Raw genomic sequence first — 57,671 nt, forward strand, 5'->3', positions numbered from 1 at the left:
GAATCAGCTATCAGTTACATCTTTTTAGCGATGATGTGTCTAATGGTAAAAAATATTAATTAACTCAAACAGCTTCTTAATAATCAAAAAAAATAAAACAACAATGAAACCTTTTAAAATTGTTCTTTCAATGGCAATCGCAGTATTGTCTTTTACTGCTGTAAATGCTCAATCCGCAAAAGCAAAAGCTGACAGTGTGGCCGCAGATACTGTCGTTTACCAATGTCCTATGAAATGCGAAGGAAGCAAAACCTACGACAAGGCAGGCAAATGTCCTAAGTGTGGAATGAATTTAAAGGCGGTGGCAAAACCGGCAGTGGCCGCAGTTTATCAATGCCCGATGAAATGTGAGGGAGATAAAACATACGATAAGGCAGGCAAATGCCCTAAGTGTAACATGAACCTTGCAAAAGTAGAAACCAAAAAAGATGCACCAGGCCACACAGGACATAGCCATAAATAATTTTCAAACGATAAAAAACAGATACATGAAAAAAAGATTTAAAATTTCACTTGCAGTAATAGTTATTAGTGCCTCTGCATTTTTTGCGGCTTGCAATAACACCAGCGGAGATGCAAAAACTTCGGATAAGGATACCAATAAAACAGAAATGGCGCATGAAGGTGGCGACCACATATATGCCTGTCCAATGCACCCAGAGGTAACGGGCAAAGAAGGTGATACATGCCCCAAATGTGGCATGAAGCTGGAACACAACGATAATGCAGGCGGCCCCAGCAATGTAACTATGCAGTTTACGGCTACACCAGCATCCCCAAAAGCAAATGAAGAAGTTACTTTATCAATGACTCCCAAATTAAAAGATAAGCCAACCGAACAGGTGCCTTTGGATGTGGAGCATACCAAAAAAATTCATTTGATTGTAGTAAGCGAAGACTTAAGCTGGTTCAACCATATTCATCCTGAACTAAATGCGGATGGATCTTATACAGTTAAGGAAAAGTTTCCCTTCCCTGGCAAGTACACTTTGTTTGCAGATTATAAGCCAAGCGGTGCAAATCATACGGTAGATAATTTGAATGTAACTGTAGCGGGTACAGTGCCTGCTGCAAAAACTTATGGGGCAGATAAATTAACAGGTGCAGGTGGTGATGGATTTTCTGTTTCACTTTCTCCGGAAGGTGGAAAGTTTTTAACCAATATGCCCATGCACATTAATGGCGTAATGATGCTGAATGGTAAAGAAGTAGATGTAAATACGCTGGAAGATTACCTCGGTGCAAAAGCACACATGGTAGTAGTGAGTCTTGCTGATAAAAAGTATTTACATGTACACCCAAGTGTGGAAGGTGGCAAGTTTGATTTACATACCACTTTTGATAAGCCGGGTGTTTACCGTGGCTGGATTCAATATCAATCAAAAGGGAAAGTATATACCAGCGATTTCGTTTTCAATGTAACAGAGGGCACAGCCGCTAACATGAAAGGCATGAAGCATGATAGTATGGATATGAAAGAAATGAAACATTAATTTTTAAACATAAAAACAAACAAAATGAAAGCATTAAAATTAAAAACAATTGTTGCAGTATGTGCAATGATGCTATTAGGCGTTACTTCAACCTTTTCGCAAAAGAATCCACATAATGTAGGTGTTGCAGGTAAAGGCCCACATGGCGGCACCGTACAGGAAGCTGACCCAAACCATGCAGAAATATTGTTGAAGGATGGTATGCTGCAATTCTTTGTGCTGGATGGTGATGCAAAGCCATTGGCCAACAAAGGGATAACCGGTACAGTATTGCTGCAGTTTGCAGACGGCACTTCTAAAACCGTAGCCTTGATGCCAATGGGTACGGAAGGTTTTATGGCGGATGATGCCAAGGCAACTACATTTTCCAATGCTATTGCCACATTTAAGGTAAACGGCAAATCAGTGTCGGCAAAGTTTAAAAATAAAGCTGGAAAACCTGCGGACGGTCATGACCACAAACATTAATTATTTGATGAGAACACAGGTTACTTATTACTTACCTGTGTTCTCATTAACCAAAACGAATAAAATGAAAAATATATTAAGCGCTTTAGCGGTTTGTTTAATAGCGCTTTCTTCGTTTGCACAAAGTAAAGAAGCAGGCACAGAAAGAGAAGCAATAAAGCAATTCGTTACAAAAGATGATAACTTACCGGTATCACCAAAAGCCAAAGACGAAGAGGCTGTAAAGTTGGTGTTAAAACAATACAACAACGCCGTTGAAAAATTAGATGTTAATGGAACAGAAAAACTATTTACTGCTGATTCTAAGATTTATGAATCAGGTGGCAGCGAAGGAAACTATGCCCACTATTTGGAACATCATCTTGCCCCTGAATTGAAAGAATTCAAATCCTTTACTTTCAACAATTATAAAGTGGAAGTCATGGTTGATGGCAATTATGCTTTTACTACAGAAACCTATAACTATACAATAATAATCGCTAAAGATAATATAGAAGCAAAAAGAAAAGGAGTAGCTACTTCGGTATTAAAGAAAATAAAAGGTGAATGGAAAATTATGATTACACATAGTTCATCAAGAAAATAAAATATAGATGTTTAAAGATTTTTCTTCCCTGCATCCCCTGGCTGTACACTTTCCAATAGTGCTGATACTGCTTGCTGTTGCATTTCAGGCGGTGCTGGTAATAAAGGACTGGAAACAAATCCGCTGGGCTACATTTTTCATTATGGCAGCCGCATTTATTTCGGCACTGGCCGCCAGTACCATTCTACATGCAGAGCCTTCTGCCGATGCACCCAACGCTGCTATGGAGATGTTTGAGGCCCATGAAAAATATGCAGCATACACGCTGTGGATGTCGGGCATTACGCTGTTGCTTAAAAGTATTGGTATTTTTTTTAAAATATTCAGGCGGATGTATGATATCCTCGTACTCATTGCCGCAATCATTGCTGCTGTTTTTCTATCCATCGCAGGGCATCATGGGGCAAGGCTCACACATGTTGCCGGTGTTGGCCCCATGGGAAAATATTTAATGAAAGAACATGGTATGGGCGGGGGAGATATGGAAATGACTGGCGACAGCACCATGAAAATGAATGATAAAATGCCGGGAATGGATACTATGCAAAATATGAAAGGCATGGATAGTATGAAAAATATGAATGAGATTAAGAATATGCCGGGCATGATGGATACCATGAAGAACATGAACGGGATGAAAGATATGAACAACATGAAAAATATGAAAGACATGAAGGGCATGAAGAGCATGAAAAAAATGAATGTGATGAAGGATATGGACAATATGAAAGACATGAAAAATATGCCAGGTATGGATACGATGAAAAATATGAAGGGAATGGACAACATGAAAGATATGAAGGATATGCCGGGTATGGATACGATGAAGAACATGAAGGGAATGGATATGCCCGGTATGAATATGAAAACTAATTCAATGGATACTATCCGTTTTCCTGATAATAACCCTGCACAAAAAAAATCAAAGAAGCCGGCCAAACAATAAATCAGACCAAGATGAAAAAGCTATTTCCCTTTTTATTGTTTCTTCCTTTTTGCAGTATGGCGCAAAGCGATCCATCCATTCAAATGGATATGGGTAAAAATGCGGTGGCGTCCAAAACAGCTTCCTACAATTTTCCTTTACACCCTTCACCTGTAAAAGCAGGAGTTGCTTACACGGGGAAAAAAGTGGAATATGATTTATATGTAACCGACACGATGGTAAACTTTACCGGTAAACACCGCCATGCCATTGCTATCAATGGACAAATACCGGCGCCTATTCTTGAATTTACTGAGGGAGATACTGCCATCATCCATGTGCACAATCAAATGAAAATGGAGACCTCCATTCACTGGCATGGTATATTATTACCCAATAAAGAAGATGGTGTTCCCTATTTAACTACATCACCAGTAAAAGCAGGTGAAACTTATACATTTACTTTCCCATTAATTCAAAGCGGCACTTACTGGTATCACTCTCACACCATGCTGCAGGAGCAAAGTGGGTTGTATGGTTCTATTGTAATACATCCTGCCATTGAGGAGCCAAAATTGAAAGAATATGTAGTGCTGCTGTCGGACTGGACAGATGAAAATCCCCACCAGGTATTGCGTTACCTGAAACGTGGCGGCGAATGGTATGCCATTAAAAAAGGCGCATTGCAAAGTTATGGTGAGGCCATTGCAGCAGGCTATTTTAAAGATAAACTTAAACAGGAATGGCAGCGTATGCCTGCCATGGATGTATCAGATGTTTATTATAATAAATTTTTATTGAACGGGCATGAAACAAATGAGTTGAAAGATGCAAAGCCCGGCGAAGTGATAAGGTTGCGTATTATTAATGGTTCAGCATCCACTTATTTTAATGTGCAATATGCCAACAGTTATATGCGGCTGATTGCTGCAGATGGAATAAACGTAACACCCATATCGGTTACTAAATTGGAGATTGCCATCGCAGAAACCTATGATGTTTTGGTTACTATTCCAGAAAATGGCGCAGCAGAACTAAGGGCTACTTCCTGGGATGTAACTGGTTATTCATCTGCCTATTTTGGTAATGGTCCCGCAATAAACGCACCCGATATTCCTAAACTCAATTATTTTAAAATGATGAGGGAAATGGGCAGTATGAATATGAGTGGTATGAACATGGGCGACATGAATATGCACCAGGGAATGGACATGAAGAATACAGATATGAAAAAAATGCAAATGCCATCCGACACAGCAGCCCCTAAAATGGATATGAATACGGGCAATATGGATGGCATGAACATGGGAGCAATGCAGGGAATGGCTATGGACATGATGCCACCAGGTGAATTTAATTATAATATGCTCCGGGCTTTGCACCCCACAACTTTAGATTCCAGTTTAAAACCAAGAGAAGTTAAATTATCGCTAACCGGTAATATGCTGCGGTACGTATGGTCTTTCGACTTTAAAACTTTATCTGTTGCCGATAAAATCCATATCCGTAAGGGTGAAAGGGTAAGATTTATTTTAACCAACAATACCATGATGCGGCATCCCATGCACCTGCACGGCCACTTTTTCCGCTTTATTAATTCCCAGGGAGCGTATTCACCCATGAAACATACATTCGATATCAAACCTATGGAAACAGTTACCATCGAGTTTGAAGCAAACGAGCAGCAGGACTGGTTTTTTCATTGCCATATTTTATATCACATGATGAGTGGTATGGCCCGTATTGTAAGTTATGAAGGCAGTGAGCAAAACGAATTTGCAAAAACCGGCTACAAAAAATTAAAGAAAGAAGACAATGCGCTTTATCCCTGGTACGATTTATCGGTGCACTCACAGGGAGCATGGTTATCGGGCAATATATCCAACAATAAAAATGCTTTGGAATTTGAAGGAAGAGTTAGCTGGAAAGGTAATTATGAAACAGAAACACATTTACTCCGGTACATTGATAAAAAACAATACCTGGCCTTTTATGTTGGATTCGATTCAAGAGATAATAAAACATTAGCACTTTATAATAAGCCAAACAGCAAGGACAACCGTCATGTATTTGATGCAGGCTTTTACTATTTGCTGCCTATGTTGGTTCGTTCGGAATGGCGGATAGACCAAACAGGAAGATTGCGTTTGCAATTAGAAAGAAGGGATTTACCACTGAGCAATAATTTTTTCATGGACTTTAGGGTAAATACCGATAAAGAATATACAGTTGGCTTCCGGTATATGGTAGCAAAATCTTTTTCTGTCAGTACCAATTACGACAGTGATTATAAATGGGGTGCAGGGTTAACATGGCATTATTGATTGTATTATTTGAACCGAAATAAAATAGAATCTATTTTTTCACCTAAAAAATAATAATATGGAAATGCATAAAATGGAAAACATGCCAATGGCACACAAATCTCAATATTCAAAATTAATCTGGATGACAGTTATCTCCTATATCGCCATGTTTATATTGATGTAATCAATGGTTGATAAGTTTGCCAATGTTATTATCAATGTTAACCAATTTTACATGGCAGCGCTTATGACGGCTCCTATGATAATAATTGAAATGATAATTATGGGTGGCATGTACATGAATAAAAAACTAAACCTGATTATTATTTCAATAAGCGCTGTGGTGCTTGTAGCCTGCTTCTTTTTTATAAGGGTGCAAACGGCAGTATCTGACAGGCAATTTTTAAAATCAATGATACCACACCATGCTGCGGCTTTGTTAATGGTGAATGGTGCAAAAATTAACGACCCCGAAATAAGGAAACTTGCCGATGATATTATTTCATCACAGCAAAAGGAAATTGATTTTATGAAGGCCAAACTAAAAGAGATGGAAAAATAGAAACGGAATAGTAAAGAGGATCAAAATCAGAACTGCCGTAAGTATTAAAAAACGCAATTTATTAAATATGGAACATCAACATCATAGCAACACCAGTGAGACAGGTACAATGTACACCTGTCCAATGCATCCGGAAATAATTCAGGATAAGCCGGGCAATTGTCCCAAGTGTGGAATGAACCTGGTTCCTGTAAAAACTCAAACGGGTTTAGCGGCCTCAGGTAATCAATTTATTGATAATAAGCAGCCGGTTGGTCATGAAGGTCATCATCATAACGAAGCGGTAAAAGCCGATTCAAATAAAGGCCCGCAGGATTTTCAAAAATATACCTGTCCCATGCACCCACACATTCTGAGGGATACGCCGGGTAAATGTCCGTTATGTGGTATGACATTAGAGCCGGTTGTAACTGCAGGTGCTGATAATGTTCCTGGAAAACATAATAAGCACAGTGGTATGATTGCAGATTTTCGCAAAAGATTTTATACCGTTTTGGTGCTAACTATTCCTATCATGCTGCTATCAGAAATGATACAGCATTGGCTGAATATTCATATTAGTTTCCCGGGTTCAAAATATGTATTGCTGGTATTATCCTCTTTTGTTTTCTTTTATGGCGGGTGGCCGTTTTTAAAAGGATTGGTAGATGAAGCCAAAGCAAAGAATCCCGGCATGATGTTTCTGATTGGTTTTGCCATAACAGTTGCTTATGCCTATAGCGTAGCCATTGTGTTTGGCTTGCAGGGTATGGATTTCTTTTGGGAACTGGCAACACTGATACTCATCATGCTCCTGGGTCATTGGATAGAAATGAAATCAGTAGCAGGAGCTTCAAGAGAATTGGAATTACTGGTACAGCTAATGCCTTCAGAGGCCCACAAAGTAAATGGGCTTATGACGATTGATGTAAAAACTGACACCCTGAAAGAAGGCGATTTAATTTTAATAAAACCCGGAGAAAAAGTTGCAGCCGATGGAATAATTGATGATGGTGAAACATACCTGAATGAAAGTATGCTTACTGGTGAAAGTAAACCGGTGCAAAGAATAAAAGGAGAGAAAGTAATTGCGGGTTCTATCAACGGAAATGGAGCCATTAAAGTCATTGTGTCGCATGGTGCAAAGGACTCTTATTTATCGCAGGTAATAAAACTGGTACAGGATGCACAGAACTCCAAATCAAATACACAACTACTGGCAGATAAAGCAGCAAAATGGTTAACTGTTATTGCGATTGTGGCAGGTATATCAACCTTTTTATATTGGTACTTAACAGGACAGTCTCTGGCATTTGCTATGGAGCGGATGGTTACGGTAATAGTTATCTGCTGCCCCCACGCTTTGGGCCTTGCTGTACCGTTAGTAGTTGCCAAATCAACTGCACTTGCTGCAAAAAGCGGATTGCTGATTAAGAACCGGACAGCCTTTGAAAATGCAAGAAAAATAACCACGATTGTATTTGATAAAACAGGAACACTGACGGTGGGTAAGTTTCAGGTAATAAGATATGTAACGCACAGTGTAACCTACACAAAGGAACAGGTACTGCAATATGCTGCTGCGCTGGAACAAAACTCAGAGCATCCCATTGCAACGGGTATAACTGCTAAGGCAAAAGAATTAAACATGACCTTACCGGAAGTAAAAGGCTTTGAAGCCATTACCGGAAAAGGAATTACCGGAATCATTGACAGTAAAGATGTAATGGTAGTGAGCCCCGGCTATTTAAAAGAAAAATTTACATTTCTTACAAAAGATGATACAGTAAAAGCAGAGGAAACACTGGTATTTGTATTAGTCGATGAGGATATAGCAGGTTCAATTGCACTTGCTGATGAGATCCGCCCCGAATCTTTTGATGCTATAAAAACATTGCGTCAAAATAAAATCAAGACCACCCTGCTCACTGGTGATAATGCAGTTGTTGCAAAAGGAGTAAGTGAGCGGTTAGGCATGGATGGTTTTATTGCAGAAGTGTTACCCCATCAAAAATTAGAGAAGATAAAAGAACTGCAAAGCAAAGGAGAGTTTGTTGCCATGACAGGTGATGGAGTAAACGATGCACCGGCTTTGGCAATAGCAGATGTAGGGATTGCTGTTGGCAGCGGCAGCGATATTGCTGCTGAAACAGCGGGAATAGTTTTGGTAAACAGTAACCCTAAAGATGTAGTGAACCTCATTTTATTTGGCAAAGCCACTTACCGGAAAATGATACAGAATTTAATTTGGGCAACGGGGTATAATGTAATTGCATTGCCTTTGGCAGCAGGGGTTTTATATAGTCAGGGTATTTTATTAAGCCCGGCAGCAGGTGCGGCCTTAATGACGGTGAGCACTGTTGTTGTAGCTATTAACGCAAGCATGTTGAAAGTAAAAAGATAATTTATTCTATTAACGCAGTACAAATAAAAATCAATTTATAAGAACCAGTAAGCATGTTTAAAGGGTTACAAACATATCTGCTCAGGAAGAAACAAATTCTTTGCCCTGTTATTTTTTACGGGTATGGAACTGTTATTCTGTTGGAAGTTGTGGCCATAGTTTTTGTTTTTGCAATCTGGTGGCTTAACCATAATCCATCATTGGAGGGTATGTGGAAAGATTTTCATGGAAGCAATGATATTATAGGAACATTTTGCGAAAGGCTGCAATTGGACAAACCAGTAAGGCAACCTGTTAATACATTCAGCAGCATATTTTATTTAATGGCAGCAATAATTATTTTTAAAAAAACATGGCTGGAAAAGAAGAACAACCGCAATTACAGTTTTAATAAAACATCCTTTGTACCGGAAGTGTTTTTTGGATTTGTCCTTCTGTATGTTTTTTGTGCCAGTTCCTTTTATCATGCTTCGTTGATAAAACCTGCCCTTAAACTTGACTACTCAGCCGTATATTTTTTTTCGCTTTTTCCGGCAATGTTTTTTTCCTGGCGGCGGTCGCTTATCAGCAACGGCAGGCAGTTACGCATTTCAAATAAAGCGTTAACAATTGTATTTCATTCAATTTATATCATCATAGCAATTTTACTCTCCTTTTATACACCAAAGGGTAAGGAGCATATTGTAATTTTTATAAACATTTTAATATTTTTTTCATTTTCAGCAGCAACAGCATTTGCTAAACCAAAAAAAAATAATGTGAACTACCTGCTTTTAAGTATGGTTTGCATTGTTGTTGCCCTTGTTTGGTTTGAGTTAGACAAATACAGGATTCTGTGCAATCCTGACAGCTATTTTCAACCACATAGTTTTTGGAATTTATTTATTGCATTGTCGGGATTTTATTTTTATGTGTATATGCGGAACGAAGGCATGAAGCCGGCGACTCCAATTAAAATGCACTCAGTATAAAAACAAAACTATAAACACAGCAAAAGGAGAATTTAATACAGTTTGAAACTAATTTATCATGGACATAAGCACTGAACTTACTTTACTGCCCCGTTTGCTGATTGCCACCGTACTGGGCGGAATCATCGGGTATGAACGGGAAATACATGGGAGGGCAGCAGGCATCAGAACATACGCCGCTGTTTCTTTGGGCGCAGCCATGTTTACCATTATCAATGCACATGTACCCAACTTATCCGACCATACAAGAATCGTTTCAAATATTGTAACCGGAATAGGCTTTTTAGGCGCTGGTATTATTTTCCGGGATGCTGGAAATGGATTGATAACCGGGCTTACAACCGCTGCAACACTATGGGCTACCGCAGCCGTAGGTGTGGCCGCTGGTTTTGGTATGTACGTTATCAGCACGTTCAGCACAGTAATACTTTTTCTATTGCTATACCTGAATAACGCTCCTTTTATTAAACGGCTAAAAAATAAGAATAAACCGTTTAAATAGCTTGTGGCACTTATAATAGCGAATATAATCGCAATTGACAAACAGAATTTATTAACGAGAATATTTTGTAAACATCTTAAAGAAAATATTATGAACCAGAAAATTATTATCCCACTAATGTTGCTGTTATTTACAGCAGCAGGGTGCAGTACTGCTTATAATCTTACTTATGCAGACTACGATAAAAGTATTGAATTCGCTAAGTATAAAACATTCTCTTGGATTCCGCACCAGGATAATGACAATACGCCTTACCACAATCAGATTATTTTTAATAATGCTATCAATTATTTTTCGCATGAACTGGCAGCAAGAAGCATGACAGTTGATAACGACAATCCTGATTTATTATTTGAGCTAAAAGTAACGGAAAGTAAAAAAAGCAAAACTGAACAGGTTCGCTCAACAGTCCCAACCTATAACTATAATAATTCTTTCCAATACCGGGCTATTTCACCCCATAATCCTTATTACAATGTTAACCCAAGGGCATATTACTATAACAGGCCATTGAATTATAACTACAATAATTATACTTACGGATATACCACCAAAACAGTGGAGTACACCCGGGGCAGTATAACATTGAATGTAATAGACAGGAAACAAAATAGATTTATTTATACGGCCACTGTAGAAGCGGACTTATATGACCCTGCTACTTTACAAAATGAACTGCATCCGGCGGTACATACACTTTTAGAAGATTACCCGGTAAAACCTCCTTCTAAAAAAAGAAAATAGAATAAAGTAATAACAATCACTTACTAAAATAAGTACAACGGATCGGCTGGAAAAAATTAAATCGGTTCAGAAAAAATAACAGGATAAATAATTAAACTATGCTTAATAAAATAATTCAATTTTCATTACGTAACCGTTTGTTTGTAGTTGCCTCTGCAGCGCTGTTGATGGTGTACGGGGTAATTACACTTATCAATTTGCCGGTAGATGTATTGCCCGATTTAAACCGGCCCAGGGTAACCATATTTTTAGAAGCCAATGGTATGGCACCTGAAGAAATCGAAGCACAGGTAACACTGCCGGTTGAAACTTCTTTAAATGGCGCTCCCGGTGTAGAAGTAGTACGTTCTGTTGCCAGTCCGGGGCTGGGGCTTGTGTTTGTTGAATTTGACTGGAGTACAGATGTGTACCGTGCCCGCCAGTTAACTGCCGAAAAATTGCAAACAGTTCAATTACCCAATAAAATTGTTCCGGTAATGGGGCCCATTAGCTCTGTGATGGGGCAGTTTATGATGGTGGCCGTTACAGGTGATTCCACATCGCCTGCTGATATCAGGACATTGAGTGATTTTACCATTAGAAGAAGGTTGATGAGTATTAAGGGGGTAAGCCAGGTAATACCAATTGGTGGTGAAAGAATGCAGTACCAGGTATTGATATCTCCTGAAAAAATGCGCCAATACAATGTTTCTATCAATGAAATTGACAACGCTTTGCAGGCAACCAATCTTAACTCAACCGGAGGGTTTGTCGATGACAATAAAGGAAGTGAGGTGCTGGTGAGAAATATTGCCAGGGCAAATTCTTTAGAAGATCTAGCCAGCACGGTAATCAGTAATAAAGACAATGCTCCTGTTTTATTAAAGCAGGTTGCTGAATTAAAATTTGGAGGTCCTATTAAAAGAGGAGATGGTTCGTTGAATGGTAAGCCGGCAGTAATCCTTAGTATTGAAAAGCAGCCAGGTGCCAATACAGTTACTTTAACAGCGGAAATTATCAAAGCGTTAGATGATATAAAAAAATCAATACCCAAAGACGTAAAAATTAATACTGATGTGTTTCAGCAAAAACATTTTATAGAAAACTCCCTTAGCAATGTGGAAGAAGCATTGAGGGATGGTTTTATCCTTGTGGTTATTATTCTTTTTTTGTTTTTAATGAATTTCCGGACCACTATTATTACTCTTACGGCCATTCCTTTGTCGTTAATTATTACGGCAATTATTTTTAAAATGTTTGGTATTTCCATCAACACTTTAACGTTGGGTGGATTAGCTATTGCTATTGGTGAGCTGGTGGATGATGCGATTGTGGATGTAGAAAATGTTTTCCGACGATTAAAAGAAAATTGGGCACTTCCCGAACCAAGACCTTTGTCAAAAGTGATTTATGAAGCCAGCAGCGAAGTAAGAAACTCTATTGTGTATGCGACCATCATTGTAGTGCTCGTGTTTCTGCCGCTGTTTTATATGCAGGGTATTGAAGGTAAAATATTTGCGCCCCTTGGCATTGCCTATATCACATCAATTGTCGCATCCCTCGCAGTTTCATTAACAGTAACTCCGGCTTTGTGCAGTTATTTGTTGGGCAAAAAGAAATATTTGCAGCACGTTAATCTTGCTTTCTGGAAAAAGAAAAAAGAATATACGGAGCACCAGATTTTAGACCATACTCCTGCCAGTGATACAGAGGCTGCCATGCTTGCTTCATCACATGATGATAGCTCGTTTGTAAAATTTTTAAAGCGACAGGATATTAAACTATTAAAAAGGGGATTAAAACATCCTAAAATAGTTATTGGTATTGCTATTGCTTTAATAGTCTCTGCCATAGCCATTGTACCTTTTTTTGGTACTGAGTTTTTGCCACCGTTTAATGAAGGAAGTTTTACCATCAACCTTTCATTACCTGCCAGTACTTCACTTACTGAAGCCAATAAAGTTGGCAGTATAGCTGAACAGGAGATATTAAAAGTAAATGGAGTTTTGCTAACCGCACGACGTACCGGACGTGCTGAATTAGATGAACATGCTGAGCCCCCAAGCAATTCAGAAATTGAGGTTGCCATAAAACCGGCAGATGTTAAAAGAAGAGATATAATATTAGCTGAAATTCGAAAAAGACTTTCAGTTCTTCAGGGCGTAACAGTAAATATTGGTCAGCCCATTTCACACCGGTTAGACCACTTGCTTTCAGGTGTCAGGGCACAGGTAGCTATCAAAATATTTGGTAATGACCTTGCAGATTTAAGAAGTAATGCGGCACAATTGAAAGAGATTGTAAGCACAGTGCCGGGCGTAGTAGACTTACAGGTGGAAAAGCAAGTATTGGTACCTCAGCTTATCGTTAAGATTGACCGGCAGGCGGTACAGCGCTACGGATTACAGGCAGGCAAAGTAGCAGAGGATATTGAAATATTCTATAATGGTAAAATAAGCAGCCAGATACTGGATGGTATTAAAAGCTTTGACATTGTACTGCGTACTACAGATAGTACCCGAAAAAATTTAGATGAAATAAAGAATACACAAATATCCTTGCCTAACGGCTCATTGATACCCTTGCAGCAAATTGCAAAAATAGAAATTGAAAACGGTGTTAATTCCGTCTATCATGAAAATACCTTGCGGAGAATAGTGGTAAGTGCCAATGTACAGGGCAGGGATTTAGGAACTACAGTAAAAGAAATGCAGCAAAAAGTAAATGCGCAATTGAAACTGCCGCAAGGATATTTTTTACAATGGGGTGGCCAGTTTGAAAGCCAGCAATCAGCATCAAAACTGATAGGCATCTTAAGCATATTTTCTTTCCTGGGAATTTTTCTGGTATTATTCAGTCATTTTAAATCATCAAGAATTGTGCTGCAGATAATGCTGAATATTCCATTGGCTTTAATAGGAAGTGTAATTGCAGTAATGCTGACTGGCGGGGTGTTTTCTATTGCAACGCTTGTTGGTTTTATCACGCTCACAGGTATAGCTTCAAGAAACGGAATTATGATGATTTCGCATTATATCCATTTGGTACAGCACGAGGGGGAAGCTTTTGGGGACAAAATGATTATCCGTGGTTCTTTGGAAAGATTAGTGCCTGTGCTGATGACTGCATTGGTTGCAGCTTTGGCTTTAATACCATTAACCCTGGATGCAACTGCCCCCGGCAAAGAAATACTATATCCTGTTGCTACAGTTATCTTAGGTGGGTTAATCAGTTCTACCTTATTGGATATGATTGTTACGCCTGTTGTATTTAAAATGTTTGGAGAAAAGGCAATAAAAAAATATTTGGAAGAGCAAGGGAAGAAAGAATTTGAATAAACATATTGGTAAAGTTAAAAACAAAGAAAAACCACATGGGTCGGAGCCCTGCTTTTAGTTTCCTTATTTATAATGAAACGTTTTTGGAGCAGGGTTTCCGTACCCACCAATTAAAAATTTAGTTTAAGCAAGGGTTATGCCTTATTTAATTTTACAAATGAGTTCCTGTAATGAGTAGAACAAAATACATATCGGCACTTCGCTTCAAATGGTTAACTCCATTGTATGATTATTTTCTGGGAATTACCATGCCGGAGGCAAAAATTAAAAAGTGCCTGATTGAATTCGCATCAATCAACATGGAGGCAAAAATATTAGATTTTGGTTGCGGAACTGGCACCTTAACTATAATGATAAAAGAATTTCTGCCCGAAGCAAATGTTAGTGGTATAGATGTTGATATACAAATATTGAATAAAGCAATTGCTAAAGCTGAACAAGAGGGGCTAGATATTTTTCTGATTGATTATGATGGCTCCAATTTCCCATTTCCGCACAACAGGTTTGACAATATTGTATCCTGCCTTGTTTTTCACCATTTAGATACAGATAAGAAACGCCAAATATTAGGTGAGTGTTTTCATGTATTAAAACAAGGAGGAAAATTAACCATTGCTGACTTTGGACGTTCAAGGTCATGGGTGCAACGTTTACAATTCAACATCATTCGTGGATTGGATGGTTTTAAATCAACAGATGCAAATGCAAAAGGGTTACTGCCCAAATTAATCGCAGATTCAGGGTTTGAAAATGTAACTATTAAAAAACGTTTCAAAACTATGTTTGGTGAAGTTCAAATTATTATTGCCGAAAAAATTTAAACATAAATAAATAGTATGCTGATAAAGAAAATTTATTTCCTACTTTTAAAGGTTGCAACTGCGTTTGCAGTAAAGGCAAAAGAAAAATCTGATTCAGGTATAGTATTCGGAATTTTAACAGGTAGCCCCGTTTTAAATGGCTGCCTGTCGGTTTCATCTCCAGCATCATTCATTAAAATGACAGTACAAAACATAATCAACGAAGTAATTAATTTTAACTCTGAAGAACAAAGATTTTCAAAATGCAAGATTTCAACTGAAGCGAGAATATGTTTTAGTAGCAGGGAAATGAAATTAAAATTTTGATTTTTGCAGATTACAAAGTCTTTTAGCTATATTTTCCGCTAACATGTGCTTAAACAAATATAAAATCAGAGTGAATAAAATAAACATCACCCAACTTACAGTCCTAAACATTAAGGAATCGATAAAAGTTTACAATATACATAGCATTAGCAATTCAACGAAAAAATACCTAATAACGATGATATTTAAAAATTTAAAAAATGTTGACAAATTTGGTACTACAGGATTATTTCTAACAGCAATATTTTCACCCTGTTGTTTCCCGCTTTTTGCATTTGCAGCATCTGCCCTTGGATTGGGTAGTGCGGAACTTTTTGGTGGCTGGACGATGTGGATTTTTCAGGCTATGGTATTGGTATCAATACTTGGGCTTTATATTTCTTACCGAAAACATGGATGTTTGTATCCATTATTCGTGGCCGTTCCCAGTGGGCTTCTCATTTTTTATACATATCATTTTAATGATAACGACAATTGGATATATTTTCTCTACGCCGGAATGTTTGGGATGTTGGCTGCAACCATCTGGAATTTTCAAAGGAATAGGCTTCAAAAAGCAATTGAAATTGTATTGCGGTCCACCATTACCTGTCCGAAATGCGGGCATTCTAAAGAAGAAATAATGCCAACGAATGCATGTACTTTTTTTTACGAATGCGAAAACTGTAAAAGACGATTAAAACCACGACAAGGGGACTGTTGTGTTTTTTGCAGCTATGGAACAATGAAATGTCCGCCAATGCAAGTGGGATATAATTGTTGTTAACCGCCTAGTTGGCCCTTAATGCCGTCTGGATGATGACAAATATTAAATAATCTTTTTCGGTTGTATGTCTTGTCCTAAAATAGCTTTACAATCAATTCTGGTACGAGGGGGTGAACGAAATCGGATTTTGCACCCAGGTATAGATTTTAAGTGCAGGCATGCTTTTTTCTTCTGTTCTGTATACCAAATGTATGGATGGGATTAAAATGGAAAAATGGCGGACTTCTTTTGAAAAAGGGGTATCAGGACTAAAGGCCAATTATGAATCACTTTTACTGCCTAAGAGCTTTGAAGAGACCTTTACTTTGCAAACTGACGAAACCAAGCATACTTTTTACCTGGAGCTCGATTCGGACCTCCCTACTGATATACAGGACAGGTTGGAAAAACTCCTATTAGAAACAGAGCCTGAGGATTCGATATAATGAAATTGCAACCATATTGTGAATTTTTACCCTATCTATTAAATTGTTTTGCCGATAAACACCTACTTTTGCACCTGATGCGTATTACCGTTTTCATATTAGCCTTTATTGTCTTGGGACTGAGCCTTCTCCCGTGCGCAGACAGGGGAAATGCTATGAGAAGTGGAAAGGCAAAAACAGAACTCGCTACCCAAACCAACCACCAAGAAAACCAAGGCGATAATGATCTTTGCCCACCGTTTTGCCATTGCGGTTGCTGCGCCAATGTATTCATCAAAACCAGTTTACTCTCTTTGGAAATGCCACCGCAGATTTACATTAACAAAATACCTTCTTATTTACCTGGCGCTATCACCGGTATTTCCCTGCCCATCTGGCAGCCTCCACAGTTACTAGCTTAATTATTTCTAATTGCTGTGCGGTGAACCGCGCGGAATTCTACCGTTCCTAATGGACGGTATATTATCTTTTATCAGTATCCAACCAATGTGGTTATGGCTCAGTCAAAGCCGCTACGCCGCAAGCAGAAAATTGTTTATAGCAAAATAAAGGCCCCGGTTAAACAGAAATGGATTCGAATTACCAGATCCATTACGATTGTTGTGCTGTCAATTGTTCTGCTGCTAGCTATGGCGGGTATGTTGTTGAAATACTTTCATCTGATTTCAAATCATTTATAGGTCATGTTAAATAAGATCATAGATTTTTCTGTCAAGAATAAATTAGTCGTCGGCATTTTCACCTTTGCGCTCATTATATGGGGCGTAATGTCTCTAAACAAACTTCCGATCGATGCGGTTCCTGACATCACCAATAACCAGGTACAGATCATCACAGTTAGTCCGTCACTGGCCGCCCAGGAAGTAGAGCAGCTCATTTCTTACCCGGTGGAACAAACCATGTCCCTGATTCCGGAAATACAGGAGGTTCGCTCTATCTCCCGCTTTGGGCTTTCAGTAGTTACGGTCATCTTTCATGATGACGCAAATATTTACTGGGCTCGCCAGCAGGTAGCAGAAAGACTGCCGGAAGCCCGGAGTAAAATACCGGAAGGTACAGGTGAACCTGAAATGTCACCCATCTCTACCGGACTTGGCGAAATATACCAATATGTAATCCATCCCAAGAAGGGCTTTGAAAATAAATATAATGCCACCGATCTGCGCACTTTGCAGGATTGGTATGTAAGAAGGCAACTGCTCGGTACACCCGGCATCGCTGAGGTCAATAGTTTCGGTGGTTTCTTAAAACAATACGAGATCGCCCTGAACATAAACCAGACACGCAGTTACAATATTTCCATAGGGGACATATTTACCGCGCTAGAAAAAAACAACCAGAATACCGGTGGTTCTTACATTGATAAAAAACCAAATGCTTATTTTATTCGGAGTGAGGGTCTCATTACCAACCTCGGTGATATTGAACGCATCGTGGTGAAAAAAACCCAAACCGGTTTCCCGGTTACCATTCGCGACATTGCAACCGTCGGTTTTGGGGCAGCCAATCGTTATGGGGCATTAACGCGAAACGATCGTGAAGCTGTTGGAGGAATTGTTATGATGCTAAAAGGCAGTAATTCCAGCGAAGTGGTAAAAAGAGTCAAAGAAAAAGTCTTACAGATACAGAAAACCCTTCCTGAAGGCGTGGTACTCGAAGCCTTCCTTGACCGCAGTGAATTTGTAGGCAGGGCGATCGACACGGTTAAGAAAAATCTCATTGAAGGAGCGCTGATCGTCATATTTGTACTCGTGGTTTTCCTGGGTAATATCCGCTCAGGCTTGATCGTTGCCTCCGTGATTCCACTGGCCATGCTCTTTGCCATTTCGCTGATGAATCTCTTTGGCGTATCGGGAAACCTCATGAGCCTTGGCGCCATTGATTTCGGGTTGATCGTAGATGGAGCGGTCATTATCGTGGAAGCGACCATGCATCACCTTGCCAGCCGTAAAGAGGGCAGAATTGACCAGGCGGAGATGGATCGCGAGGTGGGCTCGTCGGCAAAAAAAATGATGAACTCGGCAGCATTCGGGCAGATCATAATATTTATAGTTTACATGCCTATCCTGGCACTGGTAGGCATAGAAGGTAAAATGTTCCGGCCAATGGCGCAGACCGTTTCTTTTGCTATCCTTGGCGCCTTCCTGCTGTCACTGACTTATGTTCCCATGATGAGTGCGTTATTTCTCAGCAAAAACATAAAACATAAACGAAATCTCTCAGATAAGATGATGGATTTCCTCCATCGTATTTATACACCTGTGCTCAGAGGCGCTTTGCGCATGAAAAAAATAGTGGTACTGATCGCAGTTTCTCTGATGGTTATTGCTTTTTTCGTGTTCTCTAAATTGGGTGGAGAATTTCTCCCGCAATTGGAAGAAGGCGACCTGGCGGTTGAAACAAGGTTGTTGACGGGAAGTTCCCTAAGCCAGACTGTTGAAAAAATAACCCAGGCTTCCAATATACTCACCAAAGAATTTCCGGAAGTGAAAGAAGTAATTGGTAAACTCGGTGCATCTGAAATACCTACTGATCCCATGCCTATCGAAGCTGGAGACATCACTATTATTCTTAAACCCAAAAAAGAATGGGTGAGCGCAAGTACACGCGAAGAGTTGGCTGAGAAAATGAAAAAAGCGCTGGAAAGAATCCCCGGTGTAAGTTTTGGTTTCTCACAGCCCATACAACTTCGTTTTAATGAGCTTATCTCGGGAGTGCGCCAGGACGTGGGCATTAAAATATTCGGGGAAGACATGCAGGTGCTTGCCGAACTGGCTAAAAAGATCGGTAGTATCGTTCCCACAGTCAAAGGTGCAGAGGACCTGTACGTAGAACAGGTGGGTGGTCTGCCACAGATCTCAGTTAAGCTAGACCGTGACAAGATCGCACAGTTTGGTCTTAACGTATCCGATATCAACCAGGTAATTAATACAGCCTTTGCCGGTGGCAAGGCCGGTACCGTATTTGAAGGAGAGAAGCGGTTTGATCTTGTTATCCGCTTACAACAGGCCGAACGCCAAGGCATCGAAGATGTACGCAGACTCTTTGTAATGGCTGCTGACGGAACGCAGGTTCCGCTCGAACAGGTGGCAGATATCAACCTTGTATTAGGACCCAACCAGGTGCAGCGCGAACAGGCGCAACGCAGGATCATTGTTGGTTTTAACGTTCGTGGAAGAGACATCGCTTCAGTAGTAGAAGAAATGCAGCTGAAAATTGACCAGAAGATCAAAATGCCTGTGGGTTATTACATTACTTACGGTGGTCAGTTTAAGAACCTGGAAGAAGCTAAAAAAAGGCTGTCCATAGCAGTACCGGTAGCATTGGGGCTTATCCTTCTGTTACTGTATTTCGCATTTGGCTCCTTTAAATATTCTTTACTCATATTCACTGCGATCCCGATGTCAGCCATCGGCGGAGTGTTCGCACTGCTGATCCGCGGCATGCCTTTCAGTATTTCAGCCGGTGTAGGTTTTATCGCCCTCTTTGGCGTAGCCGTACTGAACGGGATCGTTCTTATCTCGGAATTCAACCGGCTTAAAAAAACTGGACTAACCAATTTAAATGATATCATAATGAAGGGAACCGCTATCCGATTGCGTCCGGTACTCATGACTGCAGCAGTGGCTTCACTTGGTTTCCTGCCTATGGCACTTTCATCCGGTGCCGGTGGCGAGGTACAAAAGCCGCTTGCGACAGTTGTGATTGGTGGGCTGCTATCTGCAACCCTGCTCACACTCATTGTACTGCCTGTGCTTTACACTTTCTTTGAAAGGTTCGGCAAAGGTAAAGAGCCCAAAAAAGTGACGGCGGTAGTGACCATGTTGTTATTGTTCTTGGGCGGTTCAGCTACAGTGAATGCACAGGTGCCGGCTACTGCCACCAATACAAGGATCAACCTTCAGTCGGCCATAAGCCGTTCGCTGGATGCCAACCCTAACATCAGGGCGGGCAACCTTAACATCGATTACCAGCAGGCACTCAAAGGGGCGGCAAAAGATATCGGAAAAACAAATATCACCTTAACGCTGGGCCAGTATAACAGTCCGATCGTGTACGACAACAATATCACCATTACGCAGAACATCCCCAACCCTGTGTACTTAAAACGACTTTCGGACCTCAGCGATGCATCGATCGATGCCAGTCGCTTACAGGTGGGCATCTATAAAAATCAGGTAACCTACCAGGTCAAAAGCCTATACTATCGGTTGATTTACCGGCAGGAACAGCGCAGGCTTAACGATACACTGGTTAGCTTATATGAGCGGGTACTCAAAGCAGCTGACACCCGTTTTACGGCTGGTGAAACCAATATCCTGGAGAAATACAACGCCAATACCCAACTCCAGGAAGCCATCGCGCAGAGCAATCAACTTAGTGAACAGATCAGGACTGATCTCGGACAATTGGCCAGTTTTACTTTCGACTCAAGCCTCAGCGGGATAGCAGATACACTACTGGTAGAAAAACACCTAGTAATGAATCTGGATTCAGGCATGCTCAGCAATAACCCCGAGTTGCAGACTCTCCGGTCACAAATCGCCGTTGCGGAAAAGGAAATCAGCGTGGAAAAGAGTAAACTCCTGCCTGATTTTAACGTGGGCTATTTTAATCAGTCACTGGTAGGCACTTACGATGTAAACGGATCTCCTAAATATTATGGTGCAGGTAAACGTTTCCAGGGCATTGAAGCAGGAATCAGCATACCGATTTTTGCCCGCCCCCAGAAAGCGCGGATACGTGCGGCCGAGATCAACCGGCAGCGAAGGGAAGCTGAAGTCCAGGCGTTTTATTTCAGCCTTTCACAAAGAGGGTCATTACTCCTTTCCGACCTAAGGCGAATTACAATTCAGCTGAATTATTACCGCAAAACGGCACTTCCCCAGGCACAGCTGCTCATACGTACCTCGCAGCGCGCATTTGAAGCCGGAGAAATGGATTACTACCAGTTATCTCAATCACTGAACAATGCAAACAGTGTCCGCCGCCAATACATCGAATTATTGAATCAATACAACCAGTCAGCGATCGAACTGGAATTAATTACCGGCTTATAAATTTTTATTACCATGCGCAAAACACTTTATGCTATAACACTCGCCCTTTCTTTTTTCTTTACGGCCTGCTCTTCCAAAAAAGAAGAGGTCCCGGCAGAAAAGGCTGTGGAACACAACCCTGATGTGGTTGAATTTACCAATGAGCAGTTTCAGACCGTAGGGGTGCGTTTCGGAGGCCTGATCACCACCAACTTAAGCAACTACATCAAAGCATCCGGCACCATTGATGTACCGCCGCAGGATATGGTCAGCATCACTTCTCCATACGGTGGAACGATCAGGAGCACCACTGTCATCGAAGGAAAATACATGAAGAAAGGCGAACTGATCGCCACCATTGAAAATCCGGAGTTTGTTCAGGTGCAGCAGGATTATTTGGAAACCAGCAGCCAGCTCAGTTTTTTACAGCAGGATCTTACAAGACAGGAAGAACTGGTGAAAGAAAACATCGCAGCGCGCAAATCGTTACAGAAAGCAACGAGTGAATACAACACCATGAATGCGAGGCTTGAGGGCTTGAAGGCCAGGCTGCGAATCATGAACATTAACCCGTCCAGCGTTAAGGCCGGTAATTTTACTTCCGTAACCCGTATCTATGCCCCGACCAACGGCTACATTACCCACGTATATTCCAACGTCGGCAAATTCATCGGACCCAACGAATTGATGGCTGATATGGCCAATACCAATAACATCATGATCAGGGTTAAAGTGTTTGAAAAAGACTTGCCGAATATAAAACTCGGGCAAAAGGTACGCTTCCGTGCCACCGGTGACAGCGTAGAACGTACGGCCAAAGTATTCCTGATTGGTAAAGACATCGATACCGACCGGACCGTGGAAGTGCATGCCGCTATTGAAAGATTAACCAGCAATATGCTGCCCGGTATGTTCGTCAATGCCATCGTTGAAATCGGTACGTCCAGCACACCAGCTTTGCCGCAGGCTGCGGTCGTGCCTTCAGGTGGAAAGCATTACATTTTTGTGGAGGAGCCATCCAAACAGGGAGACCAAACCGCAAAAACGGCTGACAGTGAAAAACATCATTCATTCAGAAGAGTGGAAGTGGGGATTGGCGTAACGGAGAACGGGTTTACGGCTGTTATCCTGCCTGAAAAATTTGACACCAACAGGAAGATCGTCATCAAGGGCGCTTATGACCTTTTGTCTAAAATGAATAATTCGGAAGAGGAAGAAGATTGATCAAATGTAAACCTCTTAAGTGATGCTACAACTGCTTGAATTTACGCATAAAAACATCATCGCTACCCGCGCAGACAGCATGTTGAGCGCTGCCGGGTATGCGAAGATCCTTCCGCTTGTTCATAACATAGAAAGCGGGGGAGAGAAAGTGAGGTGGTATTTTGAAATTAATGACAACGCTGTTACGGACGAAAGTTTTTTCCTGAACATTCAGCCGCCAGATGGTTATGATTACGCGACTGCATTTCCGCGCGTTGCGGCGATGGAAAGAATAGCAATTGTGGCACCCGAAAAATGGCAGGTGTTTTTATTTGTGATGATAAAAAAACTTGCACCGGAAGCAGACATCCAATGCTTTGCGCTGGCGGACCACAAAAAGGCGATGCAATGGATCGAAGCAGAAAAACCTTGTAACGTAAACGCCTTAAAAATATGAAATGATAACACCTAACATAAAATATGATCTGCCCGCAGGCCTCGTTGTCTTCCTTGTGGCGTTACCACTCTGCCTGGGCATCGCCCTTGCATCCGGCGCGCCGCTGCTATCCGGAATTATTTCCGGCATCATCGGAGGGGTTGTCGTCGGCTCACTCAGCGGCTCTTCCACCAGCGTAAGCGGGCCCGCTGCAGGACTTGCCGCTGTTGTACTGGCGGCCATTACCAAACTTGGTGGTTTTGAAATTTTTTCTGCTGCACTTTTCATTGCCGGATTCCTGCAGTTGCTGTGTGGATTGCTGAAAGGGGGATTTATTGCAAACTACATCCCCTCCAACGTCATCAAAGGTTTATTGGCAGCGATCGGGATCCTCCTTATCCTAAAGCAGGTGCCACAGGCATTGGGATACGACAATACGCACCAGGATGATTTCTCTTTTGTACAGGCCAATGGTGAAAACACTTTCTCTCACCTGTTCAATACTTTTTTTCACATTACACCTGGTGTTTTCCTGATCAGCCTGGTATCTGTGGCAGTGCTGGTTTTATGGGATAAAACGCCATTGAAAAGATTCCGCTTTTTACCGTCTTCGTTATTCGTGGTGGTATTGGGTATCGGTATCAACTGGCTGTTTGGTGCCGCATTCCCCCAATTGTATTTGCGGCAGGATCACCTGGTGAACCTGCCAGCAACCAGCCTGTCTGATCTGCAAACATTTTTCAGACTTCCTTCGCTGGCGGTGTTTGGCAATTACCAGGTATGGTTGACTGCTGTCACACTGGCAATCGTGGCTTCGCTGGAAACGCTTCTGAACCTGGAGGCGGTTGATAATATAGACCCCCACAAGCGTGAATCTCCGCCAAACCGTGAACTCTTTGCCCAAGGTGTCGGTAACATGCTGGCAGGGCTGGTTGGCGGTTTGCCGGTTACATCTGTTATCGTGCGTAGTTCCGTTAACATTGGTGCCGGAGCGCAGTCTAAACTTTCTGCGATCACCCACGGGGTTTTACTGCTGGTAGCTATTTTAATGCTGAGCCCTTTTATCAACCTGATCCCTCTTTCCTCGCTGGCAGCGATACTGATTGTTACAGGGTATAAACTCGCAAAAATATCCCTGATCAAATCCATGTTTGCCAAAGGCTGGAACCAGTTCATCCCTTTTATCGCCACCATCGCAGCCATTATTCTAACCGATCTGTTGATAGGTATTGTGATAGGACTGGCGGTCAGTTTGTTTTACCTGTTAAAGAGCAACTACCAGAATCCTTTTACCATTGAAAAGGGTCTTGTCTACAGCACCGCTGAAATAATGAGAATGGAACTTCCCAGCCAGGTTTCGTTTTTAAACAAGGCCAGTATCAAATCCACTCTTTGGAGTGTGCCCCACAATGGCAGCGTTGTCATTGATGCCAGCAACGCCGATTTTATCGACAACGATGTACTGGAACTGATCACCGATTTTAAAAACGTGATTGCGCCTGAACGTAATATCAGGCTCAATCTACTGGGTGTGAAAGAGGTGTACCGATTATCAGATCACATACAATTCGTTAATGTACTGGACCGGCAGGCACAGGAAAAACTACAGCCACATGATATCCTGCGGCTTCTTACCGAAGGTAATGACCGGTTCATACTAGGTCAGGGCAAAGAGAAATATTACCGGCACCAGGTGAACGCAACTTCTTCAGGACAGTTCCCAATGGCTGTCGTTGTAAGCTGTATTGATTCGAGAATTTCTTCTGAGCTCATATTCGATGCAAACTTAGGGGACATCATTTCCATACGCATAGCGGGAAATATAGTAAGCCGGGAAATACTGGGCAGCATCGAATTATCGGTACGGGAAATCGGCGCGAAGCTGATTGTGGTGATGGGGCATTCCAACTGCGGTGCCGTCGGAGCCGCCATACACGCTCTCACCGGAGGTAATATTGATTCGGTTACGCAAAAAATACAGCCTGCGGTTGATCGCATCCGTATGGCGGGGGTTCCGGAAGATATGTTTGTCCAGAGCGTTACTTCACTCAACATACAAAATTCAGTTGATGAGATTTTGACCAACAGCAATTTCTTACGCGAAAAAGTCAACAAAGGAGAATGCGCGATCGTTCCGGCTTTCTATAATACCGCGACCGGCGAAGTGTTGTTTGGAGAAACGGGCAACAGCCCTCAGGCAAATCAACATTCAAAGAAAAATTAAATGCAAAGCATATGGACATCGGATTTGAACTCATCATTATTGTAAAACTGCTGGTCTCGTTCCTGCTTGGCGCGCTGATCGGTTATGACAGGGAAATACATGGCAGCGATGCGGGCATCCGCACTTATGCTGCCGTGTGCATCGGCTCTGCATTGTTTACCGCCATCGCATGTCATCTCACGGGAGATCCTGCTGCGCCATCCAGGGTGATTGCCAACATTGTGACAGGCGTAGGTTTTCTTGGTGCCGGAATCATTTACCGTAACAACAGTGCAGGCACTTCTCACGGGCTGACCACCGCGGCAACGGTTTGGTGTACGGCTGCCGTAGGAGTGGCTATAGGTCTTGATATGTATATCATAGCGTTGGCCGGCGCGTTGACTTTGTATTTTCTTTTATCACTGCATCACCAGAAATGGTATATCCAATGGAAGAAAAAAATGGTCAGAAGAGCAGGTAATCATAAGGAGGCAGAATAAAAGCATTCACCCTAACTCATGCGAACATCAACGATGAAAAAGATAAGATACAGGAAATTGAAACATACCAGCGGGATAACCAAACTGTTGTTTGCTGTTTCGATGGCAGCCATTGTTTTTTTCCTCTTAGAGCTAACCAACATGGAAATGCAATGCCGAATCATCCTTGCATGGGACGCATTCTCGATCACCATGATCGGGCTTAGCTGGGCGCTTTTCTTTTCAACAGGGGAGAAGGAGCTATGCGATGTGGTAGCTGTACAGGATGAGGGATTAAAAGTAATTTTTACGATAGTACTGGTGGCGCTTTGCTTCAGTGTTTTTGCTACGCTCCTGCTGCTGAGCCAACAGTCAGAGCCTTCGATCAATAAAATACTGTACATGATCATCACGCTGTCGCCGGTGTTTTTGTCATGGGTATTGCTGCATACCATTTTTACCGTCCGCTATGCGCACCTGTACCACGATCATAATTCACTGGCAACGGGAAGCAATGTGGGCGGTATCTGCTTCCCGTCCAAAGAAGCGCCGGACTATGTAGACTTCGCTTACTTCTCTTTTGTGATCGGGATGACCTTCCAGGTTTCTGATGTGCAGGTTGAATCAAGGGTGATCAGGCGCTTTGTGCTGATGCACAGTCTTATTTCATTTGTGTTTAATACAATCATTGTGGCTTTGACGATCAACACCATTGCTGGATTTGGAAAGTAGTATGTATGCAGGTAAACCATTAAAACAGGCAGCGTGAAGAAATATTTTTATTGTGTTGAAGCATTGATCGTTGCGTGTGTGGCAACCAATGTTTATTCCTTTTTTCACCGGCCTTTTTTCAGGTCAGGATTTTCGACAGCGGTAAATATTTTGACGCCGCTGGCGGTGTTCGTGTATTTGAGAATTGCATTTGTCAAAAATAAAAACGCACAGAAAAAGCGTCGCGAAGGCTATGAAAAAATATTCAGCAAAAATTAGTAAGTTTTTTAAAGCCCTGGGGCCAGGGCTGATCACCGGTGCCAGTGATGACGATCCGTCGGGTATCGCCACCTATTCCCAGGCGGGCGCGAAATTCGGCCTTGCGACCCTATGGGCTTCGCTGATCACTTTCCCGCTGATGGCAGCGATCCAAGAAATGTGCGCCCGCATCGGCATTATGACTTCGGTTGGATTGACCACAACACTTAAGAAACATTATTCCAAACCGATACTTTACCTGATGCTTCTCTTCAGTGTCCCAGCGATCATCCTAAATATTGGGGCAGATATCGCGGGCATGGGTGCGGTCGCAAACCTGATCTTTCCTTCGGTATCACCTCTTTTATTCAGCGTTTTGTTTACTGCGGTTCTGATTGTTATGATAGTCTACCTTCCTTACCAAAAGATCGTGTCTGTCCTGAAATACCTTTGCCTTTCCTTATTCCTGTACATAGCTGTTCCGTTTTTTACGCACCCTGACTGGGGAGCAGTCTTTAAAAACACGTTTGTCCCTACCATCCATTTCAATAAAGAGTTTGTTGAAATACTGGTTGCTATTTTAGGTACAACCATATCGCCTTATCTTTTTTTCTGGCAAGTTACCATGGAAGCCGAAGATGTCAAATCTTCCAGGCAGCTCATACTTGCCAGAAATAAAATTGCCCGAAGGGATGAGGACACCGAAGTGTCAGAGACAAAAACAAAGAACTTCCTCAGCTTGCTGATTGCTAAAATGCGGCTCGACGTAAACTTGGGAATGCTGCTGTCTAACCTGGTTATGTTTTTTATCATCCTTGCCACCGGCACGGCGTTGTTTACAAATGGAATTACACAAATAGATACAGTAGAACAAGCGGCTAAGGCATTGGAGCCGGTGGCAGGAAAAGCTTCCTACCTGATATTTACCATTGGCGTAATCGGAACCGGCTTTCTTGCTATACCAGTCTTAAGTGGATCTCTCTCCTACATTGTATCTGAAACGTTCGGTTGGAAGGGAAATCTGGATGCAAAATTTTACCAGGCCAAACCCTTTTACATTGTTATCATCATTTCACTTTTGCTTGGGCTTTCCATTAACTACTTTGGCATCAGCCCAATCAAGGCACTATTGTATACAGCCATTCTGTATGGATTAACTTCGCCTATACTGATCGCGATTGTACTGCATATATCCAATAATAAAAAGATCATGAAAGACAATACAAATAGTAAGCTATCCAACGTACTTGGATGGCTTACCATGATACTAATGTCAGTGGCTGCTATTGCACTGATTTATTTACAGTTTTAAAAGGGCGAAGGAGGATAAATAAACCCATGTTCAGTATTCTTATCGGAAGTTTTTTATTGAGTGTTCTGCATGCCATTATACCAAATCACTGGCTGCCGGTGCTTGCTATAGGCAGAAGGGAAAAATGGTCAATTGCTGAAACTTCCAGAGTGACGCTGGTGGCAGCGCTGGCGCACGGGCTGAGCACGGTAATGATCGGGGTGTTACTCGGCTTTTTAGGTAACTCTATGGCACAAAAAATAAATCATTTTACACACCTGATGGCTCCCATCATTTTCCTCTCACTCGGAACTTTCTTTATCTACCGCCATCACCGGCACAAACATTTTCAACTCTCGGATATACCGCAGAAAATCTATAGCAAAAATCGTATCATTATTGCGCTGGTACTGGCTATGTTTTTCTCCCCATGCATGGAGATCGAGGCTTATTTTCTGATGGCTGGCACCCAGTCCCGATGGTTGGTGGTAGTAATAGCTATCATGTATGTGGTTATTACAGCAGCAGGCATGACATGGCTGGTATCGCGTGCATATAAGGGACTACTGAAACTTAACTGGCATGCATTGGAACACAATGCTGGCATCATCACCGGCATCACACTTATCATAACAGGCATACTATCATTTTTTATTTTTTAAATTTAATACCATGGCAAAAGATCGTTACAACACGCAGGATGATCAGCAAGCTAAAAAATCACCTGAACAAGAGAGTATAGAAAGGATTGCCGTACCAGAAGGCAAGATAGAGGAACATAGCGAAGATGACGGACATGACCACAGTGAAAAAAAACACACTGAAGACGATGGCCACTATCACGGGGATGAAGAGGAGCATAGTGATGATGATGGGCATGATCACGGAGGAGCAGAAACTACGGGCTGGAGATCCCACTGGGATCTTCTGCTGGCGTTGGCTATACTGGCAGTACTGATGGTACTGAAATTCGGTTTTAAATATGTTCCATCCCCAACACCTGATCTTATTATCAACCTCGCAGCTTACCTGCTGGCAGGATGGCGCGTGCTGGACATGGCATGGCGCAAAGCAAAGCGGGCAGATTTTTTCAACGAATTTTTTCTCATGTCGGTTGCAACTATCGGTGCGTTCGTTATTGGTTCCTACAGTGAGGGGGTTGCGGTAATGGTGTTCTACTGTATAGGGGAATGGTTCCAGGATGCAGCGGTCGCTAACGCTAAAAAAAGCATTAAAGCACTGCTGGATGTGCGCCCCGATAAAGTATCGGTTCTGCGTAACGGCAACCCACTGGAAGTGTCGCCTGCAGAAGTGCAGGTCGGGGAATCCATACAGGCAAAACCAGGGGAAAAAGTAGCCCTCGATGGTGAACTGATTTCTGAAAGTGCTTCCTTCAATACCGCAGCGCTCACAGGAGAAAGCAAGCCTGATACCAAACGCAAAGGGGAAGCAGTGCTAGCTGGTATGATCAACCTCAACGGCGTTGCCGAAATCAAAGTGACCGCGCTTTTCAAAGACAGTAAACTCAGCCGCATTCTTGAAATGGTGCAGGATGCAACCGCGCGTAAATCACAGACTCAACTCTTTATTTCGAAATTTGCCAAAGTATATACGCCCATCGTATTCCTGCTAGCGCTTGGTGTATGCCTGGTGCCTTACTTTTTTGTAGACAACTATGTATTTCAGACCTGGTTTTACCGCTCGTTGGTGTTCCTGGTAATCAGTTGTCCTTGCGCATTGGTAGTATCCATTCCCTTGGGTTACTTTGGCGGTATCGGTCTTGCATCCCGGCACGGGATACTGTTCAAAGGCGGAAATTTCCTGGATGTTATGACAAAGATCAATACCATCGTCATGGATAAGACAGGCACGCTGACCAAGGGTGTTTTTAAAGTTCAGAAAATTCAACCGCAGGATATGTCGGAAGACGAACTGGTAAAGTTGACTGCCGCTGTTGAAGTAAATTCCACCCACCCGGTTGCCAAAGCGGTTTCAGACTATGCAAAGGAGAAGGGAGACCTCGCAAAAGCAACGGATATCGAAGAGATAGCGGGCCACGGTCTGAAAGGCAAAGTGGATGGCAAAGAAGTACTTGCGGGTAATGTTAAGCTGCTTAAAAAATTTAATATCAGCTATCCCGCAGAAATCGAATCTATTGCAGATACCATTGTAACGGTGAGTGTGAACGGTAAATATGCCGGTTATATAACCATCGCTGACGAGATCAAAGAGGATGCAGCAGCCGCGGTCAAAGCCATGCATGAACTCAACATCAAAACAGTGATGCTATCCGGAGACAAGCAGGCTGTGGTAGACAATGTTGCTAAACAGATAGGTATCGACGAAGCATACGGAGACCTTTTACCGGAAGGGAAAGTAGAAAAGGTGCAGGCACTGAAAAACGAAGGCAGGCATATTGCATTTGCAGGTGATGGAGTCAATGACGCACCTGTGGTAGCGCTAGCTGATGCGGGTATTGCGATGGGGGGCCTGGGCAGTGACGCGACAATTGAAACAGCAGACGTGGTGATTCAGAACGACCAGCCCATGCGTATAGTGGTAGCGATAAAAATTGGAAAGATTACCCGCAAGATAGTATGGCAGAATATCATTCTGGCCATGGTTGTAAAAGTGATCGTGCTGATTCTGGGGGCCGGTGGTATTGCTACTTTATGGGAAGCCGTAATTGCAGACGTAGGGGTTGCGTTACTGGCGATCTTAAATGCAGTAAGAATACAGCGGATTAAATTTGATGACACGCAGCCGTGATAAAATAATGGGATTAATGCAAAAAAAATGCGGGCATAAAGTCCGCATTTTTTTTGACATGTACTTTTAAAATTTTAAGACATCAGGCTTGCCATTCCCATAAGAGAGGCAAGTACGATCACGCATTTGTAACAATATGTTCTGTTCATTATAATTGATTTTAGTCGATGTTGAAGATACGAAAGAAGTGCTGGTTGGATATGTTAAATCTGCCTTAGTGAATGAAAAAGCTCGCCACACCCACCAGCACAAGCAGCAGGGCAGTTATTTTTTTCCTGCCGGTATCACTATACTTTGCGTAAAACCCGCCGGCCCATTTGCTGGCTAGCAACGTCATCAGCACTACTCCCGAAATATTAACCATGGCATAAAACATGGCAAGCAGTAAAATATTATTTAAACCATAATCCGCGGCCGCGATAAAAAGATCATGCACTTCCAAGCAGGGAGAGAGCAGCATCATCAGAAAAATGGCCACTATCCATACCTTCCCTATGCGCCTTTCCTGTTCATAACTTTCATCTGTCTGTCCCATTCTGATTGCAATCAGAAAATAAGCCACGCCGAATAGGATTAGTACAATCGGTGCCGCGAGGTGCAGGTATAGCTCATAAGTATGGGAGAGTTTAGTTCCCGCTACTCCAAATGAAATACCCAGCAGTAAAGTTCCCATGACGTGCGCACAGGCGCATACACATGCCATCAGCTCCAGGCGCTGTTTGGTCCAGCTTTCCGACTTGCTTAAAGCGGAAAGCGGAAGCCAGTGATTCGGTATAAGCGCCTGGATCAGCGCCAGAAAGATGGTGTTAATCAATAGTTGAAGCATTGCACTTATTTAATAGTGTTTAACGAGGCAAGCTTTTCTATTTCATTATTGTTGTCTTTAATGAGCTTGACAGCGATATCCCGAAGATAAGAGTCCTTTCCTGTCTTAAGGTACGAACGGGCTATCATGATTTCACTTTTTTCAATGAGGACCGACATTTTAAGAGATAGTTGATCATCTGACCCTGAATGAGCGATTTTCTCAAAATCATTTTCCGACATGGGAATTTTATACAAAAGTTGATGGGGCTTTTGTACGCTGGTGTCTTTGATTACAATTTTGGAAAGAGCACCAATTAATTTATAACTGCGTGAGATTATATCACCTGCTAACACGACTGGGCCCTCCCGACCTCCTACCGATAGCTCAACATTTGCGATATCGATCAATGCCTTTCGGTGTATAGTGATTAATTTGATAAAAGCAATCTCTGTATTTACTGCCTTTTCCGCATCTTTCAGTTCATGCGTGAGCTTGTCGGTAAAACCGATAATGGTTCCCATGTGATGCGAGGTGTCAGGCTTTTGATTTTTTGCTTTTATGTCTACAGTATCCGGCTCAGGCCCATGAATGTTGTGGTCCGACGTGTCGTGACAGGAAAATAAAAAGCCAACATATAAACATACAAGAAGCCCCCGGATCATGGCATTGTTTTTTTTACAAATTTACTATCTGTAAATATACCAATGTTAGTCCGTTTAAATTGTTTAAATTTGAGAATATTTTTACGAAAGATTAGGCCTCTTTTACCCTTGATTCTCTATTTAGATTGCACATGAAACAGCAAACTGTTACTGTCATAGGCGCATTTCTATTTACTGCAGTAATTCTATTATTGGGCTATATTGATTTTGGTTTTTGGACCGCGTTGATTTTTACCCAGGTTTTTTCGGCGGTTATTTGTTGTGGATCTTCGTAGCGGGAAAGCCATCATTTGCTTACATACGTGTTTCGTTTTGGGTATCATTTTCTTTATTCATCACGCATAGGGTTGAAGAAAAGATTTACGGTTTTTTTGATCGTCTTTCGGATATTACCGGCGTTAAAACACCCGCTATTTCCTCTTGGCCTGTAATACTGCTCGTGCTGCTTTCTGTAGTTGCCTGGGTTGCTATTCCTGTTCTTGTAAAAAAGGGGCATGCATTTGGTTATTATCTGGCATGAACATTTTTTGCTGCTATGGGAATTACAGAGCTTGCCCATTTTATTTTTCCTTTTTTTACCGGGCAACCGTACGGTTATTTCCCTTGGATGGCCAGTGTTTTGCTACTCGCACCTGTTGCCTGGTGGGGAATGTACAGGCTTTCACGAAAAAACCAAAGATCCAACTGATCAACAATTGTTTGATTCTTTTTTTTCGATAGTGAAGAAACCACCCTGTTACACCGTAATTAAAATTGAAATAAAATGGGAATAGAACTTGAATTAATTATTTTGCTCATCATACAAGTTTTTGGAAATTCCTTTTTTTGCCAAATTTGAAATTGAAACTCCTGCCTGGAAAAAACTCTTGAAATGGTTGCTGATCGATACGATAACTCTTGGGCTGTATTACATTATTGCCCACTATGCAATTATTCTCCCTTTTGTATTAATTGCAGCTGGAACTATTATTCATTTTAGAATCTGCCGCAAGAATGGCATAGATCCATTGAATGCCACCCCACGCAAAAAATATTATAATCTTAGGGGATGGAAGTGGGTCGAGTAAAATGAACGCTTTAAAACAGAGTAAGGATTACATTTAACAGTGGCAGTCAATGTGGATACCACCCCGGATTCACTTAGTCTATAACTTTGCCGAAAATCAATTCTTGCGGCCTGCACAGTTAAGTAATTTCTATTGTACTTTAACTCCGTAACAATACTGATCTGAATCACTTAAACATCTCATAAGAAACACCCAACATTTTTTTGCCGTCATAAAACGCAGAACTGTACAAATTGCCTTTTCGATAAATGAGAGATACATACGGGTCATGCACTTTGCTTAAATCTTTGTGTGTCTCTTTCGCATCTTTATTAAATCCTGTCTGGGATATATAAAATATCAATTCAACTGTTTTGTTTTTTGTAAGCGTTTCTTTTTCATTCCCTGAAATGTATGCAAGGATTTTCTTCCTGACTTCTACACTGTCTGGTAGGTCAATATGTCCATCAAGTAGGAAATGTTTAACAGGAAGAGAATCAGCCGATGAGCCTGTCAAGTGACTTCTGCCAGAGTCAATCGGGAAGATCTCAAATTGAGTATACTGCGAGTCACAGGCATTCAACAAGCAAGCCGTCAAGATTGTAAAAAAAAGTGAAAATGTATTTTTTATCATGCTTTGATTTCTAATACAAGGTACTCTATAAACGACAATAACCGCACTGGAATGTTAATCCAGGACAAGACATTGCACCAAGCCCTGTTTTCTGTAAGCGTTCTAAAAGCCGCGGATTGAGGAAGAAGTTAAAAGTATTCAATCAGAATACAACAGATGTCCTGACAAAGAAATTTGAGGAAACCTGGCAATTAAAACCAGATGACACCATTCACATATTATGTCTGACAGTCGATGAAGATTTGCCTGTTGAAATAAAAGACAAACTGGAGAAATTGCTATTGGCCACTGAACCTGAAGATTCTGTTTAACTCCAAATTTGGTAATAAATGATCTTAAAAATAAGTCGAAAATCCAAATTGGAAACCCGCCAGCCTCGATGGTGGATTGCCTAATAGATCTGTTTGCCAGTTGTATCGGTAGTTAAACCTGAAAACTGTTTGAGTTGTGGGCCGCCAGCTGATGGCAGGTACAACAGAATAAATATGATCTGAAATATTATCGCCGGTTGAGACAAATTTCCCTTTATTCCAGTCAACATATTCTAACCTGATCCCCGCATTGATAACCGATTTTTCAAAACCAAAAATGGGTTTTGAAAACACCGGTTGAATGATATCCAGAAAACCGCCTTGTTGTGCACGTCCAAACTGTTCGGTATACGTGTTGGGAACATCTACAAAAACCCATGCCCATTCTCCATTGATAAAAGTTTTTGTTTTGGAAAGTGTTGTAATGAAATCAAGTGCATAAACATTCACGTTTCTTTTTTTGTCTAGAATGAGACCATTGTCCTGGAACTTATTATAAACACCACCCATGTAAGAAAGTCCAATCTCACCAATGCGGTTGTTGCGTAGGGCAAATTTTGCAGTCAGCAGTGGCACTCCATTAAAAGATTCTTCAAACCTATCGGGGTTGTTCTTTGCTGCAGGCAAATAGGTTTTATTCTGGCCATTGGATATGATGCTTTCATCAAAGCCATTTGTTAAGTAAAGCTCGTATCCGTATACCCAGTCTTTACTATATTTTTTTCCATATACGCCGAATCCAACATTACTCCAGGTAGCGGGCAGCATTTTTGTAGCAGACATCGGGCGGTCTACGAATTCCCATTTAGGGCCATCGTGGTTCTGGTTAAAAGAACCGATGGGATTCATTACTACGCCACCGCGGAAATTTAATAAGGGAGCCAGCTCAAAATCTACTGATGCAAATTCGATATTGATCTCTTTGGTTCCATCTTCAAATTCGATCTCGGAAAGAAATTTAAGTCTTTTGGAAATGGACGAGGCAACAAACAGCGTGAGCCTTCTCATCTGGAACTGATGCCCGTCGCTGATACCGTTTTCATTCAGGTATTGATAATTGGCTTCTACATATCCTCCCAATGAAACTGGCAGCTTCCCGGCAGCAAGCAACGGCCTGTTGTATACAGCATCCATATTCAGTAACATCCTCGAAGTATCGGAAATCGGTTTCCTTAACAGTGCAGGATCTATTTGCGCAGATCCTTTAGTTATACTCAAGAGCAGCAAAAAAAATATCGAAAGATTTTTCATGATTGTTTTCTTAGGTCGATGAATATTTCGCTGTTAGAAATCTTAATGGGAAAACTACGTAAGGAGCTATCTGCAGGGCCATTCGTAGCAATGCCTTTGTTGTTGAATGCGCTTCCATGTGCAGGACATTGTAGCGAATCGCCGGATGCCTGCAGCTCTGTTCCCTGGTGGGTGCAACGCATCCATAATGCGGAATATTCCTGGTCGCTGAAACGGTACACATAAATAGGATATTGCAACGTATCATTTCTTACAATGATAAAAGATCGGTATGCCGGTGTGCCCTTCTGGTTAAATATGAAATCAGTTTTACTGATCATTACTCCATCGTTGCTGATCTTACCTGCAATAAGGTGGGTTGCACTGCATGACGATAACACAGCTGACATTGCAGTCATTGATAGACAGGCGGTACATGCTTTAACGATAAAATCCTTCCTGTCCATTTCTCTTTTTATAATGCTTCTAAAAATTGTATCAGTTTCGCTTTATCCGCCACGTTAAGCTGTTGAAATTTAGCTTTACTCTGTGAGGCTTCACCACCATGAAAAGAAATAGCTTCTTCGATACTTTTCGCTCTTCCATCGTGCAACAGGAATACTTTACCGCCCTGCGAATTCTTTGACAGACCCAATCCCCAAAGCGGAGGCGTTCTCCATTCGGCTGGCATAGCTGTTCCTTCAGTATAACCGTCATTTAACGATGGTCCCATATCGTGCAATAAGAGATCGGTGTAAGGAAAAATTGTTTTATTAGCTAATGCTGCGATAGTTGAAGGGCCTGTTTGCATTTGCGGTGTATGACATTTGCCACATGAAATATTGGTAAAAATCTGTTTACCCGCTATTACATCCGCATTGTTCTGATCCCGCTGTATCGGCGCTTTGAGGGTTTTCAGATAAAAGATCACATCCAATACTTTTTGATTGGAGATCTCCGGATCGATCTGTAGTCCATTATATGTGTTGTAAGATTCATAGGACGAGTTCACACCCATATCCTGGTTGTATGCGTTCGCTGTTTGCTGGTGAAGATCATATACGGCAGCTTTTTTACCGAAGCGACCAATGTATCTTCCGTTACGCTCAATTGTACCAGGGCGTGATAAACAATAGATGGGAATATGTATCCAGTTGGGTCTTCCTGATATACCATCACCATCTGCATCCAGTTCATCCGATAAACCAAGAAGGATCGCGTCTGGCACCGCTTCCAGTAAACCGAGCCCCGTATTCGCAGGAGGTGTAAAATTGGAAAAAGTGGCACCCGCCGGTATTGTCTCAGGTTGTATACCCGGCAAAGCCCTTGATTGCAATTGAGGGCCTCCAAGATGTAAGAATTTGTTTCCAAGTGTATCGCTCTGACCGAAACGGGTGAGAGTTGTGAAGGGGTGTCCTTTTCCATCGCCCGCGTGACATGAACCGCAGGAAGTGGCGACAAAGGTTGGCCCCAACCCATTAGAACTGGTGAAAATATCATCATTAAAGGCAATGTCTCCACGCAGGAAAGCCTGGTTTTGTTCGCCGCTCAGACCTTCAACAGGCCCGTCCAGCACACTATCATCTGCGGGAAGGCCTGGCAATAGCTTATTGCAGGATACCATCACAGCAACCGACACCAGAAGAATTAAAATCAATAATATTTGCCTTTTGCCCATCCGTAATTTTGGCTAAAGGTAAAATATATTTTGTTGTGCCAAAATATATTTTTAGACGAGCCTAATAATTATATTTTGTAATTAAATGTATCTTTCGGCCATGAAGTCTGCAACTCTTTTGAGTTTTACGGAAGAAAATTACCTAAAGGCCATCTATTCCCTTACGCAAAGGCATGGGTCTCCAGAAACGTCTACCAGCCATATTGCGGAACAACTATCAACCAAACCGTCTACGGTTACCGATATGCTTCGCAAGCTTGCTGACAAAAAAATGATCGCTTATGAAAAGTATAAAAAGATTGAGTTAACCAAATCCGGAAAGCAGCTTGCAATTCTTGTAATAAGGAAGCATAGGCTATGGGAGGTTTTTCTGCATGAGAAATTGCAATTTGCATGGGATGAGGTGCATGAGATAGCGGAACAACTGGAACACATTCAATCTGAAGAACTTATCACCAGGCTTGAAAAGTTTTTGGGATTTCCGAAGTTTGACCCACACGGAGATCCTATACCGTCTGCAACCGGTGAACTGCAGGCAGGTCAAAGAATTACTTTGTCGGATGTACAAATCAATAAAAGCTGCGAGGTAGTTGGTGTAAATGATAGCTCTGCTGTTTTTCTTAAATATTTACAACAGGTTGATATTGGTATCGGCACCATAATAAAAGTATTGGAGAAGTTTTCGTTTGATGGATCTATCACTATTAGCCTGGATAGAAAAGTAAAGATTTCAGTATCAAAGAAGTTTGCTGATAATTTAATGGTGGTTCTGTAAATAGTATGGTCGTTTATGTGCAAGATAATTTGTACTCCTGATTGCTAGTAATCATATTATCCGGGTATGTAATTTGAAATAATATTTTTTGAGTGGTAGATGTTACCGCTAACGCCTGGGTGATAGTACTGGTACAGGATATCACGAGCATAAGTTTAACCTGTAATTATTTTTTTAGAAGATCGGTAGCTTCATCAGTGTTTAGCTTTTTTGTGTCAATAGTATTTCTCAATAACGTTACAACCTGCTTTAATTCATCAAGCTGTCTACTTTAATCTTTTACCTTTTTCTCATTGATCGCATATACTTTAGTCAAGTACTCTTTAATCAATTTATTCGGCCATATGCGTAATTGGGTGCCTCTCTTTGAATTACCCGGTAGCCAACAGAAATTATAAGATACAGATTGTAGTGTTCAATCTCCCGCTTTATGTTTCTTTTCCTTCCTGCCGAATTTGTGCAATTTTTGCACAAGTTGTAGTTTAAAATGGCAGAAGGGTTCAATTTGCGTGGGTTTTCAAATTTGGCTGGATAAGAGGTCCTTATCACATCCTTTTTTGGACTAATTTTAAAATTTGTAAGCGTGCATTCTTTCCTAGGATACTTATCGGGAATGTACCGGGAAATTTAAAAAGTTAGCTGTCATCAGAGCCAGGACATCTCTTTATTGCCCTATAACTATCGTCCAGGAGGGTTATTTCTTTCAGCCTAGGTATCTAAGCTGATTTTTGGGTGAGGGATGGGGGTACTCCCGTCCCTCTTTTTTTAAGCTAAATAAAGATTTTGCATTCGATATATGTTGATTTTAGTATATTTATTATACCCAATAATCAGTAAGATGCCGTCCTGGAATGTGATTAAAGCCGGACGACATGAGAGCCATTATCGTAGAAGATGAAATGAAAAGCCAGGTGCACCTAAGCCGCCTTCTGGCGAAGCATTGCCCTGAGCTTGCAATTTGTGGAATTGCCACTAGTTTGACGGACGCTTTTTCTTTGGTTATCAGGTTTGCACCCGACCTGATTTTTCTGGATATAGAATTAGGAAAAGAAAATGGGTTTACATTACTTCAAAGAATTCGTGAGAGAAATATAGAATGCGGCGCAATTTTTACTACAGCACACGAAAAGTATGGTATTCGTGCAATCAAATTCTCTGCTCTTGATTATCTACTAAAGCCGATAAAATCAGACGAGCTAATTGAAGCGGTTCAAAAAGCAATAAACGTTCAATTGCGTGCGGGAAAGAACCAGCAAATCGATCACCTTCTCGAACTGCTGCAATTGAAGGCGGGGCAGGAGCAATCCATCGCCATTCCCTTAAGCAGGGAACTTCGATTTGTTCAGCTTAGCAACATTTTACAAGTCAGTGCCTCTAATAATTATTCGATCCTGCATCTGGATGACAAGGAGAATCTTACCGTATCGAAGGGGATTTATCATTTTGACAAGTTACTTGTGCCTGCCGGATTTATTCGGATACATCAGTCACATATTGTCAACCCCCGTTATATCCGTGCGATCAAAAAACGGGATAACAGCCATGAACTGCAGTTGAACAACGGCGATATCGTGCCTGTTTCCAGGCTGAAGGTGGAGCAGGTGAAAACCGTTCTTTTGAAAAAGCGGGAGTAAAACTATGCCAGCAAGTTGATATAAACGAGTTTCACTTCTGTGCCTGATGGCATGTGATTGATCGAAAACTCAATGGGCTGCGCTGGATGGAGTTTTGCATATTGGAATAGACGCTCCCGCGTGAAACTAAGGCCATGGCCACCACCTGTTTTGATATTTGCATTACTGCCGTTACCATTGTCAACAATTATTACGATCATATCGAGCTGATTGGCTTTTATAAAGACATTGATTTTGCCATTGGTTCCCATATGTGACACCCCATGCTTGACAGCATTTTCCACAAGCGGCTGCATGAGCATTGGAGGCACTTCCAAAGTACTGGCTTCAATCGATTGATTGACAGAAATAGTATACTGGAATCCAAAGCGCAGTTGTTCTATTCGCAAATAAAGATCCAACAGCGCCAGATCCTCCGCCAGGCTGATCGATAATTCACCAGAATGTTCCAGCGTCTGCCGTAGTATGTCGGAAAACATAGAAAGATAACGATTGGCTTCTTTGTTCTGGCCGTTGGAGACTAGTCCCTCAATCGAACTCAGTGCATTGAAAATGAAATGCGGGTTGAGGCGCGACTGTAGGGTGCGTAACTGTTCCTCCACCCTTGTGCGGTTGTCTTTTTCTCTGGATAATTTGCGTCGATAGAACCAGGCAGTGATCAATATTGTTGCCACAATCAGGAGGACAAGTGCACTCAGTCTTACCCATGTTCTTTCGTACCAATGGAGGGCGACGATGAGAATGTATTTGCTGGTGAGTTGCTGGCCTGGGAATTTTAATTGCAGTTGATAGGTTTTATCGCCGGTGAGATTGGAGAGCACCAATACATGTCCTGTCTGCTTCCAATCACCCGCAGAATCTGCGACATCAGTTAAACAATATTGTACTACTTCATCTGTTAGATACTTGTATGTTTTAATGCGAAACTCAGGGATTGAACCAGGCGGTATACGAAGGGAATTAGCTGGCAAATCCCGATAACCTGTTCTGTCATTATATGCATGAAGTACCTTCATTTCAAGCCGGTCCGGTTTCCGGCTTGTGTCATAAAAATTGTTTAGCCTATAACCTATTATTTCTGGAGTTCTTTGGACTACTTTGAAAGACAGATAAGGATGGACAGAAGCTTCACCTGCTTCGCGCCACGCAATGTTGAGCACATCATCTTTTTTGAGTTTAAGGTTCATCAATACCTGCATACTGTCTTTTTCAGAAAGCAATATTGGTATCCAAACCTTTTTATCCTGTTTCCCCAAACAATATAAAACTTTCACCTTTCGAGCGCGTTCTATCGGAAAGGGTTTTTGATTCTTTTTTTGTAGTAGGTGGTCGAAATTAAAGGCTCGTCCTCTTGGCAATAATGATAATTGCAACCTGCCTGGGGAAATTTCAAAAACGTTGTCTTCCTGCCAATCAAATACTGAATGATCAGAAGATATCAGAAGAGGGATGTTACCAATCACGCCAATACGCTGGCCCAATGAATCCGGCGCGGCATATAAGCACGAGGGTAACCACAACAATAGATACAACCATATTGCGGCGGCGGATTTCATGAGTATGAATATACCGATTCCTTTTAAATTCTAACCGTTGCACATTACTTGTAACCATAGCAACAATGGTCTCTGCTGATGAAGAAGCTTGATAAGATTTTTGGTCAAAACATATCCTATGAAACGGCAGATCATCTATTTTTTAGTCATTTTTTTATCAATCGTTCCTGCCTGTCGCAAATCAAGTTCTCAGCTCCCTAAAAAAGAGGAAGCTTTTTTTTCTTCAAAAGAGGAAGCTGCTGACAAAGTGAACTGGTTTACCAGACAGCAAACACGACTGGTGAAAGCTGGCAACATCACCACTATATCGTATATCCATACCACGACCAAAACGTATGCATTTGTTTTCTACGAGACGGGGGAAGGTCCACAGAACTTAGTTATAACAAGAAGTTATTCTTCAAGCGGTGAAGTTCAAAATGAATCGGCCTCTACCTGTAATGGCGCAACGTGTAATTGTCAGGTACAGGCGACCATAGATAACCAGGGAAATGTTGCTATAGGCTGTTCCTGCTCAAGTTGCACTCTTGTTAGTAGCTATTGATTATGTTTCTAGATCCGTCATCTCAGCATCTTAACCAGTTCCGGCAAACGGAGGAAATTCCTGCGCGATTACAAAGCTTAGTGATCCAAGGAGGTAACAGGCGGTGTTTGATATCTCGCGGAATACAGATTCTGAGCCAACAAATTGTGCATCCAGAATTTGATCTATACGTTCATCTTGTTTTTAGCAAAGATTCAATTGAGTTGTTTGGGAAGGCTACGGTTAAGAAATGGTTGTGGGTAATACAGCATGAAGGTGATGCGGAGATCAGTTTTGCGGGTGGTGAATCCTTTGCTTTGAAAGCCAATCAACATTTTTTTGTTCAGGCGGAAGGAGCGAAAGAAAATCGTTTTACATTTTCACAAGGTCGATCAGTGACCGTGATAGTCAGTTTGAAACCGGCGGGAGAAAAAGTGGTGAGACAGTTCTATCCGGATCTGTGGAAGAAGTTGCAAAGTAAACAGGATGTTACACTGCATAGCTCAACGTATATCGAACATTATTATAGGGAAGGATTGATTCAGCTGGTGGTTCCGGCAGTCTTGCTTTCAGCTTTTCTTTCGGCGCAGTGGCGCATGTTGTTACTGTTATTCTGTAGGCAGTTAAATGATGTACCGTTAGCCGAGGGAAAGGTGGTGCTGGCCAAGCAACTACTTGATCAATACCCGGCCCAAGCTTGGAATTTGCATGAACTCGCGCGGCGCGTGGGGTGGAATGTGCAGGATTTGAAAACTGTGTTTAAAAGAATATACTCGGTGTCACCGATCGAATACCTGCGCCACGTAAGGCTGGAGCTTGGGATTCTTCTGGTGCGATCGACAACAAAGCCCATTGTGGAGATCGCGCGGGAATGCGGGTTTAAGCGGGCACATCATTTTATCCGGGTTTTCAAGGCGTTTACGGGGAAGACGCCGGGGCAAGTAAGGCGGGAGAGATGAGTAAGTATCTTATTGCCAGCCAAATGTTGAAATAATGGAAGACTGGCTGCGATAAAGTAGCGCGACACTGTTCCACAGTGGTACCATACGTATTGTCTGAAAATTCAGTCATTATGGCTAAAAATAGTAGGTAGTGACTGATTATTCAGTCATTTTTATTCCTTATCTTTGTCTGAAATATCATACTTTAACGCCTTAAATAGCTACTAATGACTGAAAAATCAGACATATACTGGGATGCAATGAGTGATAAAGGGGTTCTGGCCATGCTGGGCCGCTTTATCAGGGAAACAAGGCTGGCGCAGAACAAAACACAGCAGGAACTGGCCGACAGCGCCGGAATGGCCCGGTCCACTCTTGCCCTGCTTGAAAACGGTTCGGGAGGCACCCTGCTATCCCTTATACAGGCCCTGCGGATGCTGGACCAGTTACACCTGTTCAAGGCATTCCAGGTCACTAACCAGATCAGCCCCTTATTGCTTGCCAAGCAAGCACAAGGCAAACGTCAGCGCGCCAGCCGCAGTGAGGACAAACAAGGCGACAAACCCACAAATTCTAACGAAAACACCTGGTAATGATAGAAACAGCCTATATCAATCTATGGAACAAAAGAGTGGGTGCCATTGCGTGGGACAGTGACAGCGGCGCAGGAAGCTTTGAGTTCGAGCCATCCTTTCTCAGGCAGAATCTTGACATCTCCCCGTTAAAGATGCCTATAACAGAAGCGAGGGGCGGACGAATATTCAGTTTCCCTGATCTTGTCCGTAGTCCCACATTCAAGGGAATGCCCGGCCTGTTATCAGATGTGCTGCCCGACAAATACGGTAATGCGCTCATTAACGCGTGGCTCGCACAAAACGGGCGACCGGAGAACAGCCTGAATCCCGTGGAAATACTTTGCTTTATCGGCGAGCGTGGAATGGGCGCGCTGGAGTTTGAACCCGTGGTACCCAAGATACCCGGCACTTCCACGAAACTGGAAATTGACAGTCTGGTAAATATAGCGCAGGAGATCATGTCGGGCAGAACCAATTTTGCGGCCAACCTTGCTGACGATGCCAAAAAAGCCTTATTCGATATCCTTAAGATCGGTACCTCGGCAGGTGGAGCCAGGGCCAAAGCGGTCATCGCCTACAACCCGGTTACCGGCGAGGTAAGATCAGGCCAGGCCAATGCACCCAAAGGGTTCACGCACTGGCTGATCAAATTTGACGGAGTGGTAGATACACAACTGAGCACCGGTAGCGGACCGCTGGGAACCAGCAGCGGTTACGGCCGGGTTGAAATGGCTTATTACCGGATGGCTGTTGCCTGTGGCATCGAGATGATGGAATGCCGCCTGTTGGAAGAAAACGGACGGGCGCATTTTATGACGAGGCGGTTTGACCGGATGCCCGACGAAGGAAAGCTGCATGTACAAAGCCTGTGTGGGATACAGCATTATGATTTCGCGCAAATCAATTCCTATAGTTACGAACAACTGTTCCAGACCATGCGTATGCTGAAACTGCCCTACGGCCAGGCAGAACAACTTTACCGGCGCATGGTGTTCAATGTGCTGGCCAGAAACTGTGATGACCATACCAAGAATTTCGCCTTTATCATGAATAAACGGGGTGAATGGCGATTATCACCTGCCTTTGATATCTGTCATGCCTACCGTCCAGGCAGCGAATGGGTAAGCCGCCACGCGCTAAGTGTAAACGGGCAGCGGGACAGGATCTCTGAAAACGACCTGCTGGCCGTAGCGGACAGCATGAATGTCAAAAAGCCGGAAAGTATTGTTGCTGAGATCAGGACCCAAGTGAAGCAATGGGAAAAGTATGCAGATGAACAAGGTGTACCTGTGAAGCTGGCTAAGGCCATCAAAGACACTTTATTGGTTTTTAAGCCCTAACAGGCAAACCGCCTGAAATCATAAAGTCGGCCAACTATAACATTGATATTGAACACCATAAAACATTAATTTGGCCGCAAGTGAGTGGTTGATATATGGCCGGTTACATAGAATTGATTGCAAAAATTTCTACTCAATGAATTCGAAGTCAAAATCGAACATTTTCTTCGGATGCAATTTTAATGCAACGGCAAGGGCGACAACAGTAGCAACTGTTGGGCTTTGAGTACCTACTTCTATATTATAAATCTGCTTTGCTTCTATTTCTGCTATTGCACCTAATGTTTCACGCGATAGTTTCTTCGCTTTCCGTATTTTTTTTAGGTTTTCACCAAACGCCTTATCATATTCCTTATTCTTAATCTTCACCAAATGAAGGTGAACTAAGAATAAAAAATAAATCACGTTAAATTTAACGTGATTTCAAAATAGTCTTATATTTACGTAAACCAGCGATGGTTAGATAATATATTTGCGACTCTTCATATAAATTATTTGAAGCATTCGCTTTGAGTCTCACTCTGGAACCTAGGAATTTCAAGTACACGAGACGATAAGTAGAATGCCCACGTTACGGCGTGGGCTCTCTTATTCGTGTACGGGTCTCCTAGGACCTCAGAGCGGTAAGTTGAGTTCCACGCTATTTTTTTGCCCCAACTCTTCTTGCTCTAAGACTCCTTTTTGGTCACAACCCAAACAGGATGTTATGAACACAAAGCAATTTTTAAGTTTTAGTCCCTCACCCAGCTGGGCGTTGCACCTGCTATTAACGCAGTTTGCAAAGAAGCCCAAAAACCCAATATAGGGAAGACAACGGGCGGTTTCGTCCGCCCATGTTTTATTCTCTATTTCTTCACCAACACTATTTTCATGAGACATATTATTCGTGCGCAGGTATTGTTATGCACGTGCCTCCTTATTCTTACTACTTGCGCATTTTCGCAAACAAATTCTATTACAGGCCGTATCGTCAACGGCAGCGACCAGTTGGCTGTCCCAGATGCAGATATATTCCTGGTTAAAAGCAGGGCCAGGACCATATCTCAAAGCGATGGTTTTTTCCGAATCACCAGCCAATTTTCTAACGATACATTGCTGATCCAACGTTCCGGTTTCGCAACCATCAGAATCCCAGCAGGAGTTTCACCCATGCGTATCGAAATGAAAGCACAGGGAGAGCTTGATGAGGTAGTAGTTCAAACCGGATACCAGACCATACGCAAACAACAAGCAACCGGTTCCTATACTACCGTCAGCAATGAACTCATCAACAGACGTATTTCTTTTAATATCCTTGACCGCCTCGAAGGCGTAGCTTCCGGTGCGCAGTTCTCTTCGGGAACAACAGCCACACAGAGAAACCTGAACCAGCCTACCATTTCTATCCGGGGCAGAAGCACGATCAGTTCCAATGCGAGCCCACTCATCGTGGTTGATAACTTTCCCTATGATGGAGACCTCGCATCCATCAACCCCAACGATGTGGAAACAATCACTCTACTGAAAGACGCAGCTTCTGCTGCTATTTGGGGCGCATTTTCAGGTAATGGTGTGATCGTGATCACCACCAAGAAAGGAAAAATCGGCCAGCCACTCAAAGTTTCAGTGAACAGTAATATCACTATCGGTGAGAGACCTGATCAATTTTACATGCCCCAGCTTTCGGTAAGCGATTATATAGAGGTAGAGCGTTTCCTTTTTTCAAAAGGTGCCTATGCGTCCTTATTCACTAATATCAACCGACCTGTTATTTCACCGGTTGTTGAAATCCTCCAGAAAACTGCCGCCGGAGGTCTTACCAATGCCGAGGCTGAAGCACAGATCGAAGTGTTTCGCAAAACTGATATACGCAATGATATAGACAGGTACCTGTACCGGAGCGGTATCCTTCAGCAGAATTCGGTTTCTTTAAGTGGTGGTGCGAGCGCACACCAATACCATTTTTCCGTAGGCTACGACAAGCAGGCACAGGCAGTCAGGAAAAATGATGTACAGCGTTTTACCCTTACCGCGCGTAATGTTTTCAGCCTTATTTCCAACCGTTTACGGGTATCCACGCTGGCCACGCTTACCCAATCGCAGAACCGGAATAACGGGCTGCCAACCGTGCCCGGTACGATCCCCTACCTGGCCCTAACAGATGATGCGGGTAATACCCTGGCTGTGCCGAGGCAGTACCGCACGGCATATATCGATACCGCAGGCAAAGGCCGCCTGCTGGACTGGTATTACAGGCCGCTGGATGAACTTTCACTCAACGATCAATTGTCCCTAAATACCGATTACCGGGTAAACTTAGCAGTTGACTATACCATCTTACCTAAGTTGGAAGCCAGCGTGCAATACCAGTATGCAAGAGGAACAAATGAACAGCGCAACTACCAAAACGAATCTAGTTTTTTTACGCGCGATATGATCAATAAGTATACGCAGCTAAATCAAACTACCGGTGCCGCCACGTACCGTGTGCCCATCGGCGGGATACTGGACAGGATGCAATCATTTTATGAAAGCAATAATATCCGAGGACAGTTGAGTTACCAGCTCAGCATCGGCGCAGATCACACTTTTTCGGCTCTCGCAGGTACAGAACTGCGGAAAGTGAACAGCTTCGCTTATTCCAACCGGTTGTATGGGTATGATGACGATGTGGCAACTTTTTCGCCTGTGGATATGGTCAATGTGTACCCGCTCTATTATAATAATTCCAATAGCCAGATCCCATCGAACGTCTCCAACACCGGAACCCGAAACCATTACCTTTCCTGGTTTACCAATGTTGCTTATGTTTTTAAAAACCGGCTAACCGCTACTGCCAGTATCCGCAGGGATGAATCAAACCTGTTTGGCGTATCAGCTAATATGAAGGGTGTACCTCTTTATTCAGCGGGTCTTGGCTGGGAGATCAGCCGCGAGGGGTTTTTCCGGGTTCCACAGATCTCCCTTTTGAAACTGCGGGTAAGTTATGGTTACCAGGGTAACGTAAATACCGGCTTATCTTCCGTGGCAACTATTTCCTATGGTGGCACCAACCCGTTCGGCGGGCAGGTGGCAGGGATCAGCAACCCGCCGAACCCGTCCTTACGTTGGGAGAAAGTCGGTATCATCAATGCCGGCGCTGATTTCTCTCTATTCTCAGGTAAGCTGTCCGGTTCCATAGACCGTTTTATCAAGAAGGGTAGCGACCTGATGGGCGTCAGCCCGCTTGACCCTACTACGGGGATCAGTACTTATACAGGCAATACAGCCAATGTAACCACCACAGGATGGGATATTGTACTCAGAGGACATCTTGGTAAAAGCGGGTTGCAATGGAACGGCACACTGTTGTTTAATTATTCCCAGGACAAAATCACCCGGTATCTTACCCCAACTCCCAACCTTACTTACCTCACCAGTTCAGTTCTCAACCCGGTTGAGGGATACCCGCTATATGCTATCTACAGTTTCCCGTGGGCAGGCCTTGATAACGCAGGCAATCCGCAGGGCTTGATCAACGGATCGCCCAGTAAGGTGTATGCTTCGCTTTATACTTTGTCCAACCTTTCATACAACGGCCCCGCAGTAGCCCCATTTTCAGGAAGCTTGCGCAATACTTTTGACTGGGGAGGATGGTCCTTGTCGTTCATGTTTACCTACCGGATGGGCCATTATTTCCGGAGCCAGTCCGTCAATTACACCAGCCTGTTCAATGTGAACGGTATTGGTGGTCACCCCGATTACCAACTGCGCTGGCAACAACCGGGAGATGAAGCGAAAACGCATGTTCCTTCCCTGATCTACCCGAATAATGTCACCAACCGCGATGCGTTCTATACCTATTCCTCTGTACTTGTAGAAAAAGCGGATTTTATCCGGCTGCAGGACCTGCGGGTGCAGTATACATTGCCCAAACGTACCGCCGCGATCCTTCACCTAAAAAGTTTGAGCTTCTATGGGTATGCCAACAACCTTGGGCTGCTCTGGAAGGCGAACAAAAAAGGCATCGATCCTGATTTTCTTACTGCCGCACCGAACCCTCGAAGCTACGCGATCGGCGTTACGGTAGATTTTTAAACTATCAAACTTTATCACGTGAAACGATATACACTATTTGCGCTTGTGTTGCTGCCATTCATTATCTGCTGTAACAAGCAGGAACTGCTGGATGCGCGTTCAAGGACGAGCCTGGTCATTCCCGGCACGTTGAAAGATTTTCAGGCCATTCTTGATAATTATTCCACCATGAATGTGACCCCGTATATGGGTGAGTTATCTGCGGATAATTATTTTATGACAACCACTTACTGGCAGGGAAGAAGTATCCCTGATCAGAATGCCTACACATGGCAGCCCGAGATCTACAACGGCAGCATCAATGTTAAAGACTGGAACGAGCCTTATATACAGGTACTGTATGCCAATACGGTACTTGAGGGGCTGGCAAAACTTTCAGACCAAAGTGTTGCTGCAAAACAAATACAAGGCGAAGCATTGTTTTTCCGCGCATTTGCATTTCATAACCTGGCGCTAGTATTTGCGCCCACCTATGATGCTGCTACTGCTGAGACTGATATGGGTATCCCACTTCGTTTGTCCGCTGATCTTAACGAAAAAGTGCAGCGCGCTTCGGTGAAAGATACCTATGAAAGGATTCTTGAGGATCTCTTGCAGGCGGCGCCTCTGCTTGCGGGTGTTGATGTTTCCAATTATCGCAACAGGCCCGGCCAGCGTGCTGCGTATGCTTTGCTTGCGCGTGTGTATTTAAGTATGCGGGATTATGCGAAGGCGGGATCGTATGCAGACAGCGCGTTACAACTGGACGCAACACTAATCAACTATAACACGGTGTCTTTATCATCTGCTTATTATCTTCCGTTTACGCGGCTGAATGCAGAAACCATTTTCCAATCCACTATGAGCGGGTTCGCGGCTATATTCATCCAGTTTGCGGGTATCAGTAATCAATTAAGTATTGATACCACCCTTTTCCGGTCTTATCATGCGAACGACCTGCGCCGCAATATTTTCTTCTATCAGCAATCGAATGGTTCAATCAATGTCAACGGTTCCTATGCAGGGGTCGGCAATTCCTTCACCGGGCTTGCGACAGATGAACTTTTTCTCATTCGCGCGGAAAGCCATGCAAGGGCGGGGCGCGTGACAGAAGCGATGAAGGACCTGAACATGCTTTTGCGCAATCGGTATAAAACCAACGCATATACAGATCTGACTGCCGGTTCTTCCAGTGATGCACTCACAAAAGTACTTACCGAACGAAGAAAAGAAATGCCCCTGCGTGGTGTACGCTGGTCGGATCTTAAACGACTGAACAAAGAGGGGGCGAATATTACGCTGATCCATATTGTCAACAACCAGGCCTATACTCTCTCACCAAACAGCCCGCTGTATGTTTTGCCCATTCCGCCCGATGCAGTGCAACTCGGCGGACTCATTCAAAATCAAAGACCATGAAAAAAGTATTGTTATTATGCTGTTTGCCTCTGATGCTTAGCGCGAATTGCCTAGCCAGCGACCGCGCTGTATTAAGCGGGTACATACCGGGCCTGTTGCCGGGAGATTCGGTCTTGCTCATTGTATGGAAAGACCTTATCAGTGAAAGGAAGGCAATGAATTTACCGCATGAGCGGTATGCCTGTGTCCCTGTTAACGACAGATTTACTTTCAAAGTTCCATCGTCGAAAAATCCTTCGTATTTCTCGATAGCTATTCAGAATCTGGCGAGGAAAACTGCTTATGGATCACTGATCACCCTTGTTTCATTTTCGCTCCTGCATGGTGGTGACAGCAGTGAATTCGTGTTTGATTCCATAAGGGTCAAGCGGGTGGTCAAGACTGCGACCAATGATTTTGTCGATTACAAGCCGGGTGAGATTGTTTCGGTGACCGGGAGCCATGAAGTATTGTTTGAATGCCAGAAAGCTGTTTCAGAAGCGAAGGTGTTGTTTTACCGGCAATATAAATACCCACCGGTGCCTCCCATAAGCCAAGGCCGGACACCAGAGCTTGTCGAGGCTTATTTCAGGGATGAAACCGATCAAGCCATGAAAGCGCAACTCACAGCGCTGGAACGGTTTAAAAATAGGTTGCCTCCTCACGATTATGCATCGCTGTATGCTGACCTAGTTTGCTACTGGTGGGGCTTTAAGTTTCGGTATTTAAAAAATGCCATCGAAGATCCGAGGCATGAGGTGTTGAGCGAGAAACAGCGGAAAAACCAGGATTCTGCGTTTCGTGATTACTATTACAGGTATTTGCGCCTTCCTGCTATTGTACAGCCGTCTCTGTCAAAAGATTTTGCCATAATGCTGCACCAGAAAGTGCAACTGCAACACTGGGCGGAAAACAGCAAGGAACCATTTTCGGATTTCCTATACAAGTCATTTGACGGAAATACGAGGGAGCGCGTTATTACTTTTCACCTTGTTGAACGATTTGAAGAGACAGATAAACCAGAGTTGTTGATGGCAAGAACACTCCGGGTTGCGAAAGACGGTTACTGCCGCGCGATCCTTGCGTTCCTGTCTGCGAAGTCAAAAGGGGCGCAAAGCTTTGACGGCGGTTTGGCTGATACGAAAGGAAATATGGTGGGGATGTCTGAATACCGCGGTAAAATCGTGATGCTCGATCTATGGTATACCGGATGCAGCAACTGTGCTGGGTTTTACCGTGATGTACTTTCTAAAGTCGAGAAACGATTCCAGGGAAATAAAGATGTCGTCTTTATCAGCGTATCCATTGATGCGGATAAACGTTCGTGGATCAACAGCGTGCTTTCCAATCGCTATACTTCGGGGAATCAAAGCAACGTGGTGAACCTGTACACAGGAGGTAAGGGTGTTGAACATGCGATCATCAAACATTATAATCCACCCGGTTATCCTTTCAGCCTGCTTATTGATAAGGATGGAAGGATCGTGAGCAATTCCGAAGAAACCTTACGGGACCTACCAAAACTTACGGCCTTGATCGAATCACTGTTGTAGTAAAACAATGTTCCCGCCGAAGCGGGAACATTTACGTGAACTGCCGATGCTGTTACTACGGGATGTACTCGCCTGATGGGTTTTCAGGACAAGGAATATAATTCTCCCCGTCATGGTACCAGGTGCAGACCCCACCGCTGAGATCGCAATTGTTTTTGTCCGAAGCCGAAAAGAAATTGCTTGGATCGCTGGCCGGATCAGGATTGGAGCCCGTGTAATAGAACAGCGGACCGGATGAACAGTCGGCTTTCAGGTTGCCTGCGAAAGCTCCTGCTGTTGCCACGAGGAGCGCGGCAATCAACAGCATTTTGATTTTTTTCATAAAAGATATTTTTTGGAAAAATGATCGCCTACTCTATCGGGTTTTCGGCATCCCCCTTTCATGGCCGTGAAATATTTTCAGGTTGTGTTTTTTTCTGCATTACGAGTGCGAAGATTGTCAGTGCGGTGAAAGCAATGTTGAACACCATGTGCTGCGGCCAGCTCAAATTACGGATGACGCCCCCGCATCCGCAGGGTGTGCGGCTGAATATATGTGCCAGGACGAGCGCAGTGTACAGCGTGAAGGTACCCATCAGAACGCCGGAGGCCCAAAGAGCGAGGCGGCGCGTAGTATCAAAAAAAAGCAATAATGCAATCACGCATTCAAGCGGGGGCAAAGTGTATGTGATCGTTTCACTCAGCCAGGAGGGGAAAGGCTGGTTGTACATATCCTTGCTGAAAACTTTTAAACGTAAGAGTTTACTCAAGCCCGTGTAACCGAAGAGCAGTATAAGCAATGCAGAAATAATCCCGATAGCAGTTTGCTTTTTCATGGAATGGATTTTAAAATTTGCACGGGGGGAACAAGATGCAAGGTATGGTGGAGGATACGAGATAAAAAAGTGGCGTAATAACCTAATCGGAAGTATTGATAACCCCTGCGAATAATTTATTTGTAGAACCTGATTTTTTCTGTTTTGGTTATTGAAACTTCTTTACAGGTTATTGAAAGTATTTATTATTTGATATAATGGGGTTTGTTTCGTTTTATAATCACCGGCATCAAGGAAGCCGCAACATTAATTGAAGGCATTAATTGACTTCATATTTAGCCAATATCCACGATTCCCCAATTTCGTGAAAGTGGCCAGTTGCATTTTCCATCAATAGCACTGCCGGTAATTTCCAAACGTCACCTAACCAATATTATACTATGAAAAAGATCCTGTTTATTTTGATTAGTGCTTTTATGGTAATGTCCTGTCGGAAAGGAGAGATTCCACAGACAGACCCCACATTCAACGTGCTGAGGCAAAACTTAACGGCAGTTGATTTTGCCCGGATCGATCCTTCTACCGTTACCACTTTTAGCAGCCACAAGTCCAATCAACGCCTGATACGCGCAGACTTTAAGGGGAAGGAGCGGTTTCATGATTTTGTTGTCCTCCAGCTCGACCCAGACGGAAAAGTAAAAGACGGTAAGATCATTCATATCGAAGGGAAACCACAGCCCTTGTCCAGTAATAAGAACAAGCAGGCATTCAATGGTAGTATCGAGACCAGTTCCCTTAAGCATACTGATGTTAAAAGGTCTGCTATTAAGGATGGTTTTATCATGGACCTGCACTCCAGCCAGGTGCAGACAAATGGTGTCAGGCTGAATTACGAATGCGCAGACTGTACGCTTCCAGAGGTCATTGTCAGTTCCAGTTATTCCAATGGCGGTTATAACTGGCTGAGCTGGCTCAGCATCTGGTCCCTCTTCAATGACTGGCCTCGTATGGAATACTTGCTGACTGATTATAGCGGCGGTGGCGGAGGTGGCGGCGGTGGTGGCTATACACCGCCTCCGGTAATCAGCGCGGATGAAGAAAACTCCGAAAACAAAGAGAAGATCGATCCCAAGAAATATATGGATTGTTTTGGCAACGTACCAGACGCTGGCGCTACATGCACCATCAGCATTTACGCAGATATTCCTGTGGATGGACACCCTGAGATCCTTTTTGACTGGAGCCAAGGAAATCCCGGTCATGTGTTTATCGAGATGTATAAACTTGGAGAAAATGGGGGTCTTGTTACGCAAACAATCGGTTTTTATCCCAGTACGGGTTTCAAAGTTCTTGGTGGCGGGGATGTAAACTCCAAGGTTGTTGACAATGCGTCGCATGAGTACAACGCGCGGTATACTATCCCTATATCACCTGGTCAGTTACAGGCGGCTATCGGGCAGGTCAATGCCTATAGCGGAAATTCCTACAATATGACGACATTTAATTGTGTGGATTTTGCTCTAGGCATATTTAATGCCGCAACTGGTGGCGGACTTTCCATTACTAAGCAAAATATCCCTGGTTATCCAACCCCTGGTGGATCGAATACGCCACAAGGGGTATATAACGCAATAAATGATTTGGGAGGATGGGGTACGCCAGGAGCCTCAACTGTGGGAAGTAAAGCTTATGGTGGCACCAGTAAAGGTCCCTGCAATTAATCTTATTAATCTTACTGCCATGAAAAACATCATTGCACACCCACTTGTACAGCTTTTATCTTTTCTGATTATCCTGGTCAATGGCATAGAATGGAACGCCATGCCTTATGGCTGGTTTGTTGTTTTTGGTACGGCCGATGGTAAAGTATTCGCGATCATCGGGATGTTCGCTATCCTTATCTGCCTTGCCAGTATTTTCTGGAGACGAAATTTCCTTCAGCCGGTAAGCCTGCTCGTCATGTGGTGTTCATTGTTTGCGTTTTACTGGCAACTCACCAACAGTCACAAACAGATGGTCTTTAAAGGCGGACCAGGACTTATTACCGTCCTCGTTTTTCTAACTGCGACTATCATGGTGCTCAATGCGAGAATGCAATGGAAGAACTCTTAAAATTATTAGAATCGTTTCACCCGGTTGACCCACAGTTACAAATATTCCTTTTACATCACCTGCCCAAAGAAACGCACCGGGCGAACAAAGCCATCCTCGAAGAGGGACAGGTATGCGACTGGATCGCATTTATCGAGAAAGGGTTGCTTAAAATTTATTACGAGTGCGAAGATATGAGTGAACGGATTGTCTGGTTTCATAAGGAAGGTGATGTGATGGGATCGATGAAAAGTTATTATTCAGGATCGCCATCGAAGCTAACGATCCGTACGATGGAAGAAACGGTGCTGCGGCGTATCAAGCGGACAGAACTGGAAGATCTGATGCAGAAGTTTCCTGATTTTAATATCAATGCGCGGAGAATCACTGAAAGCTATTATTCGATGAGTGAGGATCATGTGATACTTCTGGCAATGCCGCCGAAGGAGCGCTTTAAAAAAATACAGGAAGAATATCCGTGGATATTGAAAGATCCGCGGATTAAAGATTATATGGTTGCGGCCTATTTGGGAATGGATAAGGCAACGCTCAGCAGGTATCGAAGGGGGATAGAATAATTTAGAAAGGATGGTTCCAACAAGGCCGTCCTTTCTTATTGCGGACAATCGGGAAAGATCTCCATTTCCATATTCATACTTTGTTTTTCTTCCACCCAGCTTTGCCAACCTTCGTTCTTTAAAAACTCAACCGGAGTAGTTGCGGGGAGGCCATAGATTATATTCTGGTTGTTAAGCATACTGCTGTTGATCTATCTATATTATTTTAATTTACAATATAATTAATGTACCTTATTTTAAAATTCCAGGATGCTTACAACGATTTCCAGAAGGCAGTTCGATGCTTATTGTTATTCACGTTCTCCTTACATCAGGTATGTCGCCAAGGAATTGGCATGGTATAGTGTTTTCAACAAAAAATTAATCGCGGCAATCGCAATGGATTACACGGACGGTGATTATTCCTATATTATCCTTGCACGGGACAAGCGAAAAGTATTCAGGACACTCGAACCGCCTTTGGATTTTTATGGTACACAGGAGGAAGCTGTTGAAGAACTGAAGAAAGCACTCGCCAAATATGAAAATGACGGTAAAGAAATTTATGAACAGGGCGATGAAAAAGCATTGCCAAACGAATTACTGACACCACAGGTAGCTGACAGTAAATTACACAGGCACTTTACCGTTCTCCAATCACGTGGCCATGAATCAGCAAGGAAAATCTTAGCTGAGATTGCCTACAGCTTTGTAGATGTAGATGGTAATTATGTAAAGGATTTTCAGACAACCGGATTTGACGCCCGTTTGTGGGAACTGTACCTGTATGTGTACCTGTATAGTTCCGGTTATAAGATTGATAACAGTTTCCAGGCACCAGATTATTTAATCTCCTACTTCGGAGAAAGAGCAGCTATTGAAGCGGTTACAGTAAACGCAAATAAAAATTTCGATGAAGCTGCACCGAAAACACTCAAAGATGTTTTGCGGTTTAACCATGATTACATGCCTATCAAATTCGGTAGCTCTTTGTTCAGCAAACTACAGAAAAAATACTGGGAGAAAGCGCACGTAAAAGGAATCCCATTCATTCTTGCCATTCATGATTTTCACATGCCATCTACCCTTGAATCATTTGGCTCAATGACCTGGAGCCGGGATGCATTGGGCGATTACCTGTATGGATACCGCATGAAAGTTACCATTGAAGAAGATGGCAGTATTAAAAGACATATACGCGATAATGGACGGCATATCGAACCGATCATGGAGAAGATAGAAACCCACGAATGGAATGGAAAAACAATTCCTTCTAATTTTTTTGGGTTACCAGACAGCGAAAATGTCAGTGCGGTGTTGTTCAGTAATAATGCAACACTTGCCACTTTTAACCGAATGGGTAAAATAGCCGGGCTTGGTACTGATACCGTAAAAATGTTACGGCATGTCCGCATGTATGATCCGGACCCATATGCAGTGGATCCAATCGAAATGACGCTTGATCTTGATTCACCTGATTATGAAGAAGGATGGGCGGATGGTTTAATCATGTTTCATAACCCGAAAGCTATATTTCCTGTAGATGCTAATATGTTCCCCGATATATCACATATGTATTTTGACCTGGAAGATCTTGTCATGCACGGAATGGTTCAGCCTTCCAATATAATTTCATCGGTTACTCAATGCCTTATTGCTAAGCCATAATTGGGATTTTGCATGTGCAACAAAAAAAATAACAGGCGTTGATAAAGAAACCAATTTCTTTATCAGTGTTGCTGCTGCAACTTTCTTCCTTCTACATTCATAATAATTTTGGGTTGTCAATCAGATCATCTAAAATCTATTGTTATGAAAACATTTGTGATGTGCGTGCTGATCCTCGTGAGTTTGAATACAAATGCGCAAAGCATTGGTCTCAGGCTGGGACATACGCTTACTCCTTCCGATCATGTATCCTTAAAGTACGAGCACTGGACCAACGGTGTGCTCAATTTTTCGCTTGTTGGTTTCTTTGAGCGTTCCAGAAAAAATGCATTACTTTATTCCTGTTACGGCGCGGATCTGCTGGCCGAATATTCCCCCCTCGTGGCGGGCGATCCGTTGCCGCTTTTGTCGTGGCGCGCAGGACTGGGTGTAACCTGGCAACTGGTGTCGGAGCCGTGGGTGTACAAAGGACTTTCTCCTTCCGAACGCATGAACTATGGGCTCTCGAGTGAAGCGTCCGTTGAATGCAACCTTACGGATGTATTCCGGCTCTCGCTATTCGGGCAACAGAAATACCTGCTTCGAAGTTCGCTCGGTTCCACGCGTTTTTGCTACGGGCTGGGATTAGCGTATCGATTCAATTCTTACTAAACTCCTATTCACCATTTAATCTTTTCACATGCGAACAATACTACTATTGTGTGCAGGGCTCTTCGCGTGCCTATGCGTGAGCGCGCAGCCCTACTCGCTATCGGCGAGTGTTGACAAACTATTCTACTGTACACCCACTTCGAATATCAGGATGTATGGAAAAGTAACGAGCCCGACACCGAACATGTACAAGGGCATCCGTTATAATTATTATTACTACAACAGCTTTTCCAATTCATACGATATGATCGGCTGGTACCAGATCATCTGGTCAGGCAGTACGCCC

General features: G+C 42.9%; 55 protein-coding genes (1 of these 55 running past the window's edge). 45 read left to right on the forward strand and 10 right to left on the reverse strand.

Features of this window, described 5'->3' with window-relative positions; translation table 11 throughout:
- Positions 1 to 103 precede the first annotated feature (103 nt).
- The 27 genes from AC1RNB_RS13670 (at position 104) to AC1RNB_RS13800 (ending at position 30,964) form a co-directional block, all read left to right on the forward strand.
- Complete coding sequence (locus tag AC1RNB_RS13670; protein WP_493083653.1) at positions 104 to 463, forward strand: heavy metal-binding domain-containing protein; 360 nt, start codon at positions 104 to 106, stop codon at positions 461 to 463.
- 25 nt (positions 464 to 488) lie between these two features.
- Complete coding sequence (locus AC1RNB_RS13675) at positions 489 to 1,493, forward strand: DUF8832 domain-containing protein (protein ID WP_305267448.1); 1,005 nt, start codon at positions 489 to 491, stop codon at positions 1,491 to 1,493.
- A gap of 24 nt (positions 1,494 to 1,517) precedes the next feature.
- Positions 1,518 to 1,961: a hypothetical protein gene (locus AC1RNB_RS13680; protein ID WP_305267449.1), complete on the forward strand. Its 444-nt coding sequence runs from the start codon at positions 1,518 to 1,520 to the stop codon at positions 1,959 to 1,961.
- Positions 1,962 to 2,025: 64 nt separating this feature from the next.
- Positions 2,026 to 2,547 (forward strand): YybH family protein, encoded by a 522-nt coding sequence (locus tag AC1RNB_RS13685; protein WP_493083655.1) that lies wholly within the window; start codon positions 2,026 to 2,028, stop codon positions 2,545 to 2,547.
- A gap of 7 nt (positions 2,548 to 2,554) precedes the next feature.
- Positions 2,555 to 3,493, forward strand: a complete 939-nt coding sequence (locus AC1RNB_RS13690) for a DUF2231 domain-containing protein (protein WP_305267451.1) — start codon at positions 2,555 to 2,557, stop codon at positions 3,491 to 3,493.
- 11 nt (positions 3,494 to 3,504) lie between these two features.
- Entirely contained in the window at positions 3,505 to 5,796 is a 2,292-nt protein-coding gene (locus AC1RNB_RS13695; protein WP_493083657.1) for a multicopper oxidase domain-containing protein, read from the forward strand.
- Positions 5,797 to 6,013: 217 nt separating this feature from the next.
- Positions 6,014 to 6,340: a DUF305 domain-containing protein gene (locus tag AC1RNB_RS13700; protein WP_305267453.1), complete on the forward strand. Its 327-nt coding sequence runs from the start codon at positions 6,014 to 6,016 to the stop codon at positions 6,338 to 6,340.
- Between the two features lie 67 nt (positions 6,341 to 6,407).
- A complete protein-coding gene (locus AC1RNB_RS13705) occupies positions 6,408 to 8,723 on the forward strand; it encodes a copper-translocating P-type ATPase (protein WP_305267454.1) in 2,316 nt (771 codons plus the stop codon).
- 53 nt (positions 8,724 to 8,776) lie between these two features.
- On the forward strand, positions 8,777 to 9,694 hold the full coding sequence (locus AC1RNB_RS13710) for a hypothetical protein (protein WP_305267455.1): 918 nt from the start codon (positions 8,777 to 8,779) through the stop codon (positions 9,692 to 9,694).
- Positions 9,695 to 9,752: 58 nt separating this feature from the next.
- Positions 9,753 to 10,196, forward strand: a complete 444-nt coding sequence (locus tag AC1RNB_RS13715; protein WP_305267457.1) for an MgtC/SapB family protein — start codon at positions 9,753 to 9,755, stop codon at positions 10,194 to 10,196.
- A 3-nt stretch (positions 10,197 to 10,199) separates the two neighbouring features.
- Positions 10,200 to 10,940, forward strand: a complete 741-nt coding sequence (locus tag AC1RNB_RS13720; RefSeq protein ID WP_493083660.1) for a DUF4136 domain-containing protein — start codon at positions 10,200 to 10,202, stop codon at positions 10,938 to 10,940.
- Positions 10,941 to 11,038: 98 nt separating this feature from the next.
- Positions 11,039 to 14,257, forward strand: coding sequence for an efflux RND transporter permease subunit (locus tag AC1RNB_RS13725; protein WP_493083662.1), 3,219 nt, complete (start codon positions 11,039 to 11,041; stop codon positions 14,255 to 14,257).
- A gap of 170 nt (positions 14,258 to 14,427) precedes the next feature.
- Positions 14,428 to 15,078 (forward strand): class I SAM-dependent methyltransferase, encoded by a 651-nt coding sequence (locus tag AC1RNB_RS13730; RefSeq protein ID WP_493083664.1) that lies wholly within the window; start codon positions 14,428 to 14,430, stop codon positions 15,076 to 15,078.
- Between the two features lie 15 nt (positions 15,079 to 15,093).
- Positions 15,094 to 15,384, forward strand: coding sequence for a hypothetical protein (locus AC1RNB_RS13735; protein ID WP_493083666.1), 291 nt, complete (start codon positions 15,094 to 15,096; stop codon positions 15,382 to 15,384).
- A 178-nt stretch (positions 15,385 to 15,562) separates the two neighbouring features.
- A complete protein-coding gene (locus AC1RNB_RS13740) occupies positions 15,563 to 16,150 on the forward strand; it encodes a MerC domain-containing protein (RefSeq protein WP_493083668.1) in 588 nt (195 codons plus the stop codon).
- A gap of 191 nt (positions 16,151 to 16,341) precedes the next feature.
- Positions 16,342 to 16,575, forward strand: a complete 234-nt coding sequence (locus tag AC1RNB_RS13745) for a hypothetical protein (RefSeq protein WP_493083670.1) — start codon at positions 16,342 to 16,344, stop codon at positions 16,573 to 16,575.
- 77 nt (positions 16,576 to 16,652) lie between these two features.
- Positions 16,653 to 16,976 carry a DUF6660 family protein gene (locus tag AC1RNB_RS13750; protein WP_493083867.1) on the forward strand — a complete coding sequence of 108 codons (324 nt, stop codon included), beginning with the start codon at positions 16,653 to 16,655 and terminating at the stop codon, positions 16,974 to 16,976.
- A gap of 282 nt (positions 16,977 to 17,258) precedes the next feature.
- Positions 17,259 to 21,635, forward strand: a complete 4,377-nt coding sequence (locus tag AC1RNB_RS13755) for a CusA/CzcA family heavy metal efflux RND transporter (RefSeq protein ID WP_493083671.1) — start codon at positions 17,259 to 17,261, stop codon at positions 21,633 to 21,635.
- Between the two features lie 12 nt (positions 21,636 to 21,647).
- Positions 21,648 to 22,838, forward strand: a complete 1,191-nt coding sequence (locus tag AC1RNB_RS13760; RefSeq protein ID WP_493083673.1) for an efflux RND transporter periplasmic adaptor subunit — start codon at positions 21,648 to 21,650, stop codon at positions 22,836 to 22,838.
- A gap of 22 nt (positions 22,839 to 22,860) precedes the next feature.
- Complete coding sequence (locus AC1RNB_RS13765) at positions 22,861 to 23,274, forward strand: SpoIIAA family protein (protein ID WP_493083675.1); 414 nt, start codon at positions 22,861 to 22,863, stop codon at positions 23,272 to 23,274.
- Position 23,275: 1 nt separating this feature from the next.
- Positions 23,276 to 25,477: a bifunctional SulP family inorganic anion transporter/carbonic anhydrase gene (locus AC1RNB_RS13770; RefSeq protein WP_493083677.1), complete on the forward strand. Its 2,202-nt coding sequence runs from the start codon at positions 23,276 to 23,278 to the stop codon at positions 25,475 to 25,477.
- A gap of 11 nt (positions 25,478 to 25,488) precedes the next feature.
- The gene (locus AC1RNB_RS13775; RefSeq protein WP_493083679.1) at positions 25,489 to 25,956 is read left to right on the forward strand and encodes an MgtC/SapB family protein; all 468 of its coding nucleotides are present in this window, start codon (positions 25,489 to 25,491) and stop codon (positions 25,954 to 25,956) included.
- A 33-nt stretch (positions 25,957 to 25,989) separates the two neighbouring features.
- Complete coding sequence (locus tag AC1RNB_RS13780; RefSeq protein ID WP_493083681.1) at positions 25,990 to 26,667, forward strand: DUF1345 domain-containing protein; 678 nt, start codon at positions 25,990 to 25,992, stop codon at positions 26,665 to 26,667.
- Between the two features lie 33 nt (positions 26,668 to 26,700).
- Complete coding sequence (locus AC1RNB_RS13785; protein WP_493083682.1) at positions 26,701 to 26,925, forward strand: hypothetical protein; 225 nt, start codon at positions 26,701 to 26,703, stop codon at positions 26,923 to 26,925.
- Positions 26,900 to 28,216 (forward strand): Nramp family divalent metal transporter, encoded by a 1,317-nt coding sequence (locus tag AC1RNB_RS13790; RefSeq protein WP_493083684.1) that lies wholly within the window; start codon positions 26,900 to 26,902, stop codon positions 28,214 to 28,216. Before AC1RNB_RS13785 ends, AC1RNB_RS13790 begins: the two co-directional genes overlap by 26 nt.
- A 26-nt stretch (positions 28,217 to 28,242) precedes the next feature.
- On the forward strand, positions 28,243 to 28,857 hold the full coding sequence (locus tag AC1RNB_RS13795) for a hypothetical protein (protein WP_493083686.1): 615 nt from the start codon (positions 28,243 to 28,245) through the stop codon (positions 28,855 to 28,857).
- A gap of 10 nt (positions 28,858 to 28,867) precedes the next feature.
- Positions 28,868 to 30,964: a heavy metal translocating P-type ATPase gene (locus AC1RNB_RS13800; protein WP_493083688.1), complete on the forward strand. Its 2,097-nt coding sequence runs from the start codon at positions 28,868 to 28,870 to the stop codon at positions 30,962 to 30,964.
- A 214-nt stretch (positions 30,965 to 31,178) separates the two neighbouring features.
- Here AC1RNB_RS13800 and AC1RNB_RS13805 read toward each other — a convergent pair whose 3' ends face one another.
- On the reverse strand, positions 31,179 to 31,790 hold the full coding sequence (locus AC1RNB_RS13805; protein ID WP_493083689.1) for a hypothetical protein: 612 nt from the start codon (positions 31,788 to 31,790) through the stop codon (positions 31,179 to 31,181).
- A gap of 5 nt (positions 31,791 to 31,795) precedes the next feature.
- Complete coding sequence (locus AC1RNB_RS13810; RefSeq protein WP_305267496.1) at positions 31,796 to 32,434, reverse strand: hypothetical protein; 639 nt, start codon at positions 32,432 to 32,434, stop codon at positions 31,796 to 31,798.
- Positions 32,435 to 32,648: 214 nt separating this feature from the next.
- Between AC1RNB_RS13810 and AC1RNB_RS13815 the strand changes: the two genes are divergently transcribed.
- Both AC1RNB_RS13815 and AC1RNB_RS13820 read left to right on the forward strand, forming a co-directional pair.
- Positions 32,649 to 32,954 (forward strand): hypothetical protein, encoded by a 306-nt coding sequence (locus AC1RNB_RS13815; protein ID WP_493083691.1) that lies wholly within the window; start codon positions 32,649 to 32,651, stop codon positions 32,952 to 32,954.
- Between the two features lie 289 nt (positions 32,955 to 33,243).
- Positions 33,244 to 33,501 (forward strand): hypothetical protein, encoded by a 258-nt coding sequence (locus AC1RNB_RS13820; RefSeq protein ID WP_493083693.1) that lies wholly within the window; start codon positions 33,244 to 33,246, stop codon positions 33,499 to 33,501.
- A 166-nt stretch (positions 33,502 to 33,667) separates the two neighbouring features.
- Here the strand turns inward: AC1RNB_RS13820 and AC1RNB_RS13825 are convergent, their stop codons facing one another.
- Positions 33,668 to 34,114, reverse strand: coding sequence for a hypothetical protein (locus AC1RNB_RS13825; protein WP_305267502.1), 447 nt, complete (start codon positions 34,112 to 34,114; stop codon positions 33,668 to 33,670).
- Positions 34,115 to 34,230: 116 nt separating this feature from the next.
- On the opposite strand from AC1RNB_RS13825, the gene AC1RNB_RS13830 reads away from it, so the two are divergent.
- Complete coding sequence (locus AC1RNB_RS13830) at positions 34,231 to 34,425, forward strand: hypothetical protein (RefSeq protein ID WP_305267504.1); 195 nt, start codon at positions 34,231 to 34,233, stop codon at positions 34,423 to 34,425.
- 24 nt (positions 34,426 to 34,449) lie between these two features.
- On the opposite strand, the gene AC1RNB_RS13835 is transcribed toward AC1RNB_RS13830, so the two are convergent.
- From AC1RNB_RS13835 to AC1RNB_RS13845, 3 genes are all read right to left on the reverse strand, one after another.
- Positions 34,450 to 35,571 (reverse strand): hypothetical protein, encoded by a 1,122-nt coding sequence (locus tag AC1RNB_RS13835; RefSeq protein WP_493083696.1) that lies wholly within the window; start codon positions 35,569 to 35,571, stop codon positions 34,450 to 34,452.
- Positions 35,572 to 35,672: 101 nt separating this feature from the next.
- Positions 35,673 to 36,065 carry a QcrA and Rieske domain-containing protein gene (locus AC1RNB_RS13840; RefSeq protein ID WP_305267507.1) on the reverse strand — a complete coding sequence of 131 codons (393 nt, stop codon included), beginning with the start codon at positions 36,063 to 36,065 and terminating at the stop codon, positions 35,673 to 35,675.
- 65 nt (positions 36,066 to 36,130) lie between these two features.
- On the reverse strand, positions 36,131 to 37,294 hold the full coding sequence (locus AC1RNB_RS13845; RefSeq protein ID WP_493083698.1) for a di-heme oxidoredictase family protein: 1,164 nt from the start codon (positions 37,292 to 37,294) through the stop codon (positions 36,131 to 36,133).
- A gap of 139 nt (positions 37,295 to 37,433) precedes the next feature.
- Between AC1RNB_RS13845 and AC1RNB_RS13850 the strand changes: the two genes are divergently transcribed.
- Both AC1RNB_RS13850 and AC1RNB_RS13855 read left to right on the forward strand, forming a co-directional pair.
- Complete coding sequence (locus tag AC1RNB_RS13850; RefSeq protein WP_305267511.1) at positions 37,434 to 38,108, forward strand: metal-dependent transcriptional regulator; 675 nt, start codon at positions 37,434 to 37,436, stop codon at positions 38,106 to 38,108.
- 872 nt (positions 38,109 to 38,980) lie between these two features.
- Positions 38,981 to 39,742, forward strand: a complete 762-nt coding sequence (locus AC1RNB_RS13855; RefSeq protein ID WP_305267513.1) for a LytR/AlgR family response regulator transcription factor — start codon at positions 38,981 to 38,983, stop codon at positions 39,740 to 39,742.
- Positions 39,743 to 39,744: 2 nt separating this feature from the next.
- Here the strand turns inward: AC1RNB_RS13855 and AC1RNB_RS13860 are convergent, their stop codons facing one another.
- Positions 39,745 to 41,298, reverse strand: a complete 1,554-nt coding sequence (locus tag AC1RNB_RS13860; RefSeq protein ID WP_305267515.1) for a sensor histidine kinase — start codon at positions 41,296 to 41,298, stop codon at positions 39,745 to 39,747.
- Between the two features lie 118 nt (positions 41,299 to 41,416).
- Here AC1RNB_RS13860 and AC1RNB_RS13865 point away from each other — a divergent pair, with 118 nt between their 5' ends.
- The 4 genes from AC1RNB_RS13865 (at position 41,417) to AC1RNB_RS13880 (ending at position 44,677) form a co-directional block, all read left to right on the forward strand.
- The gene (locus AC1RNB_RS13865; RefSeq protein ID WP_305267518.1) at positions 41,417 to 41,842 is read left to right on the forward strand and encodes a hypothetical protein; all 426 of its coding nucleotides are present in this window, start codon (positions 41,417 to 41,419) and stop codon (positions 41,840 to 41,842) included.
- Positions 41,843 to 41,844: 2 nt separating this feature from the next.
- Positions 41,845 to 42,780 carry a helix-turn-helix transcriptional regulator gene (locus tag AC1RNB_RS13870; RefSeq protein ID WP_305267520.1) on the forward strand — a complete coding sequence of 312 codons (936 nt, stop codon included), beginning with the start codon at positions 41,845 to 41,847 and terminating at the stop codon, positions 42,778 to 42,780.
- Between the two features lie 209 nt (positions 42,781 to 42,989).
- On the forward strand, positions 42,990 to 43,355 hold the full coding sequence (locus AC1RNB_RS13875; RefSeq protein ID WP_305267521.1) for a helix-turn-helix domain-containing protein: 366 nt from the start codon (positions 42,990 to 42,992) through the stop codon (positions 43,353 to 43,355).
- Entirely contained in the window at positions 43,355 to 44,677 is a 1,323-nt protein-coding gene (locus AC1RNB_RS13880) for a type II toxin-antitoxin system HipA family toxin (RefSeq protein WP_493083703.1), read from the forward strand. Before AC1RNB_RS13875 ends, AC1RNB_RS13880 begins: the two co-directional genes overlap by 1 nt.
- A 129-nt stretch (positions 44,678 to 44,806) precedes the next feature.
- On the opposite strand, the gene AC1RNB_RS13885 is transcribed toward AC1RNB_RS13880, so the two are convergent.
- Positions 44,807 to 45,046 carry a helix-turn-helix domain-containing protein gene (locus AC1RNB_RS13885; RefSeq protein ID WP_493083705.1) on the reverse strand — a complete coding sequence of 80 codons (240 nt, stop codon included), beginning with the start codon at positions 45,044 to 45,046 and terminating at the stop codon, positions 44,807 to 44,809.
- 501 nt (positions 45,047 to 45,547) lie between these two features.
- Here AC1RNB_RS13885 and AC1RNB_RS13890 point away from each other — a divergent pair.
- The 3 genes from AC1RNB_RS13890 to AC1RNB_RS13900 are packed head-to-tail and all read left to right on the forward strand — an operon-like array spanning position 45,548 to position 51,663.
- On the forward strand, positions 45,548 to 48,733 hold the full coding sequence (locus tag AC1RNB_RS13890) for a SusC/RagA family TonB-linked outer membrane protein (RefSeq protein WP_493083707.1): 3,186 nt from the start codon (positions 45,548 to 45,550) through the stop codon (positions 48,731 to 48,733).
- Between the two features lie 18 nt (positions 48,734 to 48,751).
- Positions 48,752 to 50,131: a RagB/SusD family nutrient uptake outer membrane protein gene (locus tag AC1RNB_RS13895; RefSeq protein WP_493083709.1), complete on the forward strand. Its 1,380-nt coding sequence runs from the start codon at positions 48,752 to 48,754 to the stop codon at positions 50,129 to 50,131.
- Entirely contained in the window at positions 50,128 to 51,663 is a 1,536-nt protein-coding gene (locus AC1RNB_RS13900; protein ID WP_493083711.1) for a TlpA family protein disulfide reductase, read from the forward strand. The genes AC1RNB_RS13895 and AC1RNB_RS13900 overlap by 4 nt, the downstream gene beginning before the upstream one ends.
- Before the next feature lie 55 nt (positions 51,664 to 51,718).
- Here AC1RNB_RS13900 and AC1RNB_RS13905 read toward each other — a convergent pair whose 3' ends face one another.
- Positions 51,719 to 51,985, reverse strand: coding sequence for a hypothetical protein (locus AC1RNB_RS13905; protein WP_493083713.1), 267 nt, complete (start codon positions 51,983 to 51,985; stop codon positions 51,719 to 51,721).
- A gap of 58 nt (positions 51,986 to 52,043) precedes the next feature.
- The gene (locus AC1RNB_RS13910) at positions 52,044 to 52,478 is read right to left on the reverse strand and encodes a DoxX family protein (protein ID WP_493083715.1); all 435 of its coding nucleotides are present in this window, start codon (positions 52,476 to 52,478) and stop codon (positions 52,044 to 52,046) included.
- Positions 52,479 to 52,858: 380 nt separating this feature from the next.
- Here AC1RNB_RS13910 and AC1RNB_RS13915 point away from each other — a divergent pair, with 380 nt between their 5' ends.
- From AC1RNB_RS13915 to AC1RNB_RS13940, 6 genes are all read left to right on the forward strand, one after another.
- Entirely contained in the window at positions 52,859 to 54,139 is a 1,281-nt protein-coding gene (locus AC1RNB_RS13915; RefSeq protein ID WP_493083717.1) for a hypothetical protein, read from the forward strand.
- A 19-nt stretch (positions 54,140 to 54,158) separates the two neighbouring features.
- Complete coding sequence (locus AC1RNB_RS13920; protein ID WP_493083719.1) at positions 54,159 to 54,530, forward strand: hypothetical protein; 372 nt, start codon at positions 54,159 to 54,161, stop codon at positions 54,528 to 54,530.
- Complete coding sequence (locus tag AC1RNB_RS13925) at positions 54,515 to 55,087, forward strand: Crp/Fnr family transcriptional regulator (RefSeq protein WP_493083721.1); 573 nt, start codon at positions 54,515 to 54,517, stop codon at positions 55,085 to 55,087. Before AC1RNB_RS13920 ends, AC1RNB_RS13925 begins: the two co-directional genes overlap by 16 nt.
- A gap of 249 nt (positions 55,088 to 55,336) precedes the next feature.
- Positions 55,337 to 56,734 (forward strand): hypothetical protein, encoded by a 1,398-nt coding sequence (locus AC1RNB_RS13930; protein ID WP_493083723.1) that lies wholly within the window; start codon positions 55,337 to 55,339, stop codon positions 56,732 to 56,734.
- 144 nt (positions 56,735 to 56,878) lie between these two features.
- Entirely contained in the window at positions 56,879 to 57,385 is a 507-nt protein-coding gene (locus AC1RNB_RS13935) for a hypothetical protein (RefSeq protein WP_305267543.1), read from the forward strand.
- A 28-nt stretch (positions 57,386 to 57,413) separates the two neighbouring features.
- A protein-coding gene (locus AC1RNB_RS13940) for a beta strand repeat-containing protein (protein WP_493083725.1) crosses the window boundary here: on the forward strand, positions 57,414 to 57,671 show its 5' portion. Its footprint extends 4,716 nt past the window's final position; only the first 258 of its 4,974 coding nucleotides appear in the window; its start codon is at positions 57,414 to 57,416; the stop codon falls past the right edge of the window.

The organism is Sediminibacterium sp. GW821-FHT12F12 (assembly GCF_058806635.1).

What these genes read in the sequence shown, in the direction of transcription:
- AC1RNB_RS13705 (WP_305267454.1), top strand. Translation starts at nt 6,408, where the DNA reads ATGGAACATCAACATCATAGCAACACCAGTGAGACAGGTACAATGTAC.
- AC1RNB_RS13715 (WP_305267457.1), top strand. Translation starts at nt 9,753, where the DNA reads ATGGACATAAGCACTGAACTTACTTTACTGCCCCGTTTGCTGATTGCC.
- AC1RNB_RS13875 (WP_305267521.1), top strand. Translation starts at nt 42,990, where the DNA reads ATGACTGAAAAATCAGACATATACTGGGATGCAATGAGTGATAAAGGG.
- AC1RNB_RS13700 (WP_305267453.1), top strand. Translation starts at nt 6,014, where the DNA reads ATGGCAGCGCTTATGACGGCTCCTATGATAATAATTGAAATGATAATT.
- AC1RNB_RS13760 (WP_493083673.1), top strand. Translation starts at nt 21,648, where the DNA reads ATGCGCAAAACACTTTATGCTATAACACTCGCCCTTTCTTTTTTCTTT.
- AC1RNB_RS13745 (WP_493083670.1), top strand. Translation starts at nt 16,342, where the DNA reads ATGGATGGGATTAAAATGGAAAAATGGCGGACTTCTTTTGAAAAAGGG.
- AC1RNB_RS13725 (WP_493083662.1), top strand. Translation starts at nt 11,039, where the DNA reads ATGCTTAATAAAATAATTCAATTTTCATTACGTAACCGTTTGTTTGTA.
- AC1RNB_RS13800 (WP_493083688.1), top strand. Translation starts at nt 28,868, where the DNA reads ATGGCAAAAGATCGTTACAACACGCAGGATGATCAGCAAGCTAAAAAA.
- AC1RNB_RS13865 (WP_305267518.1), top strand. Translation starts at nt 41,417, where the DNA reads ATGAAACGGCAGATCATCTATTTTTTAGTCATTTTTTTATCAATCGTT.
- AC1RNB_RS13805 (WP_493083689.1), bottom strand. Translation starts at nt 31,790, where the DNA reads ATGCTTCAACTATTGATTAACACCATCTTTCTGGCGCTGATCCAGGCG.
- AC1RNB_RS13850 (WP_305267511.1), top strand. Translation starts at nt 37,434, where the DNA reads ATGAAGTCTGCAACTCTTTTGAGTTTTACGGAAGAAAATTACCTAAAG.
- AC1RNB_RS13770 (WP_493083677.1), top strand. Translation starts at nt 23,276, where the DNA reads ATGATAACACCTAACATAAAATATGATCTGCCCGCAGGCCTCGTTGTC.
- AC1RNB_RS13780 (WP_493083681.1), top strand. Translation starts at nt 25,990, where the DNA reads ATGAAAAAGATAAGATACAGGAAATTGAAACATACCAGCGGGATAACC.
- AC1RNB_RS13810 (WP_305267496.1), bottom strand. Translation starts at nt 32,434, where the DNA reads ATGATCCGGGGGCTTCTTGTATGTTTATATGTTGGCTTTTTATTTTCC.
- AC1RNB_RS13840 (WP_305267507.1), bottom strand. Translation starts at nt 36,065, where the DNA reads ATGTCAGCTGTGTTATCGTCATGCAGTGCAACCCACCTTATTGCAGGT.
- AC1RNB_RS13860 (WP_305267515.1), bottom strand. Translation starts at nt 41,298, where the DNA reads ATGAAATCCGCCGCCGCAATATGGTTGTATCTATTGTTGTGGTTACCC.
- AC1RNB_RS13750 (WP_493083867.1), top strand. Translation starts at nt 16,653, where the DNA reads ATGCGTATTACCGTTTTCATATTAGCCTTTATTGTCTTGGGACTGAGC.
- AC1RNB_RS13675 (WP_305267448.1), top strand. Translation starts at nt 489, where the DNA reads ATGAAAAAAAGATTTAAAATTTCACTTGCAGTAATAGTTATTAGTGCC.
- AC1RNB_RS13730 (WP_493083664.1), top strand. Translation starts at nt 14,428, where the DNA reads ATGAGTAGAACAAAATACATATCGGCACTTCGCTTCAAATGGTTAACT.
- AC1RNB_RS13925 (WP_493083721.1), top strand. Translation starts at nt 54,515, where the DNA reads ATGGAAGAACTCTTAAAATTATTAGAATCGTTTCACCCGGTTGACCCA.
- AC1RNB_RS13935 (WP_305267543.1), top strand. Translation starts at nt 56,879, where the DNA reads ATGAAAACATTTGTGATGTGCGTGCTGATCCTCGTGAGTTTGAATACA.
- AC1RNB_RS13870 (WP_305267520.1), top strand. Translation starts at nt 41,845, where the DNA reads ATGTTTCTAGATCCGTCATCTCAGCATCTTAACCAGTTCCGGCAAACG.
- AC1RNB_RS13690 (WP_305267451.1), top strand. Translation starts at nt 2,555, where the DNA reads ATGTTTAAAGATTTTTCTTCCCTGCATCCCCTGGCTGTACACTTTCCA.
- AC1RNB_RS13835 (WP_493083696.1), bottom strand. Translation starts at nt 35,571, where the DNA reads ATGTTACTGAATATGGATGCTGTATACAACAGGCCGTTGCTTGCTGCC.
- AC1RNB_RS13795 (WP_493083686.1), top strand. Translation starts at nt 28,243, where the DNA reads ATGTTCAGTATTCTTATCGGAAGTTTTTTATTGAGTGTTCTGCATGCC.
- AC1RNB_RS13910 (WP_493083715.1), bottom strand. Translation starts at nt 52,478, where the DNA reads ATGAAAAAGCAAACTGCTATCGGGATTATTTCTGCATTGCTTATACTG.
- AC1RNB_RS13680 (WP_305267449.1), top strand. Translation starts at nt 1,518, where the DNA reads ATGAAAGCATTAAAATTAAAAACAATTGTTGCAGTATGTGCAATGATG.
- AC1RNB_RS13695 (WP_493083657.1), top strand. Translation starts at nt 3,505, where the DNA reads ATGAAAAAGCTATTTCCCTTTTTATTGTTTCTTCCTTTTTGCAGTATG.
- AC1RNB_RS13670 (WP_493083653.1), top strand. Translation starts at nt 104, where the DNA reads ATGAAACCTTTTAAAATTGTTCTTTCAATGGCAATCGCAGTATTGTCT.
- AC1RNB_RS13710 (WP_305267455.1), top strand. Translation starts at nt 8,777, where the DNA reads ATGTTTAAAGGGTTACAAACATATCTGCTCAGGAAGAAACAAATTCTT.
- AC1RNB_RS13740 (WP_493083668.1), top strand. Translation starts at nt 15,563, where the DNA reads ATGATATTTAAAAATTTAAAAAATGTTGACAAATTTGGTACTACAGGA.
- AC1RNB_RS13920 (WP_493083719.1), top strand. Translation starts at nt 54,159, where the DNA reads ATGAAAAACATCATTGCACACCCACTTGTACAGCTTTTATCTTTTCTG.
- AC1RNB_RS13790 (WP_493083684.1), top strand. Translation starts at nt 26,900, where the DNA reads ATGAAAAAATATTCAGCAAAAATTAGTAAGTTTTTTAAAGCCCTGGGG.
- AC1RNB_RS13900 (WP_493083711.1), top strand. Translation starts at nt 50,128, where the DNA reads ATGAAAAAAGTATTGTTATTATGCTGTTTGCCTCTGATGCTTAGCGCG.
- AC1RNB_RS13855 (WP_305267513.1), top strand. Translation starts at nt 38,981, where the DNA reads ATGAGAGCCATTATCGTAGAAGATGAAATGAAAAGCCAGGTGCACCTA.
- AC1RNB_RS13915 (WP_493083717.1), top strand. Translation starts at nt 52,859, where the DNA reads ATGAAAAAGATCCTGTTTATTTTGATTAGTGCTTTTATGGTAATGTCC.
- AC1RNB_RS13930 (WP_493083723.1), top strand. Translation starts at nt 55,337, where the DNA reads ATGCTTACAACGATTTCCAGAAGGCAGTTCGATGCTTATTGTTATTCA.
- AC1RNB_RS13825 (WP_305267502.1), bottom strand. Translation starts at nt 34,114, where the DNA reads ATGATAAAAAATACATTTTCACTTTTTTTTACAATCTTGACGGCTTGC.
- AC1RNB_RS13735 (WP_493083666.1), top strand. Translation starts at nt 15,094, where the DNA reads ATGCTGATAAAGAAAATTTATTTCCTACTTTTAAAGGTTGCAACTGCG.
- AC1RNB_RS13905 (WP_493083713.1), bottom strand. Translation starts at nt 51,985, where the DNA reads ATGAAAAAAATCAAAATGCTGTTGATTGCCGCGCTCCTCGTGGCAACA.
- AC1RNB_RS13880 (WP_493083703.1), top strand. Translation starts at nt 43,355, where the DNA reads ATGATAGAAACAGCCTATATCAATCTATGGAACAAAAGAGTGGGTGCC.
- AC1RNB_RS13755 (WP_493083671.1), top strand. Translation starts at nt 17,259, where the DNA reads ATGTTAAATAAGATCATAGATTTTTCTGTCAAGAATAAATTAGTCGTC.
- AC1RNB_RS13765 (WP_493083675.1), top strand. Translation starts at nt 22,861, where the DNA reads ATGCTACAACTGCTTGAATTTACGCATAAAAACATCATCGCTACCCGC.
- AC1RNB_RS13685 (WP_493083655.1), top strand. Translation starts at nt 2,026, where the DNA reads ATGAAAAATATATTAAGCGCTTTAGCGGTTTGTTTAATAGCGCTTTCT.
- AC1RNB_RS13775 (WP_493083679.1), top strand. Translation starts at nt 25,489, where the DNA reads ATGGACATCGGATTTGAACTCATCATTATTGTAAAACTGCTGGTCTCG.
- AC1RNB_RS13890 (WP_493083707.1), top strand. Translation starts at nt 45,548, where the DNA reads ATGAGACATATTATTCGTGCGCAGGTATTGTTATGCACGTGCCTCCTT.